This is a genomic window from Nostoc sp. XA010 (genome assembly GCF_020829625.1).
Lineage (GTDB): Bacteria > Cyanobacteriota > Cyanobacteriia > Cyanobacteriales > Nostocaceae > Nostoc.
The window spans coordinates 1-50,173 of record NZ_JAIVFX010000037.1 but is presented as its reverse complement, the minus strand read 5'-3'; the positions used below and the strand labels follow the sequence as shown (position 1 = coordinate 50,173).

41 protein-coding genes, 3 pseudogenes and 1 CRISPR repeat array are annotated in these 50,173 nt (G+C 41.7%); of the genes and pseudogenes, 29 read left to right on the top strand and 15 right to left on the bottom strand.

The features are described 5' to 3' along the window. Positions 1–178 precede the first annotated feature (178 nt). The 5 genes and pseudogenes from LC608_RS30590 to LC608_RS30570 all read right to left on the bottom strand — a co-directional run bounded on the left by LC608_RS30590 (position 179) and on the right by LC608_RS30570 (position 5,721). On the bottom strand, positions 179–973 hold the full coding sequence (locus LC608_RS30590; RefSeq protein ID WP_229557160.1) for an SDR family oxidoreductase: 795 nt from the start codon (positions 971–973) through the stop codon (positions 179–181). A 77-nt stretch (positions 974–1,050) separates the two neighbouring features. Next, a pseudogene (locus tag LC608_RS30585) lies at positions 1,051–1,850 on the bottom strand (IS5 family transposase). 109 nt (positions 1,851–1,959) lie between these two features. Then, positions 1,960–2,709, bottom strand: a complete 750-nt coding sequence (locus LC608_RS30580) for an SDR family oxidoreductase (RefSeq protein WP_229557159.1) — start codon at positions 2,707–2,709, stop codon at positions 1,960–1,962. A gap of 48 nt (positions 2,710–2,757) precedes the next feature. Then, complete coding sequence (locus LC608_RS30575) at positions 2,758–3,891, bottom strand: 3-oxoacyl-ACP synthase III family protein (protein WP_229557158.1); 1,134 nt, start codon at positions 3,889–3,891, stop codon at positions 2,758–2,760. A gap of 18 nt (positions 3,892–3,909) precedes the next feature. Further along, positions 3,910–5,721: a ScyA-related TPP-binding enzyme gene (locus LC608_RS30570; RefSeq protein WP_229557157.1), complete on the bottom strand. Its 1,812-nt coding sequence runs from the start codon at positions 5,719–5,721 to the stop codon at positions 3,910–3,912. Between the two features lie 324 nt (positions 5,722–6,045). Here LC608_RS30570 and LC608_RS30565 point away from each other — a divergent pair, with 324 nt between their 5' ends. The 25 genes and pseudogenes from LC608_RS30565 to LC608_RS30445 all read left to right on the top strand — a co-directional run bounded on the left by LC608_RS30565 (position 6,046) and on the right by LC608_RS30445 (position 37,394). After that, positions 6,046–6,243, top strand: a complete 198-nt coding sequence (locus LC608_RS30565; protein WP_229557156.1) for a hypothetical protein — start codon at positions 6,046–6,048, stop codon at positions 6,241–6,243. Between the two features lie 1,608 nt (positions 6,244–7,851). Beyond that, a pseudogene (locus LC608_RS30560) lies at positions 7,852–8,112 on the top strand (transposase); the annotation flags it as partial. Positions 8,113–8,303: 191 nt separating this feature from the next. Further along, positions 8,304–9,821, top strand: a complete 1,518-nt coding sequence (locus LC608_RS30555; RefSeq protein ID WP_229557154.1) for an FAD-dependent oxidoreductase — start codon at positions 8,304–8,306, stop codon at positions 9,819–9,821. A 59-nt stretch (positions 9,822–9,880) separates the two neighbouring features. Further along, positions 9,881–10,735, top strand: coding sequence for a class I SAM-dependent methyltransferase (locus LC608_RS30550; protein WP_229557153.1), 855 nt, complete (start codon positions 9,881–9,883; stop codon positions 10,733–10,735). A gap of 1 nt (position 10,736) precedes the next feature. Beyond that, a complete protein-coding gene (vioE, locus tag LC608_RS30545) occupies positions 10,737–11,324 on the top strand; it encodes a violacein biosynthesis enzyme VioE (protein ID WP_229557152.1) in 588 nt (195 codons plus the stop codon). Positions 11,325–11,336: 12 nt separating this feature from the next. Further along, on the top strand, positions 11,337–13,400 hold the full coding sequence (locus tag LC608_RS30540; RefSeq protein ID WP_229557151.1) for a hypothetical protein: 2,064 nt from the start codon (positions 11,337–11,339) through the stop codon (positions 13,398–13,400). Then, a complete protein-coding gene (locus LC608_RS30535; protein ID WP_229557150.1) occupies positions 13,393–14,637 on the top strand; it encodes a ferritin-like protein in 1,245 nt (414 codons plus the stop codon). Before LC608_RS30540 ends, LC608_RS30535 begins: the two co-directional genes overlap by 8 nt. Before the next feature lie 41 nt (positions 14,638–14,678). Continuing rightward, positions 14,679–15,857, top strand: a complete 1,179-nt coding sequence (locus LC608_RS30530; protein WP_229557149.1) for an acyl-CoA dehydrogenase family protein — start codon at positions 14,679–14,681, stop codon at positions 15,855–15,857. A gap of 206 nt (positions 15,858–16,063) precedes the next feature. Then, positions 16,064–17,383 carry a glycosyltransferase gene (locus LC608_RS30525; RefSeq protein ID WP_229557148.1) on the top strand — a complete coding sequence of 440 codons (1,320 nt, stop codon included), beginning with the start codon at positions 16,064–16,066 and terminating at the stop codon, positions 17,381–17,383. A 168-nt stretch (positions 17,384–17,551) separates the two neighbouring features. Beyond that, a complete protein-coding gene (locus tag LC608_RS30520) occupies positions 17,552–18,895 on the top strand; it encodes a cytochrome P450 (protein ID WP_308189951.1) in 1,344 nt (447 codons plus the stop codon). A 90-nt stretch (positions 18,896–18,985) separates the two neighbouring features. Next, on the top strand, positions 18,986–20,035 hold the full coding sequence (locus LC608_RS30515; protein WP_229557146.1) for an acetylserotonin O-methyltransferase: 1,050 nt from the start codon (positions 18,986–18,988) through the stop codon (positions 20,033–20,035). A gap of 10 nt (positions 20,036–20,045) precedes the next feature. Then, a complete protein-coding gene (locus tag LC608_RS30510) occupies positions 20,046–20,282 on the top strand; it encodes a hypothetical protein (RefSeq protein WP_229557145.1) in 237 nt (78 codons plus the stop codon). Positions 20,283–20,560: 278 nt separating this feature from the next. Continuing rightward, positions 20,561–21,667 (top strand): methyltransferase domain-containing protein, encoded by a 1,107-nt coding sequence (locus tag LC608_RS30505; RefSeq protein WP_229557144.1) that lies wholly within the window; start codon positions 20,561–20,563, stop codon positions 21,665–21,667. Between the two features lie 222 nt (positions 21,668–21,889). Further along, on the top strand, positions 21,890–22,999 hold the full coding sequence (gene aroF / locus LC608_RS30500) for a 3-deoxy-7-phosphoheptulonate synthase (protein WP_229557143.1): 1,110 nt from the start codon (positions 21,890–21,892) through the stop codon (positions 22,997–22,999). A gap of 95 nt (positions 23,000–23,094) precedes the next feature. Next, the gene (locus LC608_RS30495; RefSeq protein ID WP_229557142.1) at positions 23,095–25,314 is read left to right on the top strand and encodes an anthranilate synthase; all 2,220 of its coding nucleotides are present in this window, start codon (positions 23,095–23,097) and stop codon (positions 25,312–25,314) included. A 10-nt stretch (positions 25,315–25,324) separates the two neighbouring features. Further along, positions 25,325–26,944: a tryptophan halogenase family protein gene (locus tag LC608_RS30490; protein ID WP_229557141.1), complete on the top strand. Its 1,620-nt coding sequence runs from the start codon at positions 25,325–25,327 to the stop codon at positions 26,942–26,944. 122 nt (positions 26,945–27,066) lie between these two features. Continuing rightward, positions 27,067–28,077, top strand: a complete 1,011-nt coding sequence (locus tag LC608_RS30485) for a bifunctional riboflavin kinase/FAD synthetase (RefSeq protein WP_229557140.1) — start codon at positions 27,067–27,069, stop codon at positions 28,075–28,077. A gap of 94 nt (positions 28,078–28,171) precedes the next feature. After that, complete coding sequence (locus tag LC608_RS30480; RefSeq protein ID WP_229557139.1) at positions 28,172–28,840, top strand: antibiotic biosynthesis monooxygenase; 669 nt, start codon at positions 28,172–28,174, stop codon at positions 28,838–28,840. A 175-nt stretch (positions 28,841–29,015) separates the two neighbouring features. Continuing rightward, positions 29,016–29,651, top strand: a complete 636-nt coding sequence (locus LC608_RS30475; protein WP_229557138.1) for a hypothetical protein — start codon at positions 29,016–29,018, stop codon at positions 29,649–29,651. Between the two features lie 154 nt (positions 29,652–29,805). Continuing rightward, positions 29,806–30,723 carry an indole-3-glycerol phosphate synthase TrpC gene (trpC, locus tag LC608_RS30470; RefSeq protein ID WP_229557137.1) on the top strand — a complete coding sequence of 306 codons (918 nt, stop codon included), beginning with the start codon at positions 29,806–29,808 and terminating at the stop codon, positions 30,721–30,723. A 9-nt stretch (positions 30,724–30,732) separates the two neighbouring features. After that, entirely contained in the window at positions 30,733–31,557 is an 825-nt protein-coding gene (gene trpA / locus LC608_RS30465; RefSeq protein ID WP_229557136.1) for a tryptophan synthase subunit alpha, read from the top strand. A gap of 33 nt (positions 31,558–31,590) precedes the next feature. Continuing rightward, a complete protein-coding gene (trpB, locus tag LC608_RS30460) occupies positions 31,591–32,823 on the top strand; it encodes a tryptophan synthase subunit beta (RefSeq protein ID WP_229557161.1) in 1,233 nt (410 codons plus the stop codon). 29 nt (positions 32,824–32,852) lie between these two features. Next, positions 32,853–33,986, top strand: coding sequence for an anthranilate phosphoribosyltransferase (gene trpD / locus LC608_RS30455; RefSeq protein WP_229557135.1), 1,134 nt, complete (start codon positions 32,853–32,855; stop codon positions 33,984–33,986). A gap of 263 nt (positions 33,987–34,249) precedes the next feature. After that, complete coding sequence (locus LC608_RS30450; RefSeq protein ID WP_229557134.1) at positions 34,250–35,716, top strand: multicopper oxidase family protein; 1,467 nt, start codon at positions 34,250–34,252, stop codon at positions 35,714–35,716. Positions 35,717–36,509: 793 nt separating this feature from the next. Next, complete coding sequence (locus LC608_RS30445; protein ID WP_229557133.1) at positions 36,510–37,394, top strand: phosphatase PAP2 family protein; 885 nt, start codon at positions 36,510–36,512, stop codon at positions 37,392–37,394. Here the strand turns inward: LC608_RS30445 and LC608_RS30440 are convergent. The 5 genes and pseudogenes from LC608_RS30440 to LC608_RS30420 form a co-directional block, all read right to left on the bottom strand. Then, positions 37,369–37,806 carry a hypothetical protein gene (locus LC608_RS30440; protein ID WP_229557132.1) on the bottom strand — a complete coding sequence of 146 codons (438 nt, stop codon included), beginning with the start codon at positions 37,804–37,806 and terminating at the stop codon, positions 37,369–37,371. The genes LC608_RS30445 and LC608_RS30440 overlap by 26 nt on opposite strands. Before the next feature lie 116 nt (positions 37,807–37,922). Next, positions 37,923–38,135 (bottom strand): annotated as a pseudogene (locus LC608_RS30435) (transposase); the annotation flags it as partial. A 13-nt stretch (positions 38,136–38,148) separates the two neighbouring features. After that, positions 38,149–38,333: direct repeats of the CRISPR family, unit length 29 nt; unit sequence AGTTTCAGTCCCCGTGAGGGGATTTGGTT. 262 nt (positions 38,334–38,595) lie between these two features. Then, positions 38,596–39,348: a hypothetical protein gene (locus tag LC608_RS30430; protein ID WP_229557131.1), complete on the bottom strand. Its 753-nt coding sequence runs from the start codon at positions 39,346–39,348 to the stop codon at positions 38,596–38,598. A gap of 348 nt (positions 39,349–39,696) precedes the next feature. After that, positions 39,697–40,092, bottom strand: a complete 396-nt coding sequence (locus LC608_RS30425; RefSeq protein WP_229488744.1) for a nuclear transport factor 2 family protein — start codon at positions 40,090–40,092, stop codon at positions 39,697–39,699. A gap of 347 nt (positions 40,093–40,439) precedes the next feature. Beyond that, a complete protein-coding gene (locus tag LC608_RS30420; protein ID WP_229557130.1) occupies positions 40,440–41,000 on the bottom strand; it encodes a hypothetical protein in 561 nt (186 codons plus the stop codon). Between the two features lie 181 nt (positions 41,001–41,181). Here LC608_RS30420 and LC608_RS30415 point away from each other — a divergent pair, with 181 nt between their 5' ends. The 4 genes from LC608_RS30415 (at position 41,182) to LC608_RS30400 (ending at position 43,529) form a co-directional block, all read left to right on the top strand. Next, a complete protein-coding gene (locus tag LC608_RS30415) occupies positions 41,182–41,520 on the top strand; it encodes a helix-turn-helix domain-containing protein (RefSeq protein WP_229557129.1) in 339 nt (112 codons plus the stop codon). Positions 41,521–41,638: 118 nt separating this feature from the next. Next, entirely contained in the window at positions 41,639–42,526 is an 888-nt protein-coding gene (locus LC608_RS30410; RefSeq protein ID WP_229557128.1) for a hypothetical protein, read from the top strand. Positions 42,527–42,638: 112 nt separating this feature from the next. Continuing rightward, entirely contained in the window at positions 42,639–42,905 is a 267-nt protein-coding gene (locus LC608_RS30405; protein ID WP_229557127.1) for a DUF1392 family protein, read from the top strand. Positions 42,906–43,016: 111 nt separating this feature from the next. Continuing rightward, entirely contained in the window at positions 43,017–43,529 is a 513-nt protein-coding gene (locus LC608_RS30400; RefSeq protein ID WP_229557126.1) for a WGR domain-containing protein, read from the top strand. Positions 43,530–43,611: 82 nt separating this feature from the next. On the opposite strand, the gene LC608_RS30395 is transcribed toward LC608_RS30400, so the two are convergent. From LC608_RS30395 to LC608_RS30375, 5 genes are all read right to left on the bottom strand, one after another. After that, complete coding sequence (locus LC608_RS30395; RefSeq protein ID WP_229557125.1) at positions 43,612–45,117, bottom strand: HlyD family efflux transporter periplasmic adaptor subunit; 1,506 nt, start codon at positions 45,115–45,117, stop codon at positions 43,612–43,614. An 87-nt stretch (positions 45,118–45,204) separates the two neighbouring features. Beyond that, positions 45,205–47,424, bottom strand: a complete 2,220-nt coding sequence (locus LC608_RS30390; protein WP_229557124.1) for a peptidase domain-containing ABC transporter — start codon at positions 47,422–47,424, stop codon at positions 45,205–45,207. Positions 47,425–47,554: 130 nt separating this feature from the next. Next, entirely contained in the window at positions 47,555–47,962 is a 408-nt protein-coding gene (locus tag LC608_RS30385; protein WP_229557123.1) for a hypothetical protein, read from the bottom strand. 716 nt (positions 47,963–48,678) lie between these two features. Then, a complete protein-coding gene (locus LC608_RS30380; RefSeq protein ID WP_229557122.1) occupies positions 48,679–48,834 on the bottom strand; it encodes a hypothetical protein in 156 nt (51 codons plus the stop codon). A 75-nt stretch (positions 48,835–48,909) separates the two neighbouring features. After that, positions 48,910–49,701 carry an IS5 family transposase gene (locus tag LC608_RS30375; RefSeq protein WP_229557121.1) on the bottom strand — a complete coding sequence of 264 codons (792 nt, stop codon included), beginning with the start codon at positions 49,699–49,701 and terminating at the stop codon, positions 48,910–48,912. Positions 49,702–50,173: the final 472 nt, after the last annotated feature.

The following is a 50,173-nucleotide window of genomic DNA, read 5'->3' as shown; positions in this document are numbered from 1 at the left end:
AGTTTTATCTTGATCGCTAGTCAAAAACACCCTTAAACGAGCGCCCATATCTTCGTCACCTCGGTAGATGCATTCTCCGTATTTACTTATCTTTACATAGTTTAGTTTTTTCGCGCCGACTTACTTACCATTTGAATTACACTTTGATCCTCCCCGATTCTTCGGACGGAAAAATATCTCAAAGCATCTGAATGCCACCAGATACCGGTAAGTAAACTCCAGTAACAAATTTCGCTTCATTAGATGCAAGCATGAGAATGGCCCCAGCAATATCTTCTGGCATCGCATTTCTCCTTAATGGAGTTGCCTGAGCCGTATTTTCCCTATATTCTTCAGGAAGAAACATAGTGGCTTCAGTCAAAGTTAGACCAGGAGCTATGGCATTAACTCGAATCCCTAATGGACCTAATTCTAAAGCCAAATTTTTGATAAAAGCGTCTAGTCCTGACTTAGCTGTAGAGTGAGCTATAAAACCTTCAGAGGGATAACGAGACAAACCACTGCTAATAGCTATAATGCAACCACGTTTATCTTCGATCATTGAGGGAACAATAGCTTTACAAGGGTAGAAAACTCCTTGAAGTTCTCCTACTAACTTTTCTTCAAAATCTGACCATTGGTAATTTATAAAGGGAGCAATTGTAAATGTTTTGTTAGCAGAGAGTACAAGGGTGTCAATCTGACCAAATGCTTCTGATATCCGCTGCACCATTTTCTGAACTTGCGCTTCATCAGTGACATCAGCTTGAACTGCAATAGCTTTACCATCACTGACTTCTATTTCCTCTACAATTGACTGAGCCGCTTCATAGTTGTTGTAATAGTTAACGCCGACTGTCGCTCCATGATAGGCTAGAAGTTTAGCTGTAGCTGCGCCAATTCCTCGACTAGCTCCAGTCACCAAGGCTACCCGACCTTTCATTAACTTAGTTTCTTCAGAGTACTTTCCGTCTTGAGTAGATATCGCAGTCATGTAAATGCCTCCTACCTAGAAAAAAGAAGAAATTAAAACTCGTAGTCTCAGCCCTAGGGCGTGTTTTCAAACTATAGTCACAACAGAATGGAGGCGATCGTTATCATAGCTGTATAATTTACAGCAAGTTTTTCATATCGGGTAGCAACGCGGCGAAATTGCTTGAGGCGGTTGATAGTACGTTCAACAATGTTACGTTGACGATAGATTTCACGGTTAAAAGGGCCGCGACGTGGTTCATTTGATAACCGTGGTATGGTAAGACGGATACCGCGACGGCGCAAGTAATGACGTATGCGACGACCAGTGTAACCTTTGTCTCCAACGAGTCTTAAAGGCCTCACACGCGGGCGACCTTGCCCAGAACGCTTAGACTGCAACTTGTTCCATCAATTGTTCCAGAAAAATCGACTCATTACGATGACCTGGACTAAGGATAAAAGTAATCGGCTTACCTTTGCCTTCACAACGTATGTGTATTTTTGTACTGAAACCACCACAAGAACGACCTAGTTTCTCATCTTCTTCACCCCCTTTTTTCCACCAGCTGCGTGCTGATGGGCGCAGATCACTGTTCCATCGACGTAATGAACTTCCCAATCAAGTTTTCCTTGTTCGTCGGCGATCACTTGCGGATGTTCTAAGATTTGGTTCCAAATTCCGGCTTTTGCCACCGATAAAACCTTGTTGCCGCACTCTCCCACTTCCCATAACGTTCTGGCAAGTCTCGCCACGGCGCTCCGGTTCTCAATATCCAAAGAATGCCATTCACAACTGTGCGATGGTCATTATTTGGCTTGCCTGTAATCGGTTTTTGTGGTGGTAGTAGCGGTTTTAACTTTTCCCACTGTTCGTTGCTGATATCTCCTCGATTCATCTTTTCTACACAGCGATCACCTATTTTTTCAGGATACAACTAGTTTGAAAACACGCCCTAGTCTTCAGACATAGGTGCGATGTTTGCTCGACTAAGGTAAACAGAAATATCAATGCACGGTATATCCTCCATCAATCATCATGTTGTGCCCCACAACGAAGGAAGCTGCGTCCGAACACAGCCACACCACGGCTTCTGCAATTTCCTCTGGCTTACCACTACGTCCGATGGGATGCATTGCTATCATCTGAGCAAGTTGGTGTGCAGGAATAGTTGCCAGCATGTCAGTATCAATTGCACCAGGACTGACAACATTTATCCGAATACCGAATTGAGCATACTCGATTGCCGCAGATCGGGTTAAGGCGATAACCCCACCTTTACTAGCACAGTAACTAGCATAGCCCGCAAAACCGACCACACCACCCATAGAAGCCACGTTCACAATCGCGCCGCCACCTTGGAGCAGCATCGCCTTAATCTCATACTTGAGGCAGAGCCATGTTCCTTTAAGGTTCACGTCAATTAAACGATCCCAGTCTTCTTCTAATGTATCAGTTAGCAAACCAGCAGATGGGATACCAGCGTTATTGAAGGCGCAATCCAGACGACCATAGATATCTACAGTTTTGTCAACCAGCGCCTCAACTTCAGCCGCTTTTGACACATCGGTTTTGACAAAAATAGCCTCGCTTCCTGCCTCTTGTATTTGACGGACAACTTCCTCTCCCTCGGTAATCCGACGACTAGCAACTACAACTTTTGCTCCAGCCTGTGCAAATGCTAGCGCTGTTGCTCGACCAATACCTGACGAAGCTCCAGTTACCAGTGCCACTTTTCCATACAATTGCCTTAGCATGGGTGTCTTCCTTGAAATTATGTATGGTTTTTGTCGAAAGAATTTTTACTATCTTGTCCTTTTGCCAGTAAGTTCTCTGAATTTTGAGTCAGGTTGCTTGTGGGGTTGCGAACTTAGAGTCACGTCACCCCAGCGCATTACACTTGCAGAAGCGGAACTGGCTGCACCAAAACCATAGATTAAAACCAAGTCATTTTCACGAATCTTATCTAGCTGTGCAGCGTGGTAGAGATTGGCTAGAGACAATGTTGGCCCAATGTTTGCATAAAAAGGGTAAATATTGATTGTCCGTTCTGGGTCAATGCCTAGTACACGGATACAGAAACTGGCAAACCAAGCTGTGGGTGTATTGAAAATAAAGAAGTCGATTTGCTCTAGCGTCACATTAGCAGCAGCGATCGCTCCTTCGCAACATGTACGAAGAAGTTCCACAGCAGTTTCGCCAATCACTTTATTCGTGCCTTTTAGGACTTGCATACGCAGATGTGGATTGCCCTGCTCATCTTGAGTGAGTTTAAAAGGGAATTGGTCACACAAGACGCTGGTATTAACGGTCTTTGATCCCAATAAACCTTGGCTAGGTTTGAGAGCACTAACTAAAAAAGCTCCAGCACCATCACTAAAAAACCACGAAAGAGTATCGTCTCGATCAAAAAAGCGAGAGTAAGTACATGAAATGACTACTAGGGCATGGCGATACCCTCCACTTTGTACCAAGGCACAAGCAGTTTCCAGCGCCACCGGAGTACTAGCGCATGTTGCATCTAGATTCCATGCAGCACAGGACATACCAAGTTGACGAGCCAGGAAAGCTGCATTGCCAAAGCCTATTTGCTCAGGTAAAAACGAGGCAACGAGTAGGATATCTACGTCATTGGGAGAAAGCTGGGCCGCCTCAAGGGCATCCATTGCTGCGCGATACTCCAATGTAAGTGATGACTCGTCAGGGCCAAGTATCCACCGCTCAACAGTACCACGAAAAGGATCTTCTAGATAGGGCATCATCTCTAACTCATACTCGTTGCTAGGAGTAAAGTTAACTAGCGAAAACAGCCTTGCCAGGTTTTTTTGCTCGACACTCGCTAGCAGATCCGGGTAATTTTCTCTATAATCATCTTTGGCCAGTTTAATACTAGGAAGGCTCAATGCGAGTGAAGAAATGCCTACTGAAGGATATATCATCTCCAATTTCCTCTTGTATTATTTATTATTATTTATAGTTCCTTGAGAAATCAAGTTATGAATACGACTCCCAATCGGTGCAGGGTGTGTAGGGTCGATAATTACATCAACAACGAATGGGCCTGTGGAAACAAGTGCTTTCTCTAGTGCTGCTTGAATGTCAGACTCCTTTTCAACTCGGATGCCATTAGATCCCATACCTTGGGCAATCTGAACGAAATTTGTCTGTGAAATCTTCGCGTCTATACCCTCGAACCCCAGCATAGCCATTCCTTGATCGCACATATTGTAACGAGAATCGTTAAGTACAATCCAAACAGCAGGAATCTGATGTTGCACGGCTGTGCTGACTTCACTATTCATCAACATTGCGCCATCCCCGACGATCGCAACAGCCTTACCATTTCGTGCCAGTGCGGCACCAACCACGCCCGTGACAGCATGACCCATAGCCCCAAACCCAGAACTGACACGGTAACGACCGGGTTTTGTAAATCGCAGCAGATGATTTCCCCAAGCAAATGAGTTACCAGCCTCAGTGATTACCACTGCATCGCTTCCCTCGACAATTACTTGTTGAATTACATTCATGAGAACTTCAGGTCTTACCAGATCACTGTCCTGGAGATTGATAATATGGTTCTCAGGTTTTGGTAGTGATCGGGCTGTTGACTGACTATGATGCTCTGGAATGTATGCAAGCAGAGCCTTGACAAACAATGCCACGTCAGATTGGATAGCAAAAGTCTTAGCTGATGGATACGCTGTTCCTGGTACTTCCGGGTCGATGTCAACATGCACTAAGCCTCGTGAGGGAATCATCGCCGGATTCCAAAAAGAGGTAAATTCACCTAAGCGGGTTCCTAGTACCAGCGTGTGCAGCGGAGGCTGCTCTCGCATATATTTCAGAACAGACCGATGTCCAGCAAAGCCTGTAACACCTACGAATTGAGGATGATCCTCTGGGAAAATACCTTTGCCACGCGACGAACACATCACCGCAGCCCCGGTTCTCTCGGCAAGCTGCCGAATTTCTTGTGCAGCACCTCGCGCGCCAAAACCGACCCAGATTGCAAATGAACCTTCAGATAACAATCTGGCAGATTCTTTAATCGTTTCTTCATTAGCACTGATCGGAGGATGAGAAAAGCTGAGTTGTGGTAAGGCTGTTTTGAGCAAACTCTTTTGAATAGCTGTAGGAATACTCAAATGGGCTACAAAACCTCCGGGTCGTCTAAGGCCTGAAGCTAGTCTGTGACAAACTTGTGGAAGTTCATCATTGCATTCAAAGGTAGTTGCATAATGAAACAGTGTTCCTGAGGTAAAAAGACCTGTGTTGGCCATTGTATAAGCACTGGTTTCTTGAAAAGCCCAGTATCCACGCTGCGATGTTGAGGTCGAAGGAGATAAGAAAATTACCTTAGCACCCTCCCACCGGGCAGCAAAAAGCCCAGTAAGCGCATTAGTAATTCCTGGACCAGTTGTAGTAAACACTACGACCGGACATCCATTAGTAAAGTACGACTCGATAGCTGCAAAAACCGCTCCAACTTCGTGGCGAAAGTGCAGCACTCGGATTTTACTATGCTGTAGTGCGACCCACAAGGGGGCAATTGCACCTCCTGAAACACCAAACGCATCTCTGACTCCCATTTCTTCCAACATCTTAACCACTGCTTCGGCAAGGGAAAAAGAAATATCCCTCTGCTTGTTAGGGAGAGGGATATCTGACTCAGTGCCCTGCTGGACATCAGGAAAAGGTAATTTTCGCCAAAATGACAAGGATGATAATACAATTGAAGATTGCGATGCCTGTTTAACTGAGTCCATCTGTTCAACCTTCTTTGTGGCTAGATTTTGACATTTAGTGTTCATAGTAGAAAGTTAGCCCTACTTTTGGTAAAGATAATAGCTGAATTGCACGAAGTTAGGATAAAACCCTTAGAGGATGTTTTAAAAGTATCGAAAGATATAATTTTGCAGTTTTACACAAGGTTAAGTGCAACGCCAAATCAAAGTTTTCGTCATGTACTTAAATAAAAAGACCCTTTTAAAATATCCCCTAAGAACCTGTCAAGAAACAACTTTTACAATTTGGCACTTAAAAAGCTTACTGAGAAAGCATTTCTAACTAAAAAGAAGGAAGGTTGTTTCGTGACAAGCTCTAAGGTGGAAAAAACAAGAAAGCAAAATAGAACTAAAGACGAACATGAACAAACCTTTGGTTCATTAGAACACCGATTCAGTATTCATAGTTATGACAAAAAACTCGGTTTATTTGGGTTGCAACAAGGAAAATTTGGTTTTAAAGGCGTAAAAATTGGATGTCTCAGCCTCGTTTTTTATTACTGAATCGATGTTCTAGAACTCACACCTAAAAACTTTTGACCTAATGGCAATTTCTTAGCTATGTAAAGGTGTAAGCTAACGAATTTTCATCATTTTAGCGATTTAATTTTCAAGGACTGATGTTTGTTGATAATTAAATATGGTCAGCATGAAAGCGATCTGCTTTCATTTTTATAAAAACTAAGGTTTGGGAGATAGTTGCAATCACCTTAACATCGGCTGAGGATTTGCCCTTAATCTTAGTGCTATTTGATCGAAGCGCACATACATGATAATATATGCAAAAAATAAAACAATTTAGGAAAGACCTGAATGAACCTATCAGATGTCTATTCTCAGCCTTGCCTCGACTGCACTTATCATTCTAATTATCTTGTGATACATTCCTGACTATCTTGAAGTAACTCCCAGGCAGCAGATTGAATCTGATACTGTCTGAGATCAAACCAAGATAATATTTAGTTATCAGACACGACACAGCTTCATATTTTATTAATATCCCCAGATGATGATGTGTAGTGCTGAACTCTTGTAAATCTATAACTCATAATGGTCTCCAAAAGCCTCATTGGCTAGCTACAGCGTTATATTTTTATCCTGGCTTATTGAAACTGATTAGAGTTGTATTACCCTATTTGTCTGAGCTAAAAAGTTTTTCTAGCTTCAAATTGCATCTTTCATTACTAACTTACATATAGAAGTTCAATATGATGCATATTCTTAAATTTACTTTACATACATAAATTCAACACTATCTATAAATTTAATCAACTAAAGAACAAGAAGTTTACCGGGAAGTTAAGGCGTTTCCTAACGCTCTTTTATATCTCTGAGGAAATAAAAATAAGGTGCTCACCTTGAATCTTTTTTAAAGCCTCACCTGATCAGGGCTTACGCATCAGATATGTAGCACTCCGCTTTGATTTCTGAACAAGCGCAGTGTAAGCGCGATAGGTAGGGGATGGGGAAGTCTTAACGGGGAATAGGAAAAAGGGAGTAGAAGTGTATCTAAATTCTATGATTTCTATATATGGTGTTTTAGCTCAGGCGATCACCCACAGTTTTTATTACTCTCATTAGAGAATATTTCTGTGCTTGTTCCCAAACAAGAATTTTTTGATTTTGCTGGTAAAGCGAGGTTTTAAAAGAGATTCAGGATCGACATCCGATTTTTCTCTTTTCAGAGACATAAAAAAGTTTCTAACGCCCGTTTCATGTTAAGTTTTACACCAATGCATATCTGTGAATCTCTACGATTTGTCTGTACTCCACACAATTGCAAATCGCTATATAAACAAAACACCCGATCTTGCTTAAGTTGACGATCAAAAGCTCGATCTTTAGTGGTAATTCCGATTTGGAATTGGCAAGCTAAACGAAGAAACGCAACGAGCCTTTTAAAGAGCAAGTAAATGAAAAAAATTGTCTTCCTAGTATCAGAATGGGTCTGCTAAGGCAAAAGACTCTTTGATTTCCGAGCAGTTTATGATACTTCTAGATCAGTAATCAGATTTCTCATATTGAGTGGAAATCAGGCAAAACAACTCTTACTGAATACATATAAGGTTTCTTTAGGGTAATAATAAGTTGATTTTTTCCAACTTTGACCCTATGAGTCGAAAAGCATATTCAACCGATATTACAGATGCAGACTGGGAAATACTTCAACCTTTAATCCCACCCGCTAAAACTGGTGGACGGACTCGGACTGTAGATATGCGTGAGATTATTAATGCTATGTTATACATCCAGAAAAGCGGTTATTCTTGGAGGTTACTTCCTCATGATTTACCTCCTTGGCCAACAGTTTATAATTACTTCCGGACTTGGCGTCGCTCTGGAGTATGGGAAAAGATGAATCAAGCTCTTAAGAGAGAAAATAGCAAATTTCCTTAAAGCATTATTAATTATTGCATTGATATGAATGAGTGGTGAATTGCTCTTAGGGTACTGTCAATAAAATTTTCATTTATTTGTGTTTATTTTAAATGCGATAGCTTGACTCAAAAAAGAATTAATCAATTCATCATGACTTCAATTTATCAACTTTAACCAGAGGCACTATGCAAAATATTTTCAACAGAGATTTCAAAAATGTTAGAGGATATTTTTCAAAAATAAATTCTCTTAACTCAAACAGTTTACCTAAATCAATAACTATTTTAGGTGCAGGAATATCCGGTCTAGTTGCTGCTTATGAACTAAAAAAGCTTAACTATGAAGTCAGAATCTTAGAAGCAAGCAACCGAATTGGAGGAAGAATATGGACTTATAGATTTGGTGATGAAAATAGAACGGCATACGGAGAGCTTGGCGCTATGCGCCTTCCTTTCAATCACGAATTCACTCATTACTACATCAATGAAATGGGTTTACAGTCTCAGTTACAAAAATTTGTAACTATTTTTAAGAATAATGAATGCTTCCTTGATATTAAGGGAAAAGTATGTCGATTAAAAGATGCTATCCACGAGATTTATCCTAGCTACGAATTTTCTAAAAACAGAAAATTCAAATCTAAATATACGGAACGGTTTGCATCTGCCCTCAAAACAATAGTAGATGCTATGTCTCCTAAAGAGATACGGGAACTATTTGAAACAGATTTACATAACTATTTATTAGATGAATTAGATGATTCACTTGAGGGGTGTTCTGTTGAACTGAAGGATGAAGATTTTTCACCAAACAATGTATTGCCGTTACTCTCCAAATTGAGAGGTAGATGTGAAGATGTGCTCAGAACTTATCTGCGGCATATTATCCTCGAATCCTCTAGCGACCTCTATCAACTTGCGGGGGGTATGAATCAGCTTCCTGATGCGATCGCTAATCATTTAAAAGATGACATCAGATTGAATGCAGAAGTCACAGGGATCTGTCTTGAGGATAATAGAGTCAAAATTACCATTAATGGCAATGAGCAGTTATACAGCGATACCGTATTATGCACCATACCATTTAGCGTTTTGAGAGAAATGAAGCTAGATGGCTTTTCCAAGGAAAAGCTAGATGTCATTCACAACCTCACTTATGTTGGTGCTACTAAAGTGCTGTTTTATTGCAAAGATAGATTTTGGGAAAAAGACAAATATCAAATTAAAGAAGGAGCTTCCATAAGCGATCGCGTAATTCGCCAATTGTATTATCCTCTTGCATCCCCAGATAATTCTTCTTTTCAGCAAGAAAATCCTGGGGTTTTACTTGCTAGTTACGTAATTGGTGAAGATTCAAAATATCTCGCCGAACTCAGTCATCACAAACAGATTAATCTGATTAAAAAAAGCGTTAGCAGATTTCATCCAGAGATTGAAACTAAAGATATGGTTCAAGATGTTGCTATTATTTCATGGGAAAAGCACAAATGGACTCGTGGATGTAGTGGTGTGATGTGGCTTGGTAGATCGAAATACAATATTGAAGTCGTCACAAAACCGGAAAAAAAATTGTATTTTGCAGGAGAACATTGTTCGATGGATAATGCCTGGATAGAAGGGGCAATTACATCTGCTCTGAGCCAAGTAGAAGAAATTGTTCAACTTCAGACTAGAACAATATTGTTAGAACCTTCAGTTGTATAAATCTGACTGGTTATTACAAAAAACTCAATTTGATATTAACACTTCAGGAGTTGAAGATTATGGTTAGCACAGAAATTCCAGCCGTTCAACGGTTGTACGACAGATGGGTGGAACTAGCCCCGGCACTTTGCGAAAATATCGATTTGGTAGACGCTTGGACAAAAGAATCAACAGACCTGATCGTTTCTACTTTTTCTGATTTGGAAGCAAAAAAAATTCTAGATATTGGCTGCGGTGCAGGTGATCCTACTTTATCATTAACAACATTAGTAGGTGAAAAGGGTGAGATAGTAGGTCTTGACTTTGTTTCCCAATTTATTGAAGAACTGGAAAAACGCGCTAGCAACAGAAATATCAAAAACTTGTCAGGAAAGCTAGGTAATTCTCTAGATTTGCCCTTTAAAAATGAAAGTTTTGATGCTGCTTGCTGTCGCTTTGGTATGCAATATTTGGCTAATGATTTAAAAATTAGGCAACTTCAGGAAGCCTACAGAGTATTAAAAAAAGGTGGTGAGATTGTCGTTGTTGATTGGGGTGAAGAAGCACATGGCGAAATCAAAAATGTCTACTTAGATGTATTGACAAAGTACACAGAGACAACCAATGTAGACAAAGCCTCAACAGATTTTAATTTAATTACTGCTTTCGACTTTGCCCGATTACTTGAAAGTGTAGGTTTTTCAGATATTCAGTGGGACTATGCCAAAATCCACTGGCGTTGGCAAGGTACACCTGTGACTTTCTGGAATTTTATCAGGAGTATGTCTCCTCAGATGGATGCAATCTTCGCCAATATTCCAGAGCAAATAGCTAATCAAATTCATGAAGAAATTCATCGAAATGTAGCAAAATACTACGATAGTTATTTTGTGTCTATACCAGCAAAAAATATTGTTGTCAAAGGAGTTAAGTGACATGGATAAAAATCATAACTTTCAGCCACCTTTGTTACCAGTTCAATGGACTTCAGCTTACATTACTTACTGGTCGCCGATGAAACAGGGAAATTTTATTTCATCCGGGTCTGTCTGGTTTGACTACGAATCGGAAGTGTATAGAATAGACGGTATTTTTAATCCTTGGGATGTTGAAAAAACGGGCTATCAGTTATGGATGTCAGAAGTAACTTTTTACGGTCAAGGAAAAAGCCTTGTTTCCAAACTTCCTTATCACATTAAACAAGAGAATGACGTAACCGCAGCATTTAACTATGATGTTGCTGAACTTGAAGGTCAGGAAGTTAAAGCTAATAACTCAATTGTTCCAAGAGACATTCTGATTACTGGAAAAGCCACCTTTCAAGGAACTGAAAAAATATTAGGGATGGAGGTAGATTGCTGGGAATTTGAGCGAGATAATCCCTTTAATATGCATCGCTTCTATCTGAAAAAAGGTAGCAACGAATTAGTCAGGATGCAACAGTTCAAGAACGGGCAAATGCTAATTCGTGATTTACCTAATCCTTCAACTGACCAAATTGACCAAAAAGTTTTTAAGTATTGAGGGATTTTCCTCATGAGTGTCTTAAATTTTCCGAGAATTCATTTTTCAGGGTGGTGCCGTTTTCACGAGCCGACCGGAAACCAGAATAAGGCTGGAAATATTGACTTAACAACTAATGAAATCTACATGGGTCAAAAACGAGTTGACTCTTCTGTACCTCCAGAAGCTTTTTACGAGTACTACTCTCATCTAGGAATAAAATACAACCGTGAAGGTCAAGAAGACCTAGAAGGCATATTTAGCGAAGCTGCTGGTCGTGATTTAGAAGGGAATAGTAGAGTTTCGTGGAATGCTAAGGTAGTTAGTACACAAACCAAATTTGGAGTCATAAACACCGATGACCCTTTGGTTGGTAAATCAGTTGATTTATGGGGACACTACAATGAGTATTTAGGTACTACTTTTAATCAACCAAAAGTAGTAGAACTTGATTCTGCTTCGCAGTGGACTAGACAGATTTATGCAGGGCATTTTACTTTAGGTGGAGAAGAAGCTTCTATTAGTTCTAGTCACTTAATTAATGGTGGTGTTCAGAAAATTCACCACGCTCGCTGGCATAAAAATAATCACATCATCAATTTTCCTAAACACTGGAATGATGAAGAAATTAGAAAAGCTGCGGTCTATCAGTTCGTGTTAGAAAAAGACCAAGAGCATTTTTATTTAAATAGTGATGAGTTAGATTCGGATGCATTAATAGCCTTTCAAAAAACTCTAAAAGATGAAGCGGCAAAAGGCATTGTTGTCCAATACTGTTTGTTCAATGCCAGTGAACCAATTCAACCCAATACACCAACTTGGTACAGTTTAGTCGGTACTGTCGGGATATGGTATGGGGAGCGAGAAATGACTACTTATCCGGCGGGAAGGATTCTTTACCCATTACAGGATATAGCCAGTCAAAATCTCGTGGAAGGTTGGGGTACTCTTTCGGTTGAACTTTTCAAAGAACACTTGAGCTTAAATATGCCAATTGCACTTCCTGTTGATGGAAGACCACCATCACACTCAAGTGGACCGCTTCCTGAACATGGAGAGTTCTATAGTCCGCACGACTTGTTCATTTTTTGCAAAGGGATCGAAGAACCTTTAACCTTTATTTCTGTTAAAAATTTGCAAAAGCATTTTTATTACCAGACATCGGGGATTTTTGATTTTGAATACTTAATTGAACTTAGCAACGAACATTGGGAAAAAATTTGTGAAAGTTCTTTGTTTATCGCAATCCAAGATACCCAAGGAAACTTTGTCTCAATCTTGCAAGAAAAAGAGATTATCATTCAAGCAGATCGAGCTAATATTTACCTCGAAATTCCTTCTGAGGAAAAAGGCATATTTTTCGATGAGAGCATCGAAATCCGAAGTTTTGTCAGAGGGATGCCGCACACAGTCAACAATATCCATTTGCATCAAGTTTATAATCCGGCTAATTTTCCCTTTAAAGTTGAAGAATTTCAACAGGACAAATTACCAGATACTCAAGAACATAAACTATGCCTTGTCAAATGCGATCGCCTGAAAAGCAGCAATCAATTTCAGACAGAATTAAAGTTTAATACTAATCAATACGGCAAGGCAACAGTTACGTTTAGAGGGCTAAAAAGTGGCGGAGGGCGAATTGTTTTTGTTGTTGGAGAAGGCGAAAATGAATTGATTCAGGAATTGTTGCAACAAGACCCCTTTAAAGTTTACGATGACAGTAACCAACTTAATTTTTGGAACAAGACGAATGTTATACATATCAAAGTGCTACCTCATGACTGGCATTTGATAGATGTTCCTGAATCTGACGTAGACTTTAAGCTAATGTACGAGCATATTCTGCAATTTTATGAACTGCTCTATCCTTTTATGAATCGAGAAATCTTTAGTCTTGGAAACAAGGCCAGAGTAGAGTCTTTCTCTTTGCTATCCTGGCAAATGTGCGATCCGAGCAACAGAGATAAATCCTATTATATGCCTCCTACCAGGGAGTTATCTTACCCTAAAGCTTTGCTTTTTCAAAAGTTTCTGATGAATGTTTCACAAATCGGTTATCTGCCTTGTTGTCACAAAAAGGCTGTAAAAGATGATTGAGATTAAAGAGGAAATTACCACTGCTGAAGAGATAATAGTTGCTCTCAAAGATGCAGTAGAACTGGAAATGTCTTTGATGCTTCAGTATCTCTATGCTGCTTATTCCATACCCAATTTAGTGAGTGGACAGGAATATGTAAAACGGGGCATCTGGAAGCCAGAACATTTGAACTTCATGTGTGGTGATGGTGAGGAAAGAATGAATCAAGGTATCCGAGGTATTATCCTGCGGATTGCGAGGGAAGAAATGATTCACTTCCTGATGGCTAATAATCTTTTAATGGCTGTAGGTGGTTCTTTCCATACTTGCACACCTGACTTTTCAAAGATGTCAAAGTTTTACCCTCTTGGTGTGGAAATGGCACTTGAGCCATTCTCTGAAAACTGTCTAAAACGATTTATCGGCTTTGAATGGCCTTCTTATTATCAAGACAGAACAGTTGCAGGACACAGCACTAATGGGAAAACGACTTATAGTAGCGTTAGTCAACTTTATCAGAAAATCAGGATTGCTCTAGTAAATAATCCTGAATTAATTTTGGTTGAGAAAAATAAAACTGGAGGTGAACATCACCTTTATCTAAATAAAAAAACGAACACACATCATCCAAATTATCAATGTCAGGTAGATGATTTAGATTCAGCCTTATTTACTATTGACCTAATTACCGAACAAGGTGAAGGAGCCAATGCAGAGGTTGAGGTATTTGAGGATTCGCACTTTAATAAATTTCAAAATATTTATCACTACCTCCAGGAATTTAATTTACAAGGTGATTGGTTTCACGCTTATCCAACATTAAAAAATCCTAGCATTGCTTCAATATCTGGGACTAATCAGGTATTGAATGAAGAGACTGTCGAAGTGATGCAGATTTTTAATGGCTGCTTTGAAATCAGTATGCAAATGATGGTTCAGCATTTTGGAAAAAGACCTACAGAGTCTCTGAGGATGTCTAGATTAATGAATACTTCCTTAGAAATTATGGCTGTATTACTGCGTCCACTGGCAATTTTGTTGATGACGTTGGAATCAGGAATACCAGAGAAAACTGCTGGCCCTTCTTTCGAGTTGTCACAACCGATCCAGTATATCCCCTACGATAAAACAGCACAAAAGCTAATCGTTTATAAGTTTGAAAAGCTTTATGCCAAGGCTCAAAGCTTAAAGACTGTGCCAGATAGGATTAAGGAGTTATTGCTGTTTTTTATCGACTTTACTCAGAATCTTGATTGAACGAAACATAGTTAGTGATCGCCCCACAATAGGAGTTAAAAATGGTTGTTGCAAATATCAAGAAATTAACCAGAGAACAAATTATCGAAAACGCCCGGCAAATAAGAGACGAAGTTGCTAAAGTAGCGATCGAAACTGAAAAACGAGGGAATATTTCAGACGAAATTGTGAAAAAGCTTTGTGAAGCAGGCTTTTTCAGTGCGATGACTCCCTCAGAGTTCGGTGGACATGAAATGCCCTTAGATGTTGTGTTTGATATTTGCGATTATATTGGACAGGGATGTGTTTCCACAGCTTGGGTTACTTGCTTGGTGTCGGTACACAACTGGATGGTAGGATTATTTCCTTGGGAAGCTCAAAGAGAAGTTTTTGCAGATAATAATTACAATTTAGTTTCTGCAACTTTTAGTCCCAAAGGCAAAGCAATCAAGACACAGGGTGGATATATTCTGACTGGAAGGTGGCCTTTCATTACTGGAGTTAAACATGACTCTTGGGTAATTGTTGGAGGTATGTATTTACCTAATTCCCCAGATGAGAAGCCTGTACCAAAGGTTTTTCTACTTCCACAGAAAGAGGTGGAAATATTAGATACTTGGTATGTTTCCGGAATGAAAGGAACCGGTAGCAACGATATTCAAATCAATGAGGTATTCGTTCCTGAGTACAGAGTAGTAAATCTCATCGATCTGCTAAACGGTAATTCTCCAGGTTCCAAAGTTTTAAAAAGTACTAATTTTCAATGGTGTGTTGCACCAGTTACGGCTTTATCAGGAACGGCTCCGGCTATTGGCGCAGCTAAAAGAGTCATCCAGATTTACAAAGATAAACTGCACAGTTTTTTAGACAAGAATGTAGAAGTCAGACAAACAGCTCTTGTCAGATTATCAGATATTATGGTCAGATTGGAAACAGTAGAACTGTTAATGCGCGATAGTATTAAGGATATGATCCTCAAAACTGAAACCAGATCCCTGACCTTAAATGACAGAGCTAAATACAGGGTGCAGTGTACATTAGCAGTGAAGGAATGTAAGTCGATTATCAATGAAGTCTTAGATGTGATGGGATCGCGATCGCATTATTTAACTGAAGAATTACAGCGTTTTGCACGAGATATTGCCATGATTTACTCCCATATTATGCTCGATTTTGATGGTGCTAACGAAGTCTATGGCAAGTTGCAACTGGGATTACCGCATAACACTCCAATCATTTAGGTAACCCCGTAGCCCTTTTAAGGTGGTGAATCCATTCTCATCAGGAGTTACTTACGTAAAAAATAACGGGGTAATACCCAGTGGAAAGCCGCTTTGCGTCTACATGAATTACCTCTACCAAGAATAAAGTTTTCGGTAACATCTGCGTCAGTCCAGCCTAATTTTTGGCTTCATAACTTGTAAAACATCCTCTTAGGTCTACTGCAATGGCTCGTTTTCTTATAGGTACAATCCCCGCTTTTGGACACGTTAACCCGGCTTTGCCCATTGCTCGGAAATTAGTAGAACGCGGTCATGAAGTGTGGTGGTATACAGGTATTGGTTTTCAATCTCAGGTGGAACAGACTGGCGCTTACCATGTTCCTATTCGTATAGGTATTGATTTCACTGTACCAGACACTATCCCTGAGTCTTTGAAAGAAGAAGGGTTTTCTTTAAAGGGACTAGCACAATTTAAATTCTGCCTCAAGCACCTTTTTATTGACTCAGCAGCAACACAGTTTAAAGAGCTTACCGAAATATTGCAAAAGTTTCCAGCTGATGTTATTTTATCCGATATGTTTTTCCTGGGACCCTCTTGGGTTCATAAAAAGGGAGGGCCGCCTTGGGCAACTTTGGGTACAACGGGACTATTCTTCAGCAGTTGCGATACAGCTCCTTTTGGATTAGGAATGCAACCAGATGCTTCAGCATTCGGACGTTTTCGTAATTATTGGTTGAACAGATTTCAGCAATTCCTGTTCAAAGATGTTACTGTCTACTTAGACCAAGTTCGAGGCAGCATCGGATTATCGCCTGACTATAAAAATTTTTTTGATGCTGCTTTATCACCTTTTCTATATTTACAGCAGACGGTTCCATCGTTTGAGTATCCCCGTAGTGACTTGCCTCCCCAAGTACATTTTATTGGAGCATCATTATCAGAACAGCTCAATTCTTTTACTCCTCCCGCTTGGTGGGACGAATTGAACAGTGGTAAAGTAGTCGTTCATGTTACACAGGGTACAGTATCAACCGAGGCAGATGATTTAATTCTTCCCACAATCAAAGCATTTGCCGACAACCAAGATGTGCTTGTTGTAGCCACAACGGGTGGTAAAGCGATTGACAGTCTTAATATCAATCCGATGCCGACAAACGTCAGGTTGGAGCAGTTTATTCCTCATGAGTATCTCATGCCTCACGTTGATGTCATGGTGACTAACGGTGGGCCTCATGGTGTACATATTGCTCTCGCCAATGGTGTACCAATGGTTGCCGCAGGTCAAACTGAGGATAAACCAGAAATCTGCGCTCGGATCGAATGGGCTGGGGTGGGTGTGAACCTGAAAACTAAAAAACCTCACCCAACCCAACTAAAAAATGCTGTTCAGAAAATTCTAGCGTCACCCCATTATCGACAGAAAGCTCAACTTTTGAAAGCTGACATCGCTCGTTACGATGCACCTACTGAAGCTGCTGTATTACTCGAACAGTTAGCATCAACAAAACAGCCAGTTTTCAAAAAAACTCTAGTTCATACTTAATTAGGACTTACGTATCAAGTACCAAATTTAGGGGTAATTCATGAATTGCCCCTACGAGAAATCAAGGCTTTCACATAATTTTTGCGTAAGTCCTGTTAACGTTTAAAATTTCATTCTCTCTACTTTGCGTTTATATTCCAAGGCTTGTTTAATGAAGGAGCAATGCTGATGGCTACGACTTTGGTAAGCATTCCACGCATCCCACCAGAACCAAAAGGGCATTTTATTATCGGTCATATCCCTGAGTTTCAACGCGATCCGATCGGTTTCTTAAGCAGTTGTGCTCGCAAGTATGGAGATTTCGTTCGCCTCCGATTTGGCTTGCAACCAGTTTATTTAATCAACCATCCTGATTACATTGAGGAAGTATTGACTAACAAAAGTAGCCACTTTCAGAAACCCCGGATTATGCAGGGAATCCTTTTAGGCAACGGACTGCTTACAAGTGAAAAAAGCTTTTGGCATCGTCAGCGTCGGCTGACACAACCAGCTTTCCATCGCGATCGCATTTCTGCTTATGGAGATGTGATGGTTGCATATACGAAGCGAATGCTTGCCAAATGGCAGGATGGTGAAATTTACGATGTTCAACAGGAAATTTCGCATCTGACTTTAAGTATTGTGGCGAAGACACTCTTTGATGTTGATGTGGCTAACGAAACCGAAAAGATAGTTGACACCATGAAAGTGCTAGTGGACAGTTTTAATGCGCGGGCAACTAGTTTGTTTATGTTGCCGGAACGCATTCCCACACCTGGCAACTTGCGCTATCTACGGTCAGTTCAGCGTTTAGACAAGATTGTTTATAGCTTCATTAAACAGCGCAGAGCTAGTAACGAAGATGCTGGTGACTTACTGTCTATGCTCTTATACGCAGAGAGTGAAGATGGTAGTCAAATGACTGACCAACAATTACGCGATGAGATAATGACCCTCTTCATTGCTGGTTATGAAACTACTGCTAATGCCCTGTCGTGGACATGGATGCTGCTATCACAGCATCCAGAAGTAGAAAGCAAATTGATCGAGGAACTACAAACAGTATTGGGTGAACGATCTCCTACAGTTGCGGATCTTCCCCAATTGCCTTATGCAGAGATGATTATCTCAGAATCTATGCGCCTGTATCCGCCCATTTGGAGCATAGCTCGTGAGGTCGTGCAAGAATGTGAAATTGGAGGATATATTTTGCCCGCTAAGACGACGGTATTCATGAGTCAGTGGGTAATGCACCGAGATCCCCGATTTTTTGATCGTCCAGATGTATTCAATCCCGATCGCTGGACAGAGGATTTAATCAAACGACTACCCACCTTTGCCTATTTCCCCTTCGGAGGTGGGCCACGAGTTTGCATTGGTAAGCGTTTTGCAATCATGGAGATGGTATTGCTATTAGTAACAATTGCCCAAAAGTTTCGGCTGACGATGGTGCCGGGACATCCAATTGCTTTTCCACCTGCGGCTTTACTGCGTCCCATGTATGGACTGAAAATGTCGCTCACCAAACGTTAATAAATAAAGTCAGGGGGAGATGAGAGTAAAGCAAGAAAGTGATTTGTATTAGGAATTTCGTGAAATAAATGGTACTAGAAGAAAAAATCTATGTCTCAAACAGTCATTTGCAATCAAAACAACGCTTTAGAACATTTTGACAATTTAATACAGCTGTTAAGTGGTATGTACGTAAGTAAAGCCATTTACGTAGCAGCTAAACTTGGTATTGCTGATTTACTCAAAGACGGTGCAAAAAGCAGTGACGAACTAGCAAAAGCTACCGAAGTTGATGCTCAATTTCTGTATCGATTACTGCGTGCTTTAGCAAGTGTCAACATATTTATTGAAGTAGGCGATCGCTACTTTGAATTGACACCATTAGCAACATATCTTCAGATAGATGCTTTTGGTTCAATGCGTTCTATGGCATTGGCGATGGGTGAGGATTGGAACTGGCAATGCTTAGGTAATTTGTTCAATGCTATTAAGACGGGTATTCCAGCATTTGAGCATCAGTTTGGGATGAGTATGTTTGACTACTTTGTTGAGCATCCTGAACTTGGGAAAAACTATTACCAAGCGATGACCGATTATTCCGAAATCATCAATCATGCCATCCTGGATGTCTATGATTTTCCTACGATTTCTAAGTTGGTTGATGTTGGTGGGGGATATGGAGCCTTGTTTACTGCTATCCTCAAGGCTAATCCTGCTATAACGGGCATTCTCTTCGACTTACCGAGTGTGATCGAACGCGCTAAAAAAGCAGATTTTTTCCATAATAAAGAACTGGCAGGACGCTATGAACTAGTAGGCGGAGACTTTTTTGAATCCGTGCCAAGTGGAGGAGATATCTATATCATCAAATTAGCTATTCATAATTGGGACGATCATCGCGCCAATAAGATTCTTCAGAACTGCTACCAGGCAATGCCACCAAATGGCAAGCTGCTTGTAATTGAACCGGTAGTTCCTTCTGGAAACGAGCGATATTTTGGCGTTAAGTTAATGGATTTGCAAATGCTGATAGGAACGGATGGTGGACGCGAACGCACTGCCGATGAGTTTGAAAAGCTTTTTATTGAGGCAGGTTTTCGACTGACAAAAGTTATCCCAACTAAGTCATCATGCAGTATTGTTGAAGGCGTAAAAATATGAGGTACTTTCAATGTTAAATTCATCCTTTTTACTCAATGAACAAGCAGAATACTATGGCAATGTAAATGAAGAAAATACCAAGCAATTCCATAGTAAATTGAGTGAATATGTAGCCCATATTCAACTTCAAATGGCGTTACAAGCTCAGAATTATGTTCCCCATTCTAAGCAAACAGTGGTAAGCGAAAAGCTGCTCTATCAAACCCAAGTAAGTTTTGAAAAGCTGGTTTCTCGCCAAGCAATTTAATCACAAAGGTAAAAATGAAAGGGAACAGGGACAACTAAGCCGCCCACAAGGAGCTTGGATTGTGAAACAGGTTATTAGTAAGGCTTTTGGCTGTCCATATGTCGCAATCATTTTTCAAATTGGTATTAATTTAAATAAAATTCTTGCATCCCCAAGCCCGACATCCTTGCTATGCCCTGAGCGCAGTCGAAGGGTAGTCGAGGTCAATCGAAAATTTTAAATCTAAAATCCAAAATTGGTTGACGCTGGTAAAGAGATATTATTGAGGAATAATCAGAATGAAAAATTTTTATGTAGCTAGTGGATTTTTGACAGTGAAAGATTCTCAAGTCTGGGCTGTATTTGACTGGAAACAAAATAAAACTCAGGCTATTGATAATAAAAATTTGCTAACTATTCTAGAAATTTTTATTCATGAGAAGTCTTTAGAAGTTGCATATCAAAAATTTCAGAAAGTTAGTTTTTTACCTATTTCCCAGAATGTATTACAAAAATGTAAGCAAGTATATAAGGAGTCAAATAATTTCATAGTTTTAATTGCTGATAGACTTTTGAAGGTTGTTCAGCAAGGATTTGTTAATATACTAAATCCAGATAAACAGTACGATTTAGATGTAATTAGTCAAGAAAGTTTTCAAGTAATGCGTTGTCTATTTTCTCAAGAAAGTTTTGCAGGAAATGAACAAGAAATTAGCAGTTTTGAAACTTTTAAGCAATCAGTAGAATATCTAGCAACACTTGGTCTGCTCTCCCCGGCTGTAAGTACTTTAGAATGGGGTGATTTGAGACGGAGTTCTCCTTTATGTCCTCTGTTTGGATTTACCAGAGGAACTCCTATAGATCGATATTATTTGGGTAAATTTATTAAGGAAATTCGACACCAAGTTGTAGGAACCGTAATGGAACTGGGGGGAATTTTGCAAAATCGAGAACTTTATCAGTTTTCTGATGTCACAGAATATCAAACTCTAGATGTAGCACCCAGACCAGGAGTTACCCAAATAGGAGATGTTCACGACTTAGGAGCGATCACACCAGAATCTTTAGACGCAATAGTGGTTTTTAATGTGTTGGAACACTGTCATAATCCTTGGGTAGTTATCCAAAATATTTACAATTGGTTGAAAGTAGGTGGTCAATGTTTTTGCTTGGTTCCGAGCGCTCAAAGATTGCATGATATGCCTGGAGATTATTGGCGACCGCTTCCAGACGGAATGAAACAATTATTTCGGGATTTTTCCCAACAAAAATTATCTGTTTACGGCAATCCTTTAACAGTTGTAGCCAGTTTTATGGGAATTTCAGCAGAAGAATTATTGCCTCATGAACTAGATAATTTTCATCCAGATTACCCGGTGGTAACTTGTATAGTTGCGAAGAAGTAATCTTGAAAACCCCACTTCCAATACTACTTGGTTAAGAAAATTTGTAGGTTGGGTTTCACTGCATTCAACCCAAAAAAGCCTTGAAAATGTTGGGTTTCGTTCCTTAACCCAACCTACACCAAAGTAATTTTTTAGGCAAAATCTACGCAGTATTGATACCATTTATGCCATCGGTTAAGCCGAAAATCAAGTCTAACGATCATTTAAACGGGAATTTAAACCATGATTGTAGTCATCAAACCTGGTACTCCTGCCTTAGAAATTGAGCGAATCTGTCAAGAATTACATAGTTGGAATGTCATCCCAGAACAAATTGTTGGCAAACAGCAAGTTGCTATTGGTTTAATCGGTGATACAGTTGCTCTCAATCCTCAACAAATCGAACAATTAAGTCCTTTTATTGAAAAGGTTATCCGGGTAAATAAGCCTTATAAACGAGCGAGTTTAGAATTTCGTCATGGAGAGCCGAGTTCGGTAATTGTATCAACACCGAATGGATTAGTAAAATTTGGTCAAGATTATCCGATAGTTTCCATCGCTGGACCATGCTCAGTAGAAAATGAAGAAATGATTGTGCAGACAGCTCAATTTGTCAAGGCGGCTGGTGCTAAGTTTTTGCGAGGAGGAGCCTATAAGCCCCGAACCTCTCCTTATGCTTTCCAAGGACACGGTGCGCCAGCTTTAGACTTGCTGGCAACAGCACGTCAGGCTACAGGTTTGGGTATTGTAACTGAAGTCATGGATACAGCCGATCTGGAGAAAGTGGCGGAGGTTGCAGACATGATCCAAATTGGTGCCCGCAATATGCAAAATTTTTCATTGTTGAAACGAGTCGGGGCAATAAGTAAGCCAGTTGTACTGAAGCGAGGTTTATCCGCAACAATTGAAGAGTGGTTGATGGCGGCTGAGTACATTTTGGCAGCAGGTAATCCAAATGTGATTTTGTGCGAACGGGGAATACGCACCTTTGATCGACAATATACGCGAAATACACTCGATCTTGCGGCTGTACCGGTTTTGCGATCGCTAACTCATTTACCAATTATGGTTGATCCTAGCCACGGTACTGGTCTAGCAGAGTATGTCCCAACAATGGCTAAAGCTGCGATCGTTGCTGGAGCAGATTCTCTGATGATTGAGGTTCACCCAAATCCCAAGAAGGCTCTTTCTGATGGTTCTCAGTCCCTCTCCTTGCAACAATATGAGGAACTGATGAAACAGATGGCTATTATCGGTCAAGCTGTTTGCCATTGGCCTCAAGAATATCCGTTATCAACAACACCCTTAGGTTTGCACAGACAGTTAACCACAAACAGTTCGGCAAGTCTTTAGTTGAATTTTATGTTCCAATCTCATCAACTACAGCAGATTGCAGAGCAAATCACCTCTGTAAAAATCTCTTGAAAGCAGTTGGAGACAAATTGCTAATGAATTTTGATAGTCATCGCTACACAACTAAAGGTGAAGTTTGTGTATCTCGCACTGTAACTGAGACTTCGATGGCAACTGCGATTGAAGAGGTTTTGTTACATATTGATACTCAGCGTGGAGGATTACTTGCAAGCAGTTATGAATATCCAGGACGATACAAAAGATGGGCGATCGGCTTTATTAATCCACCCTTAGAACTGGTTACTTGTGAGAACTCTTTTACACTCACAGCACATAATCAGCGAGGTATGGTGCTGTTAAATTATCTGGCAGAGCGTCTATTAAAGCAACCGCAACTTCAGGCAGTCAATTGGCAGGAAGGTTATATAACTGGCTTTGTCCGACCAACAGAACGTTTTTTTTCTGAAGAAGAACGAAGCAAGCAACCATCTGTTTTTAGTGTTGTTCGAGAGATTTTATCTGCCTTCGAGAGTTCTGAAGATAACCATTTAGGACTCTACGGTGCATTTGGCTACGATTTAGTTTTCCAGTTTGAGCCAATGCGAAAGCTACTCCCACGTTCTCCAGAGCAGCGAGATTTGTTGTTATATTTACCTGATGAATTAGTAATTGTTGACTACTATCTGCAACGCGCAATTCTTGTGCAGTATGAATTTGAGACTAAGCATGGTAGCACTAAGGGTTTATCGAAGAGGAGTGAAGACATTAATTACCAAGGTAAACGTCGTACTCCTACTCAAGGGTCCGATCATGCAACTGACGAGTATGCTCTTCAAGTCGAAAAAGCACTCGATTACTTCCGTCGGGGTGATTTATTTGAGGTTGTTCCTAGTCAAAGCTTCTTTAAAGCCTGCGAAAAATCCCCCGCAGAGCTGTTCCGAACTTTACAGCAGATTAATCCCAGTCCCTATGGATTTATCTTTAATTTGGGTAGAGAGTATCTAATTGGTGCATCCCCAGAAATGTTTGTTAGAGTAGAAGGTAAGCGTGTTGAAACTTGCCCAATTAGTGGTACAATTAGGCGAGGAAAAGATGCGATCGATGATGCCACTCAAATCCTTCAGCTGCTTAACTCACGCAAAGATGAAGCTGAACTGACAATGTGTACTGATGTTGACCGCAACGATAAATCCCGGATTTGTGAGCCTGGGTCAGTACGAGTGATTGGTCGCCGCCAAATTGAGTTGTACAGTCATCTAATCCATACCGTAGATCATGTTGAAGGCTTACTGCGACCTGAGTTTGACGCTTTAGATGCATTTCTTACCCATCTTTGGGCAGTCACAGTCACAGGAGCGCCAAAACGGGCAGCAATCAAGTTTATCGAACAACACGAGCGTAGTCCTCGGCGTTGGTATGGTGGAGCGGTTGGTTACTTAACCTTTAAAGGTCATCTAAACACCGGTTTAATTCTACGGACTATCCAGCTTGCAGATGCGATCGCAGAAGTAAGAGTGGGGGCGACAGTTCTTTATGACTCGGTTCCAGAAGCCGAAGCCCAAGAAACTCTCACCAAAGCTGCTGCCCTCTTTCAGACACTTTATCAGACGAAGCAGACCAGTACTGATGTCTCAAGCAACTCAAATTTTGACCATCATCAAGCTAGCGCTGAACCAGCCAAACATATCTTACTCATTGACTATGAAGACTCATTTGTTCACACACTAGCAAACTACATCCGTCAAACCGGTGCTACAGTCACAACTTTGCGTCATGGTTTTTCTGAATCAGTCTTTGATGCAGAATCTCCAGACCTTGTGGTTTTATCTCCGGGGCCAGGAAAACCAAGTGACTTTCAAGTAGCAGAAGCGATCGCAGCTTGCACAAGACGGCAAATCCCTATTTTTGGTGTGTGTTTGGGATTACAGTCAATTGTTGAAGCTTTCGGGGGTAAGTTGGGAGTTCTCAATTATCCTCAACACGGCAAAATATCTCGTGTTTCGGTTGTGAATTCCGACTCTGCGGTTTTTAAAGACTTGCCGCGATCGTTTGAGGTTGGCAGATATCACTCGTTGTTTGCTCGACCTGAAAATATGCCTCAAGAACTGAAAGTTACAGCCATTTCGGATGATGGCGTGATTATGGGTATCGAGCATGAGACATTGCCAATTGCCGCCGTTCAGTTTCATCCAGAATCAATTATGAGTCTGGCTGGAGAAGTTGGTCTAGCAATTATTAAGAACGTCATCCTTGCATACGCCAAAACTAGGCAGACTCAGTTCTCTTATGTAAATCAACTTCCAATCAAAATCTAGGAGAGACATCATGAATTCAAATAACAAAATTCAAAACATCATCATTGTTGGTGGCGGTACAACCGGTTGGATGGCAGCATCTTATCTGACAAAAACCTTGCAAGGAAGCGTTAATATTACCCTGATCGAGTCAGATCGAATTCCCACGGTGGGCGTGGGAGAAGCAACCGTACCGAGTATACGAACGGATTTCTTTGATTTTCTGGGGCTTTCAGAATCCGAATGGATGCCAGAATGTACCGCGACATTTAAGATCGGGATTAAGTACGTTAATTGGGCTTATCCGCCTTCTGTAACCAAAAACAATACATTTTTTCACATCTTTGGGGAAGCCAAAGAATGCGATGGTGTTCCACTGACGCACTACTGGCTGAAAAAACGGCTCAATGGATATGAACGCCCGATGGCCCATAGCTGTTACCCAAGCCAAGGATTGTGTGAACAATACAAATCTCCTAAATTTCTGGATGGACGGGCAAGCGTTGACTATGCATACCATTTCGATGCCGGTTTAGTTGCCCAGTACTTAACTAAGTGGGCAACTAAACAAGGGGTGGTGCGCGTAGTCGATCAGGTAGTTGATGTTGCTCTAGACGATACAGGTGCTATCAGCTCTTTGAAAACTGAAAAAGGCAATACTTATACCGCAGATTTATATCTGGACTGCTCAGGTTTCCGAGGTCTGTTAATTAATGAAGCACTTAAAGAGCCTTTCTTGCCTTATTCAGATAATCTATTGTGCGATAGCGCTGTGGCTACTGCGTTATCGACGGATGACAATGACAATAATTTTAGACCCTACACAACAGCAACCGCCCTCAGTTCTGGTTGGGTATGGGAGATTCCACAGTATGGGCGATTGGGTACAGGCTATGTCTATTCCCAAAACTTCATATCTCCAGAACAGGCTGAACAAGAATTTAGAGCATTTCACGGTATTAAAGATAAAGATGTTCCCATCAAGCACCTCAAAATGAGAGTAGGCAGAACTAAGCGAGCTTGGGTGAAGAACTGCGTCAGTCTCGGACTATCTAGTGGGTTTATTGAACCGCTAGAATCAACAGGAATTTACTTTATTTATGCGGCTCTTAAGCAATTAACTAGGTACTTCCCTGACAAGAGCATGAACCCTGCTTTGAGTAATAAGTTCAACGAAAGAATCGCTTACATGATTGACGATGTTAGGGATTTTATAGTCCTGCATTACTGCACCACCTCTCGAGAGGATACGCCATTCTGGAAGGCAAATAAGTTCGACCTCAAAATTCCTGAATCGTTGCAGAACCTCTTAGATATCTATCGGGCTGGCGCTCCTATTAACACTCCTTACACAGACGAATTTGGGTATAACCGAAACTTTGATGCTGGTTTTGATAGATTCTGGACTAATAGTAACTACTTGGCAATTTTAGCGGGAGTGAATTATTTGCCCGATTCAGTTTTGCCTATCTTAAACCATAAACTGGACTCCATAGAAAAGGCAGAAATAACTTTCAGGTCTGTGGAGGCTATCACAGAAAACCTCTTAGAAGAGTTGCCTTCGCATTATGCCTATATCAAAAATTTGCATAAAGGAGAGGAACTGATGGTTGAACAATATCGTCAACTGGAGCCAAGCTTGACGCGATAAAAGCGAATGAGGATTAGGTACTGGAATTAGAAAAGAGTTTTCTCAGTAACCAATACCTAATCTTCAGATGTAGATGTAGATGTAGGTTGGGTTGAGGAAGAAATTCAAAAGAAAGAATACTCATGCTAAAAACTTTTGAACCATCTATCATGTTAGGAAGCTTAACTTCATTTTTAACTCCAACTGCTGTTGCCCTTGGTAACTTTGATGGTTTGCATCGCGGACATCAAAAGGTAATTGAATCGATTTTGAATTCTCAAAACTTTTACCCTACGGTTGTCACATTCAATCCCCATCCGCGTGAGTTTTTTAGCGGTAAACGCTGTCCTTTACTGACACCTGTGAATGAGAAAGTCCAACAACTGCGATCGCTTGGGGTAAAACAGGTGGTGTCACTACCGTTTAATCAAGAACTAGCAGCTTTAAGTCCCCAACACTTTGTTGAGAAAATTCTTGTGCAAGATTTGCAAGCTCAACAAATTAGTGTAGGACACGACTTTCGCTTTGGATATCAGCGTAGCGGAACTGCTATTGATTTGCAAGCGATCGCGGCCACCTTTGGCATTCCTGTGACTATCGTTTCTCCACACACTCATGAAGGCGAACGCATCAGCAGCACATCTATCCGCAAAGCTATAGAGCAAGGCGAACTCCAACGCGCTAAAGCTCTATTAGGAAGTTCTTACACCCTTACAGGCTCCGTTGTTCGAGGCGAACAGATGGGTCAAATCATCGGTTTACTTACCGCTAATCTTCAGTTACCAAAAGAAAAGCTTTTGCCAAGGCATGGTGTCTACGCTGTAAAAGTTTTTATTGAAGATCGGAGTGAATCAGAGTGGAACAGTAAGATCCCTCTTGCTTACAAAGGAGTTATGAATATTGGCTATTGCCTAACAGTTAATGGAGAGCGTTCACATATAAAAGTACACTTGTTAGATTGGTCTGGAAGTTTATATGGAAAAACCCTAACTATACAGCTAGAAAAGTTTTTGCGATCTCAACAAGAATTTGCATCTCTAGAAGCTCTCAAAGCACAAATTCAAGCCGATTGCACTATGGCCAGAACTGTTCTGACAGACTTTTCAGAACTGGGTTCTCGGCTGGAAATATCAGAAAAGATTTTACTAGCTTAATGGCATTTGATTCTGCCATAAAAATCTTGGAAAGCTCAAAAAAATTCCGGGTTACAAGTAATTTCAACCTTCAATTTGCTTCAGAGGAATGCTAATGATAACTACAATTGCCGTCAGCAGCCATGTTGCTACCTTCATCAATATTTTCACGGTCGAAGCGACAAAACAACAAGCACTATTAGATCATTTAAAGACTGATACAGAAACTATCAACAAGCAACCGGGTTTCATCACAGCTAATTTCCATCGCAGCTTGGATGGTATCAGAGTCATCAACTATGTGCAATGGACTAGTATTGAAGCAAGTAAAGCAATACACCAAAATCCAGATATCTCTGCTTCTTTTGCTAGTTATCAAGACCTTGGTGTCAGCCTGGATCTTCGCTATTATGAAGTGGCTCTTACACGCGGACAACCAATAAAAGTTGAAGCGCACAACAACCTGATTACTCAAATTGATCTCTTCCATGTAACACCAGAGGACCAACAGTCGTTACTACAAAAACTAACACAGGTTATCGATCCTGTGATCGCTAAACAAACAGGCAATCTTTCAACCGCCTGGATTCGTAGTCTTGATGGCAATCGAATTATTAACTACTCCCAATGGAGTAATAAGGATGCTTATGATGCTGCGATGTCAAACCTCAATTGGGCTGCTGATAGTGAAGAACAAGCGGCTATTAAAAATCTGGTTCAGCAGTTAGATTCTCATCTTTATCAGATTGATTTCATCGCCGATACAAACGGCTTATTGACTTGACCCGATCTGGATCTACTCAAAAAAGCTCAGACTATAATCCGGTACTTGTAGCAAAGTTAAACTCCAGTTTACAGGTGCAGCTCACTGTGTAAAGATTGGGCTGAGTGGTTGGCAACAGGATTAATCACCTCAACTCGATCAAATTATGCACCGTCAAGGTCAGAAATAAACGAGTATGCAAAAGTTATGTGTAGCTGCTGTAGGAACAGCATTTATAGCTCTGGAAAGTTTAAGTATGGCTCCGGCTACTGCGGCCCTCTTAACCTTCAGCTTTTCCACCGAAAGCGGTGGCATCGGTTCCTTTACTTTGGATACGAAAACTGTTCGTGCTTCTGAGCCAGCTGTCTTTGGGGCTGGGTTTACAGGGATTTTATACCCTAAGGCTGTTTCTAATTTGTCTTTGTCAGCATCCTATACAAGTTTGAGAAGAGTCACTGCTGACTGGGTTGTTGCTCCATCTTTTACTTCTGATCTTCTTGGTCTTCCTGAGAGTATAGGTGTTCTGAGCGGTGCTGTTTATCCAAGTGGATGTTCCAATGGTACTAGCGTCGGCTGTTCAGTCACTGTTGGTGTAATTTACTCAGGCAATGCTTCAGAACCTTCTCCTAACCCAGATTCCTACCCCATAGTTCTTGCTGTTGAGTTGTTTGAACCCACAACTCAACAGCTGCTCATCCGCGAATCGATTACTAAATTTCAAGTTGTTCCTGAGTCGAATTCTAACTTGAGTATATTAGCTTTTGGGATTGGGGGAATAAGTTTACTACTGAAACACAAGCTGAAAGAAAAACTGCTCACTGCGAAAGAGTGAGACTTCTGAAGCTTGTAGTAGATTCTTCAAGCAAGAGCAACAACTCAAGCACTAGCAAAGTTTGCTTGAGTAAAAAGGGCTGTGAGTCGCAATGGATACTGTTGACAAACCATCAGATGCCAATGTTGTTTGGAAACTTAGTACTATGTAGTTTATGAGTTACTCAGTCGCTATTACTGACCTCTATCCGCGTCACATTCTCGAAGAGATTCTGTGGCATAAAAAGCAAGAAGTTGCACAAATGCGGCAAGAATTGCCCCTAGCTTCTTTGCAACAACAGTTATCTGCTGCTCCTTTGCCACGAAATTTTTTGAGTGCTTTGCAGCAGAGTCCTCATATACCAAGTCTAATTGCAGAGCTTAAAAAAGCCTCCCCTTCTCGCGGAGTACTTCGATCGGACTTTGACCCAGTGGCTGTAGCCCAGGCTTATGAACGGGGCGGAGCAGCTTGTTTGTCGGTTCTCACTGACTCTAAATACTTCCAGGGTAGTTTTGACAACCTGCGTGCTATCAGACAGAAGGTTAAATTACCGCTACTGTGTAAAGAGTTTGCGCTCGATATCTACCAAATCTACTATGCACGGGTAGCAGGTGCAGATGCCTTACTACTGATAGCTGCCATCCTCACAGATGAAGAAATCCAGGACTTTGTGCGAGTCATCCATGATTTGGGGATGAAAGCTTTGGTAGAAGTTCATACTTTGGCTGAACTAGATCGAGTCTTAAAGCTAGACGATATTCGTTTAATTGGGATTAACAATCGCAATTTAGAAGATTTTACGGTGGATCTCAAAACCACACAACAACTGTTAGAGTGGCGACGTTCGCAGTTGCAAAGCTTCGGCATTACTGTAGTCAGTGAATCTGGCTTACATACATCGGCTGATTTTTCATTTGTAGCCCAAGCAGGTGCGCGTGCAGTTTTGGTAGGAGAGTCATTAATTAAACAAGCCGATTTAGAGCAAGGTGTACGAACTCTACTCAGCAACAAGCCTGAACGACTAGAAATCGCAGCTAATGAAATGAAATTCGCTCAGGCGGACTTCGGAAAATCAAGTTCCCCGATAAGGTAAATTAAGCTCATGACTTCAATTTCTCAAAGCTTCCAATCTTTAAGAAATCGCAACCAATGCGCTCTCATTCCCTTCATAACAGCCGGAGACCCTGACTTAGGAACTACAAAAGAGGCTTTGCAAATATTAGATTGCAATGGAGCTGACTTTATTGAGTTGGGTATTCCCTATTCCGATCCGTTAGCAGATGGCCCTATGATTCAAGCCGCAGCTACCAGAGCTTTGCAAAAAGGAACTAAGTTAGAGGCTGTACTGGAGATGGTGACAGATGTCACTCCCAGCCTAGAAGCGCCTGTGATTTTGTTTACTTATTATAATCCAATTTTATATCGGGGTGTTAAGTCATTTTTAGGACAATTGGCCAATGCTGGGGTACAAGGGTTGGTAGTACCAGACTTGCCCTTAGAAGAGGCAGAAGAGTTGATAAATACAGCAGCCGAATTTGGGATAGAAGTTATTTTGCTAGTAACTCCTACAAGTTCCAAACAGAGAATTGAGGCTATTACTAGGTCTTCTCAGGGATTTATTTATCTAGTCAGTGTCACGGGTGTGACAGGTATGCGATCGCAGTTGCAAGACCATGTAAAAACTTTGTTGCTAGAGATGCGGAATGTTACCGATAAACCAATTGGCGTTGGCTTTGGCATCTCTGGAGCAGAACAGGCTCGTCAAATTAGGGATTGGGGCGCTGATGCCGTAATTGTTGGTAGTGCCTTTGTCCAGCGTTTAGCAGATGATCGTCCAAACGCAGGACTACAAGCGATAGAAAAACTTTGCCAAGAAATCAAAGCAGCGATCACTCCGGCATCTCTGCTAACAGTCGGTTCAGTTTAATATTAGCAATAAGGACTTTAAGTCGTGGTCAATATCTCAGATATCAATACCTATGTTGCGCCTGGTTTTATCGGCCCTGATTCTTTGGGAAGATTTGGATGCTTCGGTGGCAAGTATGTCCCTGAAACTTTAATGCCTGCATTAAGTGAGCTAGAAATTGCATTCGAGCAATACCGCAATGACCCAAACTTTCAACAAGAGTTACAAAATTTACTCCGGGACTATGTAGGACGGCCTAATCCTTTGTATTTTGCTGAACGCCTGACAGCACACTACGCTAGACCTGATGGCACAGGTTCGCAAATTTACTTAAAGCGGGAAGATTTAAACCATACAGGCGCTCACAAAATCAACAACGCTTTAGGTCAAGTATTGCTGGCAAAGCGTATGGGTAAGCAGCGCATCATTGCGGAAACGGGAGCCGGTCAACATGGAGTAGCGACGGCAACTGTGTGCGCTCGGTTTGGATTGCAGTGTGTGATTTATATGGGCATCCACGATATGCAACGGCAAGCTCTCAACGTATTCCGAATGCGGCTGATGGGAGCAGAGGTGCGTCCAGTAGAGGCTGGAAGCGGAACACTTAAGGATGCCACTTCCGAGGCGATTCGAGACTGGGTGACTAATGTGGTTTCAACCCACTACATCTTAGGTTCCGTTGCCGGGCCCCATCCTTACCCAATGTTAGTCCGCGAATTCCACGCTATTATCGGCAAAGAAACGCGCACTCAGTGCCGCCAGAAGTGGGGAGGATTACCAGATATTGTTTTGGCTTGTGTGGGGGGTGGTTCCAATGCCATTGGACTGTTCCATGAGTTTGTGGGTGAATCATTTGTGCGCTTAATTGGAATTGAGGCAGCAGGTGAAGGTATTGACACCCAGAAGCACGCAGCAACTCTGACAGAGGGGCGAATTGGGGTATTGCACGGTGCAATGAGCTACGTATTGCAAGACGACGATGGTCAGATTGTCGAAGCACATTCGATTAGTGCAGGTTTAGATTATCCTGGGGTAGGCCCAGAACACAGCTATCTAAAAGATACCGGTCGCGCCGAGTATTATAGCATTACCGATTCTGAAGCTTTGGCTGCCTTTGTGCGTCTGTCTCAACTAGAAGGGATTATTCCTGCTTTAGAAACCTCTCATGCGATCGCCTATTTAGAAAAATTATGTCCGCAGCTAGATGGCAGTCCACAAATTGTTATCAACTGCTCTGGTAGAGGGGATAAGGACGTGCAAACAGTTGCTAAAATTCTTCATACTTAGTCGGTGGATAATTATTAACTTTTAAGCAGATGACAGTTGTAACTCAGACGCTAGTTAACAAGATCGCCGTCACCTCCGAATCCCTCGATTTACCTGCTCTGTTAAAACAATTACTAGATAAGCGATCGCTCTCGGTTGAACAAGCAGCAGAGCTAATGCATGGTTGGCTCGCAGATACGATTTCTCCAGCGTTATCTGGAGCGATTTTGGCGGCAATTCAAGCCAAAGGAGTTTCCACAGAAGAATTGGTTGGTATGGCTAGTGTCTTGCAATCCCAAAGGCTAGGGACTGGGCAAGAGTCTTCTCAGTATCCAGCACACTGCGCTAACCCTCAGTACAAATCCCCAATCCCCTTAATTGACACCTGCGGAACTGGAGGGGATGGAGCCTCCACTTTCAATATTTCCACTGCTGTTGCCTTTGTTGCCGCTGCCGCCGGGGTAAAGGTTGCCAAACATGGTAATCGTTCAGCATCTAGCAAAACTGGCTCTGCTGATGTGTTAGAAGCTTTGGGGATAAACCTCAACGCCAATCCTGAGAAAATCAAGTCAGCAGTTCATGAGGTCGGTATTACCTTTTTGTTCGCTCCTGGATGGCATCCAGCACTCAAAGCAGTTGCTGCTTTACGAAAAACTTTGAGAGTACGAACTATTTTTAACTTGCTGGGTCCTTTGGTCAATCCCATGCATCCAACAGGGCAAATTATTGGTGTGTGTGATCCAGCACTCACAGAAACAATTGCTCAAGCTCTATCGCAATTGGGAACTCGTCGTGCTATTGTAGTGTGTCGACGTGAAAAGTTAGATGAAGCTGGATTAGGAGACTTAAATGATGTAGCTGTCCTCCAAGACCAGAAAGTACAACTAACTGTATTAAGTCCTCAAGAACTAGGTTTAACTCCTGCACCAACCGTAGCGCTACATAGCAAAGAAATTCACGAAAACGCTGAAATTCTGAAAGCCGTATTGAAAGGCCAAGGTACGCAAGCACAACAAGATGTCGTCGCCTTAAATGCAGCATTAGCACTTTATGTTGGCGAAGCACTTGGGCAGACGACCGATATTACAGAAGCTTGTGTGAAAGGAATTGCTATTGCCAAGGAAGTTATGCAAAGCGGGGAAGCCTGGAAAAAGCTGGAACAACTTGCTCAATTTCTGCGGTAATTAATTACTTCTTAGTTGTTGTGGCTTGCAAATATATAGCAGAGTTCAGGAGTTAGAATTCAGAAGTAAAACAATCTAGCGTTACTGAATCGAGGAATGATAACAACTTGAAAAAATCTCTTCCCTTGCTTCCCCTGTCTGCCTAAATTCATCCCACTGTTCTCCAAGGCTAACAGCCTTTATATCTGGCTTTGAGTAACTCCTGTAACCTTTTCCTCAAAAAACTCCATTCCTACTAAACTCTTGCTCAAATAGGTGTACCATTGACATACCCTAAAAACCAACGAGCTATCCTGACTCGCCGCAGCTTTCTTCAGCTTGCAGGACTCACCACAGGCGGGATAGCTGTTACTGGAGGTTATCATGCTTTGTTTGGCCAATCTGGAGAGCGGGCAAAAGAATCTGGACTTGCTTTACGCGAACCAGAATTGTTGCGGGTGCGGCGCCCCGAACCTGGTGTTGTCGAAGCTGAGATTGTCGCTAGCCATACGTCTGTTTCTTTAGCAGGAATGACAGTACAAGCGCTGGCATACAACGGTACAGTTCCAGGACCAACGCTCCGGCTACAAGAGGGCGATCGGGTGCGCCTCCGCTTCGTCAATCACTTGCAAATGCCGACAAATCTACACACACACGGGTTACATATCTCACCAAAAGTGGACAACCCCTTTGTTCATGTTATGCCTGGAGAGAGCCGATTACACGAGTTTACAGTCCCCAAAGGCGCAGCAGGTACTCGTTGGTATCACCCACATCCACACGGGAGGGTTGCTACCCAACAGTTCGCCGGACTGACTGGAGCTATTGTGATTAAGAGTTCGCTCGATAAAATACCCGAACTCCAAGCGGCTGAGGAACATTTACTTGTACTTAAGGACTTCACTATTTTAAGAGGTGAGGTTGCTGCTAATCACAGCTTTCTTGATTGGCTAGGCAAATATGGCAACCTTTGCCTAGTGAATGGTGCTTATCGTCCTAAACTTGTTCCTCAAAAATCACTCTTGCGGTTGAGACTAGTGAATACAAGCAATGCTCGTCCGTTTCGGTTAAAGTTTCAAGAACACCCCATGCACTTGATTGTTACTGACGACGGCTTCATTGAAAAACCCGTTGCCGTTGAGGAGTTGTTTCTTTCACCAGGTGAACGAGCTGAGGTACTGATTCAGTTGAAGGGGTCGGGAACGTTCAATTTGTTACATCTGCCCTATGATGATGGAAACTTTGTTGTCGGCAGCGAGCCAGCAAAGGAAGAGGTGTTGCTGACAGTCGTCGTTCCATTTACACCTAAAAGATTGCCATTGCCTACAGGTTTTGCTTCTATCGATGCACTCAATCCAGAACAGGCAGTTACCACGCGGACAGTACAGTTTAGCGGTGCAATCCCATTTAATTACACCGTCAATGGAAACCAATTTGACCCTGAGCGCGTAGATTTTCGCGGGCGTTTGAATACTCTAGAAATCTGGGAAATCGAAAACCATAACGGTTTAATCCACCCATTCCATTTACATACTTACCCCTTTCAAATACTTGCAAGGCAAGATGCAAAATCTAGCACCTGGCGATCTGAACCATTCCTAGCATGGCGCGATAATATTAACTTATCTGGCGACTCTAAAGTGCGAATCGCTGTACCTCTGCGTGATTTTATTGGTAAAACTGTGTTTCACTGTCATATTTCTGAACATGAAGATCGAGGAATGATGGGAGTACTTGAGGTTGAAACATAACACATGCCAGTAGTTTCAGTAATTATTTTTGCGTCGCCTAATATAATATTTCGGACAAAATTAAGCAGCGATATCACCGTATGAGAGTAGTTCTAGCGTATCCGCTCAGTAAATCGAAGTAAAAAGAAAAAATCAGAATGTAGATTGGTACACACGTAACCATTCACAGGATTTTGAAACGCTACCGAGAGAAATCTAACTTTTCCCGTAAAGTCCCTAGCTGTCTAATTGGTATACAAAGCAGGTAAGCTAAAGAAAGCACCTAGCAGCAGTAAAAAATTAGTGATAGTAAAATTGCTTCGCCATCGCCCGAAACGAAAATTCAGTAATACCAAACAATACCTTAGCCAAAAATAAGAGGATGAAGAGAGAGGGCTGATGTAGTAGAGTTATTGTCTCTCACAACGACAACTCAAAACCACAATCAGCCTATGTCCAACATCTTATCACTGTGGGTGTGGTCAAAAGTAGTTGGTGGATGAGCGATCGCAAGAAAGGGGGCGGTTACGGCATCGCACTCTTGGCGGGCGGTTACACTAAAAGCAAAACCCCTACTCAACGCTTTTAGCGATGCCTATGGCAGCAAGATACGAAGGATTCCATGAACCTATCCCACTATTCCAAAAAACCCTACTTCGTTTCGTAAAATGTGCTTGAAAACCTTAATTTTTCGTTTTCAGTTCTCAATAGGCTTAAGCTTTGTAGCACAAATATTATTAGTGGGATAGGTTCATATAAGGTAAATGGGCTTTATCATTCGGAAGCTCTTAAAAGATATCTGGAATCGAGATTATTGGAGGAGAAAATAATCTCGGAAGCTCGTGCTAATAGTTACACAGGAAATATCCTTGTTATTTTTCATCCAGACAACAGTTTAAATGCGATCGCCGAAGGCGGGTCTTCTCTTCGAGACGCTACGCGAACGACCATCGCCCTCCTCATCCAAGAAATTGTCTTAGATTATCGGAAAAACGTCAGTAAATCACTTGGTTTTAGCGTACAAAGGCAATTAGTCAAGGTTCCAAAATTATCTGTCGCAGCCCAAACAGGTAGTCAACTTATCCCTGTATTGGGGGCTGTTAGTGCCCTTGTATGCACCACTGGGCTGTTGTACGCATATAATCTTGACAAACCCATTTTGCTCTTGATCCAGAGGTTGCATACACCACTGCGCGATCACATCATGCTTAGTATCACTTTTATGGGCGATCCAGTAGTAATGCTGTTATCTTCTTTGTGGCTGGCGATTAGTCCGTTATTTTCTAATCGTCGCCGACAAGCAGCTATCTTGGGCATCGCTGGAGTTGGTGCAACCTTATTAAATTGTTTAATGAAACTATTATTTGGTAGAGCGCGTCCAGCCCTGTGGAAGCATATTATTAAAGTGGGTCAACACAGTTTTCCCAGTGGTCATGCAATGGTTTCAATAGTGATTTACGGTTTTACGGGCTATATTCTGGCAAAGCAGTTTCCTGAATGGCGCTTTTGGATTTATGGTTTGACTATAGCCTTAATTGCTGCGATCGGTTTTAGTCGGCTTTATCTTGGAGTACATTGGCTAACTGATGTGACAGCTGGCTACGCGGCAGGTTTAGTGTGGTTGATTGCCTGTATCCTTAGCTTGGGATACTGTTGGCGAATTCCCCAAACAGCTAAACTAAACCGATTAGTTCAGTAATGAAACGATTGAGAACCTTCTGAGCAGTTTTATACCCAGATGCTTGCGTACCTAACTTCAGTTCCGATAAAACACGGTCACGTAAAATCTCAAGTTCTTTTACCGTAGGCAACCCAACAGACTGTTTTGCTGCCTTATTAGATGTCTGATGCAACTCCCTTTGCCGTGTAATACTTGGTTGAGACTCGTTTTCTCCTTGAGTGGAAGCTAAGATTTCTGAGTCTTCCCGTGTAATACCTGGTAAAAGGTTATGCCTAACAATGCGTTCTAAATAGTCAGCACGAGTTAAGCCCAAACATTCCGAGGCAATACCAAGAGCCTTCCAAGTATCATCTGTTAATCGCAACGAACGTACTTCACGATAATCATCATTCTTAAGCGCAAACTTTCCCTGAATATCCCGTTTTAACATAAAAGTTACCGTGTATTACATCGTAAGTTTAACCAGGAATGACGATGATTTACGATGTATTACACGGGAAATCAGCCAAATTTTCTTGAAGTTTGAACAACAAGCAATCACGATGCCTAGCACACAGTAGCATCAACCAGTCTTGCAAAGTATGAGGAGCGAGTTTTAGCCCTTGGTATCTCCTCCAACCACGCGAAAACTCGACTTAAATTAATAGCCGTCGCCGTCAGGATATGCTGTAGATGAGTTTTAGCTAGCCCAATATAACGGCAATCGCGCATTTCAAAGGCGCGGATTCCTTGAGAAATAGTTCCTTCAATGCCTGAGCGCAGTTCATCCCGTAGTTTCAGTCCCCGTGAGGGGATTTGGTTAGTGGAAACGCTGGATGTAATTCAGAAGTCTTAGCCATGAGAAAAGTTTCAGTCCCCGTGAGGGGATTTGGTTAGTGGAAACCAAAGTATCAGCTAGTGGAATGGGAAAAGTTAGCCAGTTTCAGTCCCCGTGAGGGGATTTGGTTGGTGGAAACCGCTCGGTGCTAAAACTGTTACAGAGCAGGCTTCCTGGGAAGTGTTTTGGCGAACCTCAAAAATAGGTCGATTTCAGCCGCACTTATTGCGACTAATTATCAACTTCCCTTAGCACTGAAACTGTGAAACTATTTACTTGTCAAGGTTCTGGCGATTTTGGCAGATCCCCAGGGTTTTTGACCCCGCTTCGACTTGCCAAAAATCAAATTGATTCCATAATCATAAGATGTGTATCTATTATTGTCTATGAGTTCGTGGAGATTTAATCTCCAAGCCCGTATTCCCGCTCAATCACGCTCAACAACTTCTCCTCCATCGCAGTCAAATACGGTCGCTTCAACTCCCCCAGATGCTTCAACATAGCACTTGGGGCATCTTCCAAGTTCTCGTTTTCCCGTAGCCTACTGATGCGATCGCTGATTAGCTGCATCTGCTGGCATTCCAACTCCATGTAGTTCAGTGGCTTCAGGTGGTCGATTCTCACGGTGTACTCTCCATCCCACATTTTAACTGTACAACTGAACTCGCCCACATGGTTAACGATGCCCCAACATCCGCCTTTTCCTCGTAAATCAGGATTGTCCTTGGCAATAATTTGGCAGACTTCCCCTATATGGTAAGGATTTGGCGCTTTTATCCGTTCCATGATCCGTTGTACTACATCGCCTACAACTCTAGCAGATGGTACTTTACCTCCGGCTTCTTCCACTGCCGTCTGCCATACTTCCCATTGCTGTTGAGGTTCCAGTTTTGTTATCGGTCTAACTTGGCGTTCGCTCGTGGGCAAAATTTGTGTCCCATTGGTTGTCAAATTTTGATTTTCCACATTTTGACAACCAATGGTTGTCAAATTTTCGTAAACACCAGCTGCGGCAATCAAATAATTTGATTGTTGCCGACTATGCCCAAAGCGATCGCGGCAATAATCTTCAAATGTTTTATGCGTGGAGCGATAAAGCCGTCTATCCCTCAATTCCGTCAACGCCTTGCCCGCCTCAAAAAACGCTCTTTCCACACGGCGCTCTAGGTGCAAGCGATCGCGCTATTCTTCCTCTGTCAACTCTGGAACTTCAACAGCAGTAACCGTAATCGTTGCTAGGTTGGGTTTTCTTCAAGGTGTTAGTCATCGTCACTAGATGCAGCAAAGGTGGTTTTGTTGCGCTTACGGGATGGGGCAGCTAGTTAACATCTTAATTCTTTTGGGCAATATGAAAAGGCTCTAAACAGTCGGGTGCAAGCGGATTGTTTGGCTACGATGGGAGCAAATAGCGGATACGTATTTATACAGAATCTGACCGAAGTTACTAACCTCTCTTGATTGCGATCAGTAAAGCAACGGCTCGAATTGTAACTGCCTTCTCAATTACTCATTGGGAGTTCTGGTTTTTTGAATCATCTGTTGGATTGTTTCGGTTTCGCCGATTTCATAAAGACTGATCAAACCATCCTCAATAGTAAAAATTTGCTCAATTGTTGCATCCGCAAGCAAATTGCCTTGCAAATCTCTGACGATTTGATGAACGGTAACGACATTTCGATTGTTTTCATCCGTCTCGAATTTTAAGGTTTCAAGCTGCACTTGAATAACCTTATACTGATTAGTCCAGTATTCGCGCACCGCGTCGCGTCCATAAACGAAACCGCCTTCCACCCCGTTGGCCCATTTCACGTCCGGGTGCATCACCGAGATGATTGTTTCAATCTCGCCTTTGTTGAAGGCTTCGTATAAATTTTGCAGAAACTGCTGATTTGAACTCATAATTGTTCATCATCCAATACGAATGTCATTAAAACAGGAAAACAGCCCAACTATTTACTATACGGAAAATCAACAGAAAGTGCATCGAGATTGATGTTTTTGCTGAATCTCGCAACTTAGCTCGGTTTTAACAGTAGTGCTGCCTATCGGCAAGCCCTTCTTTCTGATGGGGTTCAGACTCGACGGGAACCCTTACGGATTCGGCAGTTCCTCTAATTGGAAAAACCCCTTTCTGCGGACTGCTTCACCGCCAAGACTCTGACCTCTTCACCGCTTTGCTCCCGACACTCTGCTCTTGTTCAGTCAGTTCAGGTATTTCAACAGGAGTTACCGTGACAGCCTCAGAATCATGATTTCATCATCCCCAGCAATTGCAATATCTCCTTAACAGCCGCTTTCTCTTGCTCCATCTGCTGAACACGATTCAGTAACCGCTTGGGAATGTACTTCGATGATTTGACCAAGCGATCGCCCTCACTCCAAAATTCGTAGTGATAGTATGCCTGTTGGTAATCTCTGCCGTTCTTAGTAATGGTTCGCCAATGAATACTACCGCTCCCCTCACCTTTGTTTCGCCGCATTTTACTAGGGGATATGTCATTACTAGGGCTTGTTTCTAAAACTGCATTACTAGGGTTTATCTGTTTATCCCCTAGTAAATTACTAGGGCTAACCTCATCAACCCCCAACAGATGTAATATCTCTACAACTGGACGTTTGACTGCTTCAGCTTCCTGAATATCCCCTAGTAATTTTTTAGGGATGTACCTCGTTCTTTTCTTTCCGTTTTCCTGCCAGTGGTAATAAGCCTGGGGGTAATCCTTCCCGTTCTTAGTTATGGTGCGCCAGTGAATAGAACCGTTGCCCTCCCCCTTGCGTCGGCGATTTTTACTAGGGTTGTTTTTCATTTCCAGGGTTGTTTTTCACTTCCCCTAGTAAAACACCGCTTGCAAAGTTTGAGGTTTTATCATTCTTTGTCTATTTGCCTCCTTTTTGATTGCATTGCAAAGACTACGAGCGATCGCAGTCATACTTTAATTGGGTTGTTTTGTGTTTTCTTACTAATAAAATTAGTAATTTTAGTGTATCATGTCTACTAATGCAATTGGTGAATTGGGTGATGAATTAATGATTATCGATAAAAGCTTAATCGCATCTATTCGATGGAATAAGGAATTAGGCAGAAAACTGAAAATTTTACGAGGTACAGAGTCTATGCAGTCTCTGGCTAAACGATCTGGTTGTGCTTATCAATTAATTCAGCATTTGGAGCGCGGAGAATACCCGGAATCAAGTCCAAGAAACTCAGCACCTACAGTTTCTACTGAAAAGCTAGAAGGTATATGCCAAGCACTTTCTATTAAAATTGAGGATTTTCTGGGATGCCCGTTAGTAAAATTACCTCAAAAAATTCAGAATATTGCTTGATTTTTACTAACCAAAATAGTAATATAGGTACATAACAAAAGACGACCGCCTACAGCCTGAGAAACTTCGTGCGATCGCCTTTTGAAAAACCCATACACTCGTACAGGGAATTTTAATTATGACTTATATCATCTACAGTCATCAACAGCTGCAACTGAAATCGATTGCCCGACTCAAGCAAATCTACAGCGAAATCGCCTGCACAGTCGAAGTCAGCGACAAAGGCTGTAAGGATTCTTGGATTACTGCGATCGCTGAATATCAAGCCAGCAAGATTCAGAAACTCTCCCCTGCTGCCCCCGACGAACAAGCCATCGCCCAAGCCGAACTCGACAACTACATCGCACACCAAGCTCAAGCCGTAGCTCCCGAACCCCTCAGAATAGTCGAAATCTCGTTTGACCATCACGAATATTACGCTGATGACAAACTGATAGCCAGCATCAGCCATGACGACAACCACTTAACGCAACGCTGGGTAGTCATGATCAACGAGAAAGAAGTATTTCGTGCCAACACCCCAATGCGTTGCGATCGCTTCATCTGCACTCACTACAAAGATGGCACACTGCCAGTGCAAGAAGAAGCTCTTGGGCAGGGGGCAGGGAGCAAGGGAGAAGAAATTGCCCCCCTGCACCCCGCACCCTGCTCCTTGTCCTCTTCTACTACTGAAAACCAAATCATGGCGCATATCTTCAACGAGTGCCAGAATTACGGGTTTGAAATTCTTGATGATGGCATTTACAATAACAACGCCGTAAAACTGGGGCAAGTCGGATGCACTGACCGTAACTGGTGGGTGAAGAAGGGTTGTTCAGGTCAGCAGCAGTATTCTAACTCCGTGTTTGATGCTGTGCGCTCATTGTCGATAGTGGATACATCGCTGGTTGAACCAGTTCACAAATACTTGCAAGACCGACCCTTAGAGCAACTCACTACTGAGGAATTACAACAGCTTTTCAACCATGAAGTGCGATCACAACTTCAAGAATTAGTCACAGCGTAAAACCTCATGTGGGCAGCAGTGAAAATTGCTGCTCACTTTTAGGTATTTTTTGGGCGTTATTCTCCAAACATTGCCGAAGATTTTTAGGTTATTAATCCCAGGGAAGAAAAGCATGATTGACCATATTAATGCACTTCAAGCAAGTTGGTATCTTTCCCCACCTTGGGGACAAACAATTCCATCCGTTGAGGTGAATTTACTGGAGAGAGTTTACCTGCGAACCAACAGAACATTTGGCTATTGCTGCGGTATGCAATGGAAGCATGATTGCTGGATTTATTCAATTGATTGCCGTAATGAAATACTCCACGCCACACAAAACCAAATCATTGGGACTGGAGAGTTATACCAATTCACTAAAATTATGAAACAGATGTAAACCCTGAAAAGCTAGCTATCTCTAAGTTTTTTAATAACGAATGGGCGAAAAAGCGAATTGGTATCAGATGGGGCAATGCCCAGAAGTTAGCGAATTGACAGGGTAAGAAACATGGAAATCTATTTAGTCTTTGTTGATGCTATCCGAAACAGCAATAAATTCTGGTCTGCCAAAGTCGTCGAAGATGGTAACTTAACAGTACAGTGGGGCAGAGTCGGTTATCAAGCGCAGACTAAAGTCCACACATTAGCCAATCGTCAAAGAGCCGTTGCTAAATTTCATAATCTGGTAGCCGAGAAGAAGATGAAAGGCTACAGTGAAAGTCAGCCAAAAATGGATGGTGAGCGCAGTATTTCAGATATTAGAAAAGCGATACAATTACTAAACGCTATACGTTCGGCTGTTGCAAACAGGAACTTTGGTGATAACTACATACTTGCCATTAACGAGTATTTGAAAATTGTCCCTACACCCTTGGGAATGCAGATAGATTATCACGGAATTTACCGTACTGTTGCAGATGTCGATTATCAAATGGAATTAAACAGGAGCATCCACTTTCGGCGGATCTACTTTTTTTTCATTTTGGTAGACGGTCAAAATACCGTTCTACCATTTTTTTGACCCCTAGTTAACATTCCGGATGTGTCTAATCAAGTCATCATACAGTGTACCTGAGATATCTAATTGTTCTATCTAAAAAAAATTATAAATCAGTAATTAACCTCGCTTTACGGAGAAAGAATTGCAGCACAGTTTCTTCACGAGAAATAATATCAACGCGACCCTCCATACCCAATTGAATATGACACAGGTTTTTCTCTTTACCTAAAACCAGAGTTTCCGGTTCAATAGTTACCTCATAGAAAGCAGCAGGCGCAGAAGCTTTTGGACTAGTAGTTGGATTCGCCATAGATGCATTTGGGCGATTATTTTGAGGAGCGATTGCATCCGGAGAAATCGTCTGCACAGTCCCATTAAGAGTACCATAATCCGGGTAAGGACAAGCACTCACCCGCATTTGGACATTTTGACCAATTTTTAACTTACTTTGATCTTCAGATCCCACAGCAGCCTTCAAAACCTGAGGCGCATCAGTAGGGACAATTTGCAAAACTTCTTCACCAGCCCGCACACTTTGACCTGGATTTCGTAAATTGAGTTGCGAAATAATTCCATCAGCAGTAGCTGCGATCGTCGTTTGAGCTAAATCTATTTCCACTTGTTTGAGTTCACTAGTATCACGCTCAAACTGCTTTTCAATTTCAATCCGTTGCTGAACTAAAGCTTGGCGTTCCTTTTCTAAAGTCGCTTTGTTACTTAACCCTGCGGCTTCTTCTTGAGCAATCCGCTCAGTAGCAACACTCACTTCTGCATTACTTGGATTTACCGCAACTAGGGCGCGTTGTCTTCTGGCAATCATAGCAGATACTGCTTGTTGCAACCGTTCAATAGTTTCTTTTTGCGCCTCCACTGCTGCAAGTTGTGCTTTTACTGCTTGCTCTTGCTGTTTAGCAGCTAATTGGGCTTCTTCCAATTGATCCTTAGATAGCGCCCCTTGGGTGGCTGCACTCTCATATCGGTTCTGTTTTGACTGAGCTACACCCAAAGCAGCTTCAGTCGCATGGAGATTCGCTTGTGCTGTTTTCAACTGTGCTTTCCCAGTCTGCAACTCCTCCTGAGCAATTCTGACATTGGCATCAGCTTCTTGGAGTTCGGAAACAGTGGTAATATTTTTATCACGATATTCTCGCCGACGACCGCTCAATTCGGCTTGAGCGCCACTAATAATCCGGCTGATGCGGTCAGTTTCGGCTCGAATCTGACTGTTGAGGGAATCAATCTGGGCATTGATTTGCACTAGTTGTAACTTAGATTGTTGAATACTAGTTTGCAATTGGCTCTTTTTGGTTTGCAGGCGGGAGTCGTCGATAATTGCGATCGCATCTCCTTTTTTGATAACTTGATTTTCTTTGACATAAATGTGCATTACCTGACCTTCAGTCGCCGCTTGCACAATTCGCAATTCACCCGCCGGACGCACTACCGCCTGTCCTTGGACTGTAACCTTATATTTAGTAATAGCAGCAACTGGAACAGCTAGTCCTAAAACGCAGAGAATAAACATTCCGCCCCATGTTGTCCAACGACTAATTGGTGGAAGAAATTCGTTTGTTTTAATTGGGGATAAAAAATTTGTGTTGCTAACCATGATGTAATATGAATAAACCGCAGAGGCACAGAAACCGCAGAAAAAGAGAAAACAAAGATTTTTACAACTGCTAAACGAATTGCTATCTTAATTAATGGTGGCAGTTTTGCCGTTATGATGAGCAGGTGAAGATATCAGCGCCAACGCATTCTGAGAGGGAAAAATATCTTCTAAGAAGTCTAAATGTTCACCAGGTAATTTCTGCAATTCTTCTGGTGTACCTTGGATTTTTAAGCGTCCTTGTTCTAAAAATACAATCCAATCTGCCCTCTGTATAACCTTGGGACGATGACTAATCAAAATAGTAGTTTTCTCATGACGATGGGATAAAAGTCTATCAAGTACTTGTCTTTCGCTTACAGGGTCGAGTGCGCCCGTAGATTCATCTAAAATTAAGATAGGTGGCTCACTAACTATTGCTCTAGCTATGGCTAATCTTTGGCGTTGTCCACCGGAAAGATTTGCCCCAAATTCTCCTAAAACAGTTTGATATTTATCGGGTAGTTTGCTAATAAATTCATCTGCACCAGCAATTTGGCAAGCTTTCACAATTTCTTCAAAACTAATATGGGGATAGCTAAAGTGGAAGTTATCAATAATAGAACGACTCCAGAAGTGGGGTTCTTGGGGAACTAATACTACCTGTTGTCGCAGACATTCTAAAGACAGGTCTTGCTGATTATAAAAACCATAACGAATATTACCAGACTCGACTTTATATAAGCCAGTTATCAATTTAGCAAGGGTACTTTTACCACAGCCAGATTTACCAATTAAAGCAATGACTTGACCGCCAGGAATAGTTAAGGAAAAATCTTGTAGTAAGTCAACTCTACCTGCGTGATGGAAGTTAAGTTCAGTGCAGGTAATATCTACATCACCAGGAATTGGTGCCCAAGGCTTTTTAAAATCATTTTCGTCTTCTGGGGTAGCGTCAATGACCTCTGTCAGGCGTTGAATGACTATCTGGGCAGTGATAAACTCATCTACTAAGCCAATTGCAGCACCTAAGAAGCCCAGAAAGTTGCCACTCATGCCGTTATATGCCATTAATTGACCGATTGTTAAGGTGCGATTAATGACTAAATAACTACCCATCCAAAGGATACCAATACTAATGAAAGTGGAAAGAATGCCAGTAATTGTACTGCTATAAAGTCCCAGCTTCATCACACTCCAGCCTAAGTTGGCGAGGCGACCATAATTTCCTTGATATTCTTCCCAGGCTTGGGGAGTGGCTTGAGTAGTTTTTAATACTTGCACACCGCGAAATGTTTCCACCAGAAAGCCTTGGTTTTCTGTACCAGAAACAATCATGTTGCGGGTTTTCTGGCGGATTGCGGGTAGGAAAAGCAAACTAACAGCCGTGACAATAATAAATGCAACTATAGAAGCTAAAGTTAGTTCCCAACTGTAAAAGAGCATAAAGCCCAAGGAAACTACAGCGATAAAAAATTGACTGGGTAATCCCAAGACGATTTGGGAAACTAAGTTATGGATGGCGTTGACATCAGCAATGCGGCTGACAACTTCTCCACTGCGTCGTCCTTCAAAGTAGGAGAGGGGTAAATGTAAGAGTTTGCGTCCGTATTCTAGAATTAGTCCTAATTGCAATCTTTGACCAAAGTGACCGATGAGGTGAGATTGGACTAAGCTAATGGCGCTTCTAATTAAGTTCATGGCGATAACGCCAATAGCGACGGTGGTTAGTAGTTGGGTATCACCTCGTACTAATACATCATCGGTGAGTAATTGCATCATGAAGGGTGATGTCAGAGAAAGCAATCCAATGGCGATGTTAATGGCGATCGCTTGAGCGAGAATAGAGCGATAGGGCCAAACCCGTTGCAGGTATCTTCCCAGACCGCCAATTTTATCTGACTCTTGTTGATAAAAACGACTTTCGTCTAGGGTCAGCAGTAACATCACGCCATTACCCCAACCTGCGATTAATTCTTCACGGGTTAGGTAACGGATGCCTACACCAGGGTCGGCTATGACGTATTTTTTGCCTTTTTGCCCGTATAAAACTACCCAGTGGTAGCCTTTCCAGTGGATAATTGCTGGTAAGGGAGCTTGCTGCAATTGGTCGAGTAGTTGGAAATTGAGTTTAACTTGGCGAGCATTAAATCCTAGTACTTCTGCACCTCGGCTTAATCCCAGCAAGGATGTTCCTCTCGACCCAGTGCCTACGGCTTCCCGGACGCGGTTGAGGGTAAAGGTGCGTCCGTAGTGTTTGGCAATGGTGGCTAGGCACGCTGCACCGCAGTCTTCTTCGCTGTGTTGGAGGACTATTTGATATTTCATTTTCAGGTGCAATTATTTATAGGTGAAAAAATACAGTCGGGTCATTTGACCCGACTTGATTGAGCGTTTAGCTTGTCATATCCGACTTTTGACTGCTTGGCTGAGGCAGTCAAAGGTCATTACGCTTAGGCTAGCTTGCAAAACTGTTGGCAGTTGGAAAAGTGTTGGAAGGAGCAGCAATATTTGCAGCAGGAGGTCCAAAATCACCACCAGTTAAGATTAAATAACCTCCACTAGTATCAAAGTTATTGTTTCCTGGAGATAGTTCTGTGTATGCTAGTTCATAGCCAGGTCCAATCTTTTGGTCGAAGCTAACAAATGGTGTGCTTTCAAAATAATATTGCTTTTCATCATTAAAAAACAAAGAGTCCTTTTGTCCGTTAATAGTGTAGTTGACGGTAACGCCCGCTTTATTGCCGAGGCTGTAGATAGCACCACCTTCGATTACGGCTCCTTCTTCAAGAGTTAATTCGGTGAACAGTTGTTCTTGACCAACAACAGAATAGTTAGAAGTAGAAGTGATATTGTTGACAGGCATGGTTTTCTCCTTAATTGTAATTAACTGAAGTTTTCAGAAAAAGCTTTTTCAGTTAAACTTCTTACTTTGAATTTCAAGATCAAAAAGTCAATTAAGTTATTGCTTTCTTTTTCTTGATATCATCTATTTTGTTGTTAAATCAGTTATTAAACAATGCACAAATTTTAGATAAGTTTTAAACTTTTGAAACTATTATTTTATAATAAACTAAATGTTAATTTCTTATTGATGCACTCTTAAATGCTCAAAACTATGCTGCAACTATACCAAATTATTGTGAAGCTGCATGAAACTGTAGAAAGCTGGAATGATTGCCAAGCAATAGTTTCTAGCCTTTCGATTCTATGCTACTTCATATAAAATTGGTATAGAACAATCATCCTTAGAATTTAATAGTCTTCCAATAGATTTTAAAGAATTGTTGATAAAATTTATCCAATTGGTACAAGCTCTTTCTGCCCGATATTATAAAAGGAAGATTAATCGTCACCTTGACTTATTCGGTTAATCTAGTTCAAAGTTTACAACTAAGTATTAGTTTAGTTTATGAGCAATATATTTTAAACGCACAACAGTTGCAATCCATTCCTAAATTTGAGATTTTATCAGGAGCAATACCGTCTTAACATTCAATTAAACCTTTTACCTGCGATTGCCACACCATCTAAAACGCTATCATTAAAGTCATCCTCATATTCCACGTTTATAGCCAAAGTTTAACGTTGGCTATAAACCCGTATACCATAACCAAATTGACTCAAAATTCCTTGTAATCTATTAGAAAACAAAGTTGCAATTGCACGATAAAAGCGTGAAGCAAAACCAACGTCTTGCTGGAACTTTACTGCCAATTGATTTTGGGGAATTGACATCACTAATGACTTTTCTACAGCCTAAATAGTAGTGGTTGTTAAGAGGGTGTTTGAAAAGTAATCAGAGGTGAGATTTTATGCCAAACGCCTCATCATGATGCGAATCATAGCAAGATAAATAAAAGTCTCCGAGGTTTGCGCTAATAATTCATAGTCTTTGTTCAAACGCCTACACCTAGTCAGCCAACCCAAAGTTCTTTCTACCACCCAACGTTTAGGCAACCAAACAAAACCCTTGCGTTCATGTGGTCGCAGTACAACTTGCACAATCCATCGGTATAAATCCATTACCCACTGCATGAACGGGTTGCCATCGTAACCACCATCAACCCAAATGGTAGAAAGACGTGACACCGTGTTCCCCATCTGTTTGACTCTTTTAAGTACTTGTTTACCGCCATTGCGTTCGTCCACACTGGCTGCACTCACCAATACTCGCAGTACTAAACCCAAGGTATCTACTGCCAAAAACCGCTTGCGTCCTTTGATTTTTTTCCCGGCATCGTAACCCACATCTTGGCTAACCATCGCCGCAGTTTTCACACTTTGACTATCAATTATTGCTTCTGATGGGCTAACAGCTCGTTCATTGTCCACCCTTACCCAGGCTCTGAGTTGGTCATGGATGCTCACCCATGTCCCGTCAGTACGCCAATTCCGAAAATAAGTGTACACAGTTTGCCAATTGGGAAAGTCCCCTGGTAAATTTCGCCATGTACATGCCTGAGTCAATACATAAAAAATTGCGTTGATAACTTGCCACATCTCTACCACTCTAGGACGACCACCTGTTTTGGCTACTGGAATTAACGGTTCTAATAATTCCCACTGGTCTTGGGTCAGATTACTGGAGTATGCTTTACTCATGGCTCTCAATGGTGCTGTATGTACGTATTTACAGCTTATGCCCTGAGAGCTTTTTTTTACTCAACTGCCAACTTTTCAAACATCCTCTAAGCGAGTATCTACGAAGGCGATTTCTCCCACTATCTCACCACTAGATAATCTTGCAATCTACCGATCTAAGATTTTATTACCTCTGATGACTGCAAAACACGGTGGTAGTCAAGAATTAATAACGATGCTTGTCAGCTTTAAGGTGTAATATTTTGATGCAAAGCTTGGAGTTTACGAATTGAAAGTTAAATATGCCATTCAGTTTAAATGGATTTACAGTTTTATTGCTCTACTCCAATTAATACTACTGGCTGTTATAGCGGTTATCAGTCTTCTGAAGTACAGTAGCAGCAGTGAGTAAACCAACCCAGTAAATTCTCTATCGTCACTTCTGCGAATGCCGCATCTAATGCCTTAAGTAAATCAGGATATGTCCTTGCAC

What these genes read in the sequence shown, in the direction of transcription:
- LC608_RS30590 (WP_229557160.1), bottom strand. Translation starts at nt 973, where the DNA reads ATGACTGCGATATCTACTCAAGACGGAAAGTACTCTGAAGAAACTAAG.
- LC608_RS30580 (WP_229557159.1), bottom strand. Translation starts at nt 2,709, where the DNA reads ATGCTAAGGCAATTGTATGGAAAAGTGGCACTGGTAACTGGAGCTTCG.
- LC608_RS30575 (WP_229557158.1), bottom strand. Translation starts at nt 3,891, where the DNA reads ATGATATATCCTTCAGTAGGCATTTCTTCACTCGCATTGAGCCTTCCT.
- LC608_RS30570 (WP_229557157.1), bottom strand. Translation starts at nt 5,721, where the DNA reads ATGGACTCAGTTAAACAGGCATCGCAATCTTCAATTGTATTATCATCC.
- LC608_RS30555 (WP_229557154.1), top strand. Translation starts at nt 8,304, where the DNA reads ATGCAAAATATTTTCAACAGAGATTTCAAAAATGTTAGAGGATATTTT.
- LC608_RS30550 (WP_229557153.1), top strand. Translation starts at nt 9,881, where the DNA reads ATGGTTAGCACAGAAATTCCAGCCGTTCAACGGTTGTACGACAGATGG.
- vioE (WP_229557152.1), top strand. Translation starts at nt 10,737, where the DNA reads ATGGATAAAAATCATAACTTTCAGCCACCTTTGTTACCAGTTCAATGG.
- LC608_RS30540 (WP_229557151.1), top strand. Translation starts at nt 11,337, where the DNA reads ATGAGTGTCTTAAATTTTCCGAGAATTCATTTTTCAGGGTGGTGCCGT.
- LC608_RS30535 (WP_229557150.1), top strand. Translation starts at nt 13,393, where the DNA reads ATGATTGAGATTAAAGAGGAAATTACCACTGCTGAAGAGATAATAGTT.
- LC608_RS30530 (WP_229557149.1), top strand. Translation starts at nt 14,679, where the DNA reads ATGGTTGTTGCAAATATCAAGAAATTAACCAGAGAACAAATTATCGAA.
- LC608_RS30525 (WP_229557148.1), top strand. Translation starts at nt 16,064, where the DNA reads ATGGCTCGTTTTCTTATAGGTACAATCCCCGCTTTTGGACACGTTAAC.
- LC608_RS30520 (WP_308189951.1), top strand. Translation starts at nt 17,552, where the DNA reads ATGGCTACGACTTTGGTAAGCATTCCACGCATCCCACCAGAACCAAAA.
- LC608_RS30515 (WP_229557146.1), top strand. Translation starts at nt 18,986, where the DNA reads ATGTCTCAAACAGTCATTTGCAATCAAAACAACGCTTTAGAACATTTT.
- LC608_RS30510 (WP_229557145.1), top strand. Translation starts at nt 20,046, where the DNA reads ATGTTAAATTCATCCTTTTTACTCAATGAACAAGCAGAATACTATGGC.
- LC608_RS30505 (WP_229557144.1), top strand. Translation starts at nt 20,561, where the DNA reads ATGAAAAATTTTTATGTAGCTAGTGGATTTTTGACAGTGAAAGATTCT.
- aroF (WP_229557143.1), top strand. Translation starts at nt 21,890, where the DNA reads ATGATTGTAGTCATCAAACCTGGTACTCCTGCCTTAGAAATTGAGCGA.
- LC608_RS30495 (WP_229557142.1), top strand. Translation starts at nt 23,095, where the DNA reads ATGAATTTTGATAGTCATCGCTACACAACTAAAGGTGAAGTTTGTGTA.
- LC608_RS30490 (WP_229557141.1), top strand. Translation starts at nt 25,325, where the DNA reads ATGAATTCAAATAACAAAATTCAAAACATCATCATTGTTGGTGGCGGT.
- LC608_RS30485 (WP_229557140.1), top strand. Translation starts at nt 27,067, where the DNA reads ATGCTAAAAACTTTTGAACCATCTATCATGTTAGGAAGCTTAACTTCA.
- LC608_RS30480 (WP_229557139.1), top strand. Translation starts at nt 28,172, where the DNA reads ATGATAACTACAATTGCCGTCAGCAGCCATGTTGCTACCTTCATCAAT.
- LC608_RS30475 (WP_229557138.1), top strand. Translation starts at nt 29,016, where the DNA reads ATGCAAAAGTTATGTGTAGCTGCTGTAGGAACAGCATTTATAGCTCTG.
- trpC (WP_229557137.1), top strand. Translation starts at nt 29,806, where the DNA reads ATGAGTTACTCAGTCGCTATTACTGACCTCTATCCGCGTCACATTCTC.
- trpA (WP_229557136.1), top strand. Translation starts at nt 30,733, where the DNA reads ATGACTTCAATTTCTCAAAGCTTCCAATCTTTAAGAAATCGCAACCAA.
- trpD (WP_229557135.1), top strand. Translation starts at nt 32,853, where the DNA reads ATGACAGTTGTAACTCAGACGCTAGTTAACAAGATCGCCGTCACCTCC.
- LC608_RS30440 (WP_229557132.1), bottom strand. Translation starts at nt 37,806, where the DNA reads ATGTTAAAACGGGATATTCAGGGAAAGTTTGCGCTTAAGAATGATGAT.
- LC608_RS30425 (WP_229488744.1), bottom strand. Translation starts at nt 40,092, where the DNA reads ATGAGTTCAAATCAGCAGTTTCTGCAAAATTTATACGAAGCCTTCAAC.
- LC608_RS30420 (WP_229557130.1), bottom strand. Translation starts at nt 41,000, where the DNA reads ATGAAAAACAACCCTAGTAAAAATCGCCGACGCAAGGGGGAGGGCAAC.
- LC608_RS30415 (WP_229557129.1), top strand. Translation starts at nt 41,182, where the DNA reads ATGTCTACTAATGCAATTGGTGAATTGGGTGATGAATTAATGATTATC.
- LC608_RS30410 (WP_229557128.1), top strand. Translation starts at nt 41,639, where the DNA reads ATGACTTATATCATCTACAGTCATCAACAGCTGCAACTGAAATCGATT.
- LC608_RS30405 (WP_229557127.1), top strand. Translation starts at nt 42,639, where the DNA reads ATGATTGACCATATTAATGCACTTCAAGCAAGTTGGTATCTTTCCCCA.
- LC608_RS30400 (WP_229557126.1), top strand. Translation starts at nt 43,017, where the DNA reads ATGGAAATCTATTTAGTCTTTGTTGATGCTATCCGAAACAGCAATAAA.
- LC608_RS30395 (WP_229557125.1), bottom strand. Translation starts at nt 45,117, where the DNA reads ATGGTTAGCAACACAAATTTTTTATCCCCAATTAAAACAAACGAATTT.
- LC608_RS30390 (WP_229557124.1), bottom strand. Translation starts at nt 47,424, where the DNA reads ATGAAATATCAAATAGTCCTCCAACACAGCGAAGAAGACTGCGGTGCA.
- LC608_RS30385 (WP_229557123.1), bottom strand. Translation starts at nt 47,962, where the DNA reads ATGCCTGTCAACAATATCACTTCTACTTCTAACTATTCTGTTGTTGGT.
- LC608_RS30380 (WP_229557122.1), bottom strand. Translation starts at nt 48,834, where the DNA reads ATGTCAATTCCCCAAAATCAATTGGCAGTAAAGTTCCAGCAAGACGTT.
- LC608_RS30375 (WP_229557121.1), bottom strand. Translation starts at nt 49,701, where the DNA reads ATGAGTAAAGCATACTCCAGTAATCTGACCCAAGACCAGTGGGAATTA.